General features: G+C 38.4%; 38 protein-coding genes and 1 pseudogene (1 of these 39 running past the window's edge). 29 read left to right on the plus strand and 10 right to left on the minus strand.

Translation table 11 applies throughout. The features are described 5' to 3' along the window. Positions 1-132, minus strand: the start of a protein-coding gene (gene yddG / locus ACG916_RS05170) for an aromatic amino acid DMT transporter YddG (protein WP_419327225.1). The gene continues 813 nt to the left of window position 1, outside the view; only the first 132 of its 945 coding nucleotides appear in the window; its start codon is at positions 130-132; its stop codon lies beyond the left edge, outside the window. A 275-nt stretch (positions 133-407) separates the two neighbouring features. Between yddG and ACG916_RS05175 the strand changes: the two genes are divergently transcribed. The 6 genes from ACG916_RS05175 to ACG916_RS05200 all read left to right on the plus strand — a co-directional run bounded on the left by ACG916_RS05175 (position 408) and on the right by ACG916_RS05200 (position 7,110). After that, positions 408-1,046 (plus strand): vWA domain-containing protein, encoded by a 639-nt coding sequence (locus ACG916_RS05175; RefSeq protein WP_034613146.1) that lies wholly within the window; start codon positions 408-410, stop codon positions 1,044-1,046. Positions 1,047-1,062: 16 nt separating this feature from the next. Next, entirely contained in the window at positions 1,063-1,707 is a 645-nt protein-coding gene (locus tag ACG916_RS05180; protein ID WP_336951066.1) for a TerD family protein, read from the plus strand. Positions 1,708-1,721: 14 nt separating this feature from the next. Then, positions 1,722-2,357: a vWA domain-containing protein gene (locus ACG916_RS05185; RefSeq protein WP_336951067.1), complete on the plus strand. Its 636-nt coding sequence runs from the start codon at positions 1,722-1,724 to the stop codon at positions 2,355-2,357. A gap of 103 nt (positions 2,358-2,460) precedes the next feature. Beyond that, positions 2,461-3,513: a TerY-C metal binding domain-containing protein gene (locus ACG916_RS05190; RefSeq protein ID WP_336951068.1), complete on the plus strand. Its 1,053-nt coding sequence runs from the start codon at positions 2,461-2,463 to the stop codon at positions 3,511-3,513. Between the two features lie 146 nt (positions 3,514-3,659). Continuing rightward, on the plus strand, positions 3,660-5,537 hold the full coding sequence (locus ACG916_RS05195; RefSeq protein ID WP_419327223.1) for a protein phosphatase 2C domain-containing protein: 1,878 nt from the start codon (positions 3,660-3,662) through the stop codon (positions 5,535-5,537). A 43-nt stretch (positions 5,538-5,580) separates the two neighbouring features. Beyond that, positions 5,581-7,110 carry a helix-hairpin-helix domain-containing protein gene (locus ACG916_RS05200; protein WP_419327222.1) on the plus strand — a complete coding sequence of 510 codons (1,530 nt, stop codon included), beginning with the start codon at positions 5,581-5,583 and terminating at the stop codon, positions 7,108-7,110. 27 nt (positions 7,111-7,137) lie between these two features. On the opposite strand, the gene ACG916_RS05205 is transcribed toward ACG916_RS05200, so the two are convergent. From ACG916_RS05205 to ACG916_RS05225, 5 genes are read right to left on the minus strand one after another with little or no spacing between them, the layout of a single operon-like run. Beyond that, positions 7,138-8,064 carry an HpcH/HpaI aldolase/citrate lyase family protein gene (locus ACG916_RS05205; protein WP_336951071.1) on the minus strand — a complete coding sequence of 309 codons (927 nt, stop codon included), beginning with the start codon at positions 8,062-8,064 and terminating at the stop codon, positions 7,138-7,140. Further along, entirely contained in the window at positions 8,061-9,227 is a 1,167-nt protein-coding gene (locus ACG916_RS05210; RefSeq protein WP_419327221.1) for a cysteine protease StiP family protein, read from the minus strand. The genes ACG916_RS05205 and ACG916_RS05210 overlap by 4 nt, the downstream gene beginning before the upstream one ends. Continuing rightward, entirely contained in the window at positions 9,220-9,999 is a 780-nt protein-coding gene (locus ACG916_RS05215) for an HAD family hydrolase (RefSeq protein ID WP_419327220.1), read from the minus strand. The genes ACG916_RS05210 and ACG916_RS05215 overlap by 8 nt, the downstream gene beginning before the upstream one ends. Next, positions 9,989-11,110, minus strand: a complete 1,122-nt coding sequence (locus tag ACG916_RS05220; RefSeq protein WP_419327219.1) for a phosphoribosyltransferase domain-containing protein — start codon at positions 11,108-11,110, stop codon at positions 9,989-9,991. The genes ACG916_RS05215 and ACG916_RS05220 overlap by 11 nt, the downstream gene beginning before the upstream one ends. A 4-nt stretch (positions 11,111-11,114) precedes the next feature. Continuing rightward, complete coding sequence (locus tag ACG916_RS05225) at positions 11,115-12,071, minus strand: ATP-grasp domain-containing protein (RefSeq protein WP_419368153.1); 957 nt, start codon at positions 12,069-12,071, stop codon at positions 11,115-11,117. 363 nt (positions 12,072-12,434) lie between these two features. Between ACG916_RS05225 and ACG916_RS05230 the strand changes: the two genes are divergently transcribed. From ACG916_RS05230 to ACG916_RS05280, 11 genes are all read left to right on the plus strand, one after another. Next, the gene (locus ACG916_RS05230) at positions 12,435-13,622 is read left to right on the plus strand and encodes a TerD family protein (protein ID WP_419330369.1); all 1,188 of its coding nucleotides are present in this window, start codon (positions 12,435-12,437) and stop codon (positions 13,620-13,622) included. Between the two features lie 57 nt (positions 13,623-13,679). Then, positions 13,680-14,255 (plus strand): TerD family protein, encoded by a 576-nt coding sequence (locus ACG916_RS05235; protein WP_004720366.1) that lies wholly within the window; start codon positions 13,680-13,682, stop codon positions 14,253-14,255. A gap of 16 nt (positions 14,256-14,271) precedes the next feature. Next, positions 14,272-15,378: a DUF475 domain-containing protein gene (locus ACG916_RS05240; protein ID WP_336951077.1), complete on the plus strand. Its 1,107-nt coding sequence runs from the start codon at positions 14,272-14,274 to the stop codon at positions 15,376-15,378. 2 nt (positions 15,379-15,380) lie between these two features. Then, the gene (locus tag ACG916_RS05245) at positions 15,381-15,959 is read left to right on the plus strand and encodes a TerD family protein (RefSeq protein ID WP_336951078.1); all 579 of its coding nucleotides are present in this window, start codon (positions 15,381-15,383) and stop codon (positions 15,957-15,959) included. Positions 15,960-16,075: 116 nt separating this feature from the next. After that, positions 16,076-17,383, plus strand: a complete 1,308-nt coding sequence (locus ACG916_RS05250; protein ID WP_419327216.1) for a vWA domain-containing protein — start codon at positions 16,076-16,078, stop codon at positions 17,381-17,383. A gap of 14 nt (positions 17,384-17,397) precedes the next feature. Continuing rightward, positions 17,398-18,114, plus strand: a complete 717-nt coding sequence (locus ACG916_RS05255; RefSeq protein WP_336951080.1) for a TIGR00266 family protein — start codon at positions 17,398-17,400, stop codon at positions 18,112-18,114. Between the two features lie 17 nt (positions 18,115-18,131). Further along, positions 18,132-18,722, plus strand: a complete 591-nt coding sequence (locus tag ACG916_RS05260; protein ID WP_004720371.1) for a TerD family protein — start codon at positions 18,132-18,134, stop codon at positions 18,720-18,722. A 248-nt stretch (positions 18,723-18,970) separates the two neighbouring features. Beyond that, positions 18,971-21,175, plus strand: coding sequence for an OsmC domain/YcaO domain-containing protein (locus tag ACG916_RS05265; protein ID WP_419327215.1), 2,205 nt, complete (start codon positions 18,971-18,973; stop codon positions 21,173-21,175). A gap of 185 nt (positions 21,176-21,360) precedes the next feature. Further along, the gene (locus ACG916_RS05270) at positions 21,361-24,102 is read left to right on the plus strand and encodes a type VI secretion system Vgr family protein (protein ID WP_419327214.1); all 2,742 of its coding nucleotides are present in this window, start codon (positions 21,361-21,363) and stop codon (positions 24,100-24,102) included. Next, a complete protein-coding gene (locus tag ACG916_RS05275) occupies positions 24,095-25,102 on the plus strand; it encodes a T6SS immunity protein Tli4 family protein (RefSeq protein ID WP_419327213.1) in 1,008 nt (335 codons plus the stop codon). The genes ACG916_RS05270 and ACG916_RS05275 overlap by 8 nt, the downstream gene beginning before the upstream one ends. A 2-nt stretch (positions 25,103-25,104) precedes the next feature. Then, the gene (locus ACG916_RS05280) at positions 25,105-27,012 is read left to right on the plus strand and encodes a Tle4 family T6SS lipase effector (RefSeq protein WP_419327212.1); all 1,908 of its coding nucleotides are present in this window, start codon (positions 25,105-25,107) and stop codon (positions 27,010-27,012) included. A gap of 180 nt (positions 27,013-27,192) precedes the next feature. Here ACG916_RS05280 and ACG916_RS05285 read toward each other — a convergent pair whose 3' ends face one another. Next, positions 27,193-28,074 carry a LysR family transcriptional regulator gene (locus ACG916_RS05285; RefSeq protein WP_336951087.1) on the minus strand — a complete coding sequence of 294 codons (882 nt, stop codon included), beginning with the start codon at positions 28,072-28,074 and terminating at the stop codon, positions 27,193-27,195. A 165-nt stretch (positions 28,075-28,239) separates the two neighbouring features. Between ACG916_RS05285 and ACG916_RS05290 the strand changes: the two genes are divergently transcribed. From ACG916_RS05290 to ACG916_RS05315, 6 genes are all read left to right on the plus strand, one after another. Beyond that, the gene (locus ACG916_RS05290) at positions 28,240-29,757 is read left to right on the plus strand and encodes a CoA-acylating methylmalonate-semialdehyde dehydrogenase (protein ID WP_419327211.1); all 1,518 of its coding nucleotides are present in this window, start codon (positions 28,240-28,242) and stop codon (positions 29,755-29,757) included. 15 nt (positions 29,758-29,772) lie between these two features. Beyond that, on the plus strand, positions 29,773-30,681 hold the full coding sequence (gene mmsB, locus ACG916_RS05295; RefSeq protein ID WP_419327210.1) for a 3-hydroxyisobutyrate dehydrogenase: 909 nt from the start codon (positions 29,773-29,775) through the stop codon (positions 30,679-30,681). Positions 30,682-30,766: 85 nt separating this feature from the next. After that, positions 30,767-32,419, plus strand: a complete 1,653-nt coding sequence (locus ACG916_RS05300) for an AMP-binding protein (protein WP_419327209.1) — start codon at positions 30,767-30,769, stop codon at positions 32,417-32,419. Between the two features lie 73 nt (positions 32,420-32,492). Then, positions 32,493-33,620 (plus strand): acyl-CoA dehydrogenase family protein, encoded by a 1,128-nt coding sequence (locus ACG916_RS05305; RefSeq protein ID WP_419327208.1) that lies wholly within the window; start codon positions 32,493-32,495, stop codon positions 33,618-33,620. Positions 33,621-33,675: 55 nt separating this feature from the next. Further along, on the plus strand, positions 33,676-34,449 hold the full coding sequence (locus tag ACG916_RS05310; RefSeq protein WP_419327207.1) for an enoyl-CoA hydratase: 774 nt from the start codon (positions 33,676-33,678) through the stop codon (positions 34,447-34,449). 15 nt (positions 34,450-34,464) lie between these two features. Beyond that, on the plus strand, positions 34,465-35,490 hold the full coding sequence (locus tag ACG916_RS05315; RefSeq protein ID WP_419327206.1) for an enoyl-CoA hydratase/isomerase family protein: 1,026 nt from the start codon (positions 34,465-34,467) through the stop codon (positions 35,488-35,490). Positions 35,491-35,600: 110 nt separating this feature from the next. Here ACG916_RS05315 and ACG916_RS05320 read toward each other — a convergent pair whose 3' ends face one another. From ACG916_RS05320 to ACG916_RS05330, 3 genes are read right to left on the minus strand one after another with little or no spacing between them, the layout of a single operon-like run. Beyond that, the gene (locus tag ACG916_RS05320) at positions 35,601-36,515 is read right to left on the minus strand and encodes an alpha/beta hydrolase (RefSeq protein WP_419330371.1); all 915 of its coding nucleotides are present in this window, start codon (positions 36,513-36,515) and stop codon (positions 35,601-35,603) included. Position 36,516: 1 nt separating this feature from the next. After that, complete coding sequence (locus tag ACG916_RS05325) at positions 36,517-37,398, minus strand: alpha/beta fold hydrolase (protein ID WP_419327204.1); 882 nt, start codon at positions 37,396-37,398, stop codon at positions 36,517-36,519. A 21-nt stretch (positions 37,399-37,419) separates the two neighbouring features. Continuing rightward, positions 37,420-38,472, minus strand: a complete 1,053-nt coding sequence (locus ACG916_RS05330) for a sugar phosphate isomerase/epimerase family protein (RefSeq protein ID WP_419327203.1) — start codon at positions 38,470-38,472, stop codon at positions 37,420-37,422. Between the two features lie 178 nt (positions 38,473-38,650). On the opposite strand from ACG916_RS05330, the gene ACG916_RS05335 reads away from it, so the two are divergent. From ACG916_RS05335 to ACG916_RS05360, 6 genes and pseudogenes are all read left to right on the plus strand, one after another. Next, a complete protein-coding gene (locus ACG916_RS05335; protein ID WP_419327202.1) occupies positions 38,651-39,259 on the plus strand; it encodes a TetR/AcrR family transcriptional regulator in 609 nt (202 codons plus the stop codon). A 35-nt stretch (positions 39,260-39,294) separates the two neighbouring features. Then, a complete protein-coding gene (locus ACG916_RS05340) occupies positions 39,295-39,405 on the plus strand; it encodes a DUF6616 family protein (protein ID WP_336951099.1) in 111 nt (36 codons plus the stop codon). A gap of 159 nt (positions 39,406-39,564) precedes the next feature. Further along, positions 39,565-41,772 carry a TonB-dependent siderophore receptor gene (locus ACG916_RS05345; protein WP_419330373.1) on the plus strand — a complete coding sequence of 736 codons (2,208 nt, stop codon included), beginning with the start codon at positions 39,565-39,567 and terminating at the stop codon, positions 41,770-41,772. A gap of 285 nt (positions 41,773-42,057) precedes the next feature. After that, positions 42,058-43,344 (plus strand): salicylate 1-monooxygenase, encoded by a 1,287-nt coding sequence (gene salA / locus ACG916_RS05350; protein WP_419327201.1) that lies wholly within the window; start codon positions 42,058-42,060, stop codon positions 43,342-43,344. A 45-nt stretch (positions 43,345-43,389) separates the two neighbouring features. After that, positions 43,390-44,742, plus strand: a complete 1,353-nt coding sequence (locus ACG916_RS05355; protein WP_419327200.1) for an MFS transporter — start codon at positions 43,390-43,392, stop codon at positions 44,740-44,742. Positions 44,743-44,793: 51 nt separating this feature from the next. After that, positions 44,794-45,036: pseudogene (locus ACG916_RS05360) on the plus strand (LysR family transcriptional regulator); the annotation flags it as partial. Positions 45,037-45,126: the final 90 nt, after the last annotated feature.

Consider the following 45,126-nt stretch of genomic DNA (forward strand, 5'->3'; position numbering starts at 1 on the left):
ACTCAGTGTATACATCAGCAGCACAGCTAACTCAGCGCCCAAACTAAAACTAATTTTTTTCAATAAACCGACGATGGAAGACCATTGTAAAATGGCACTTAAACCAATCAACGTAGCGAGATTTTTTGACATATTGGGCTTTAAAATCTGAGGATTCAGATTAAGGTAAATAATAAAACAATTATAGCTTAGAACTCTGCAATTATTTTTAAAATATTACCCAGCATAAAACAAATAATATGTCAGAATCAGATCAATTAAAAAATAGAGTATTCAAGCAAAATTTGATATTTGGATAAAAAATTAAGTATTAAAAATGATAAAAAGCTTTGTTTTTAGTTCAATTTTTTATATAAACATATACATAAAGATTAAAAATTAACGAGACATTAAATAGAGATAAACAAATGAGAAGATTACCCGTATATTTATTATTAGATACCTCAGGTTCGATGCATGGTGAACCGATTGAAGCCGTTAAAAATGGTGTTGAAATACTGGTTTCTTCACTCAGACAAGATCCTTATGCACTTGAAACAGCCTATTTGTCTATTATTACCTTCGATACTCAAGCCAAACAGCTGATTCCCTTAACTGAAATTGCGATGTTTCAACCGCCTCAATTACAGGCAACGGGGACTACACAGTTGGGCGAAGCGCTTGGCTTACTGGCAGATAAAATTGATCAGGAAGTGCAAAAAACCACACCTGATACCCGTGGTGACTGGAAACCCTTAGTTTTTATTATGACAGATGGTGCACCAACAGATGATTGGACTAAAGGTTTTGCAAAACTCAAACAAGCGAAGACGGGGATGATCATTGCTTGTGCAGCGGGACATAATGCAGATAGCAGTATTCTCAAACAAATTACAGAAGTTGTGGTAGAACTTGCAACTGCAGATTCAAATACCATTAAAGCCTTCTTTAAATGGGTTTCTGCAAGTATTTCTACAGGTAGCCAAAAAGTAGATGCAGGTCAAAAAGAAGTCACAGGCTTAAATGATCTTCCACCACCACCACCTGAAGTGAATGTGGTTTTATAAAAATAAAGGAAAATGCATGGCAATTACATTAGTAAAAGGTCAAGGACTCAGTCTTGAAAAATCTAAACATGATTTAGAACGAGTGACGATTGGACTCGGTTGGGATATCACTGAGCAAAAGAAAGGCTTTTTAGGCGGATTATTTTCAGGCGCTAAGAGTGAGGAACACGATCTAGATGTGGTAGCGTTCTTATGTGATATCAGTGGAAAAGTAAAAGATCTAGGTTGGAATGCCGCAGGTCAAGCCACACTCGAAAATAGTGATGTTATCTTTTTTAATAATTTAAAACATCGTTCAGGGCAAATCTGGCTGACTGGAGATAACCGTACTGGTGCTGGTGACGGGGATGATGAGCAAATTATTGTCAAATTAAATAGCTTGGCAGCTGAATATCACAAGATTGTTTTTATTGTTCAAATTTACAATGGTGCAAAAAACAATCAGCATTTTGGTCAGGTGAAAAATGCCTTTATTCGTGCTGTCGATGGTACTGGTAAAGAAATGGTGCGTTTTGATTTATCAGGCATTGGTCAATATGATCAACAACGTTCATTATTATTTGCTGAACTGGTCAGAGAAAATACTGGTTGGAAATTTAATGCGGTCGGTAATGCATCACCCACGGATAATTTCGTGGAATGGTTAAAAAAATATAGTTAAAGAATGAGAATATAATGCGCCGTTTACCTGTATATATTTTATTAGATACATCTGGCTCTATGCGTGGTGAGCCAATTCACTCGGTGAATGTTGGCTTGCAGTCGATGCTCAGTGCATTAAGACAAGATCCTTATGCGCTTGAAAGCGTGTATTTAAGTGTGATTACCTTTGATATTGATGCAAAAGTTTATTTACCGCTTACCCCTTTGGATCAAGTTCAAATTCCAGATCTAGATGTGCCCAATGTGGGAGCAACATTTATGGGTGCTGCATTGGAATTACTGGCACAGCAAGTACAACAGAATGTGCAAAAAAGTAGTAATGAGGTTAAAGGGGATTGGCGCCCGTTATTATTTTTGATGACAGATGGTTCACCCTCAGATGTCTATGCTTATCAGCAAATCGTTCCCACAATTAAACAGCTTAATTTTGCCACGATTGTCGCTTGTGCTGCGGGGCCAAAAGCGAAAACCGAATCCCTGCTGCAACTAACGGACCAAGTGGTTGTGTTAGACACCATGGATTCAAATAGTTTTGCTAGCTTCTTTAAGTGGGTTTCTGCAAGCGTGGTCGCTGGTAGCAGTAGCGCAGGGGTATCCGATTCAATTTCTTTACCACCACCACCTGCCGAAATTCAGTTGGTTTTATAACTGGATATTACTTGACGTTAAAAATGTTAAATCAAACAGGTCAGCACTTATCTGTTTGATTTAGATTTTTGAATAATATGATAAAAATAATGTAGGTGAAGTTATGCGTCGTTTACCGGTATTTTTTGTTCTTGATTGTTCTGAATCAATGGTCGGGCAACCGCTTGAATCAGTTCAAGAGGGTGTGGAGTTTATTTTAAGCAGTTTAAGAAAAGATCCTTATGCGCTTGAAACTGTATTTGTTTCCTTGATTGCATATGCAGGGATTGTCAGAACATTGGTCCCTTTAACTGAGTTATTTGCCTTTAATCATTTTAATTTGCCCTTGGGTGGTGGGACACATTTGGGTAAAGCTTTAGATCATTTGGGTCAGGAAATTGATCGTTATGTGATGAAAACCACCAGTGAAGTCAAAGGCGACTGGAAGCCAATGGTCTATATATTTACCGATGGTCGTCCAACCGATGAATATGATCAGGCAATTCAACGCTGGAATGCTAAATATGCGCATAAAGCAACAGTCGTCGCCATTGGTTTAGGTGCAGATGTTGATTTTTCTGTGCTGAGTAAGATCACTGAAAATACCATTTCAATTGATCAAATCAATCAAGAATATGTCAAAGGTTTGTGTAAGTGGATCACGGCCTCTGTGGTCTCACAAAGTATTAGTATTGGTAGTCATCAACAAAAAGATGAACTGTTGCCGATTGATGAGCGTTATATGCGCTTGGCAAAAGATGCATTGTCCCTGCAAAAAAATAAAGCCGATGATCATTGTGCGATATTTGTGGGTCGCTGCCAAAAGATGAATAAACCTTATATCATCAAATATATACGAAATTTACAGTACAAAGGTCCAGCTGATTTAAATATCAATATCTATAATTTTAAGTTAGATACCTGTAGCGCGATATCTGAGGAGTATTTTACTTGGTCAGATCATAATGCATCAAATAAGCAGATCAATACAGCCGAGCTCGATGGTTTCCCTGAATGCCCACATTGTTTTTCTGAGACTGCTTTTGCCGTGTGTGGTTGTGGTAATTTGATGTGCTATGACGGCTATCGGGAATCTGTGGTTTGCCCGTGGTGTCGTCGACAAATCAGTTTCTCGTCTGGTGAGGGAGATTTCGATTTAACCCGTGGTCAAGGTTAGGCTTTATCTGTTGATGAATACATTATTAAAGCATTGCTGTATTGACGAATATTAAAAATCTATAGGGCTAAACGCTTAAATGCATTGTGATTGGTGAGTGACCAAATGGCCAAGCGAATAGAATAGAAAAATGGGTAGAGGGTAAAATGGATAGTGATGTATGCAAATTAAAGCAGATTTTGGAACATAATTCCGCTGATTTCAGTGAAACATTTTCTCAATTTCTATTAAGTGATTCGCAAAATCTCAAACAACTTTCAAAACTCATCAACGAATTGGAAAAAGTTAAGATAGCTTCGCCGTGTTTGAACAAAATCAATGAAGCTGATTCATTGGATAATGCATCAGCTACAGAGTCCCAGCATAAAACTATAAGCTCGGATAAACCCCAAGTCACTGTACAAAATAATGTTCAAGAGCAAGCCTGTTTTAATCAGCAAACTGGAACCAATCAACATGCTAGAGTGGATGAACAAGTCAACCTTGATGAAAGTATTCAACAAAGTTATGTTGTTCCTTTAGTCAATGTAGATCAACTCGATACATCATCAGAAAACATCAACTCAGTTGGAGCAATTTCTGATACGCAAAATATCACTTTAGATCTTCACACAACATTGGAACTCGCGCCGATCTTACATGTTGAACAGCAAATTGTTGTAGATCAAGCCGAGAAAATGTCAGCCTTTACAACTGAACCTAATTTAGAAAACAAGTTGACGATTGATGCTAAAAATATAAGCTCAACCCCTGAAATAATTTCTTCTGAAACTGAGAAGAATAGATTAGAGATCGAATCTGTGTTTAGACGAAGTAAATATGAAGACATTAAATTTCAGGTTGAAAATGCCCGAGTTGGACAACACTATCAATCTCGAATTTCAGTGATTTCTCAACATGATGTCAATCAATTAATATTCAAACCTGAAAGCTTTAAATTTCCAGATACCAGCTTTTATTTCGATGAAGCCACACAACGTATTCATGGTGAGCCACAACTAGCAGATTCAATCGAATTTTCTTTTCAGTTTATTGCTGATGGAGAAACACGCTCCGCCCAGTGTCGGTTGAATGTCATTGCAGACCCACGCAGTTTATGGAAAGTCATTGAACCTGAGTCTGGGCAAAAATTTAGCAAGCCACATTTGGATCAAGCTTTGATTGATGCGGTGGACTATAAAATTATCGCTGCAAGTCGTCGAGGCCGTTCACATGAACACGCAGGCTTATTTAGAGATGATGATTTCTCAATTACCTTAATCGAGAATACACCTTGGTCGGTTTTGACTGTGGCAGATGGTGCAGGCAGTGCGCAATACTCAAGAGAAGGTTCTCGAATTGCGGTTGAGATTGTTGAAAATAACTTGAAAAACTATTTAAACCCACAAACGGTTGAAAGCCTGATTTCTGATTTAGAAAAGTGGCAAGTGGGCAGTCAAGATGCTGAAACTGTTGAAGTTGCCAAGAAGTTAAATGAGCAGTTTCATCATGTATATTATGAAATATACAAATCAATTATTAACCAAATCCGATTACAAGCAGAACAGATTGAGGCAAATACTAAAGATTTTTCAACCACATTGCTGGTTGCGGTCGTATGTAAATTAGCTGATAAAACCTTTATCAGTGCATTCTCAGTGGGAGACGGTGCAATCGCAGTATATAGCGATAACAACGTGCGCCTGATGAATGTTCCAGATGGTGGTGAATATGCAGGACAGACTAAGTTTCTAGATCTGAGTATTGCTACAGAATTTCCAAACCGTTTAAAAATAGGCTGTTTTAAAGATACCAATGCCATTATGTTGATGACTGACGGTATTTCAGATCCAAAATTTGAAACAGATTCTGGTTTATCCAATTTTGATAAATGGCAAAGTTTATACCGTGAACTAGATCCGTTGCTACAGAATGAAGCAGCCGACACTGCATTGTTGGAGTGGATGCATTTCTTTACAGCTGGCCATCATGATGATCGTACTATGGCCGTATTATGGAATAAGCATTCAACAACATCTGTATAAATAATATCTAAGTATTTGAAGAATATAATGTAAGGTGGCAAATATGTCAGCAAAAATTATTAAATGTACCACCGTTGATGGACGTGAAATAGAATTTGTAGATGAAATTATCGGTTCAGGTGCAATGAAAGATGTATATTTTTCACCTGATCGTAGTTATGTGGTGTGCTTTTTCAGTAAAGAAAAGAATAAGTTTTATGAATCTAAAGCCACCTTTGAGCAGCAAAAAGATCGTTTAAAAGAAATTGTAGGCAATAAGTGGCAAAGTATCTTTAATGGGATTGGTGGGGATTATTGGAAGAATATTTTCTGCTGGCCAGATGGTTTAGTTGAATATAATAATTTGCTTGGGATTACCGCCCCAACCTATAGAAAACAATTTTTCTTTGAATATGGTTCAAAAAATAATGATTTTCTGCAAATCAAAGGCAAAGAAAAAGAAGGGAAATGGTTTGCAAGTGCAAACAACCAAAACAGATTTCTCGACGACAAAGAAAAAGGTACTTGGCTAAATTACCTTAAAATAGGAATTCTAATTTCCCGCGCAGTACGCCGTATGCATGCTGCGGGTTTGGCCCATTCAGATTTGTCTTATAAAAATATTTTGGTCGATCCTGTTTCTGGGAGTGCCAGCGTTATCGACGTTGATGGTTTGGTAGTACCTGGAAAATACCCACCGGACGTTGTCGGTACTCCTGATTTTATTGCGCCAGAAGTGGTACGCACTAGTCATTTATCCAAAGACAATCCTGATCGTTATTTACCCAGTATTGCGACTGATAAACACGCTTTGGCAGTATTGATTTATATGTATTTATTGTATCGACATCCGTTACGTGGTGGAAAAATTCATGATATGAATGATCCGCAAAAGGATGAAACACTGGGGATGGGTGAAAAAGCGCTGTTTATTGAACACCCAACAGATCATAGTAATCAGGTGAAACCAACTCAACTTAAAGTGAGCCAGCAACCATGGGGTGATCCTGCAAAAGTACCTTTTACAGTGACTGGACCGTATTTGTCTGAGCTCTTTATCAAAAGCTTTGTCGAAGGTTTACATGATCCGGCCAAGCGTCCTTCAGCCAATGATTGGGAAACAGCTTTGGTCAAAACAGTGGATTTGATTCAGCCTTGTCATAATCACCGTTGTGGTCAAAAGTGGTATGTCTTTGATAATTCAACTAAACCTAAGTGTCCATTTTGCCATACGCCGTTTAAAGGTAAATTACCTATTCTCAATCTGTACTCAGCACGGCAGCAAGGTAATTTTAGACCCGATAATCATCGTTTAATGGTATGGACAGGTCAATCTATTTACGCATGGCATACCAATAATATGATTGCACCGAATGAACGATTGACCGCAGAACAGACCAAGCGGAAAGGGTATTTTGTTTTACATCATGATGTGTGGTGGTTGGTCAATGAAGATATGCCTGATCTTACCGATGTTACCAATAAAATACAGATCCCGATTGGTGGTAAAATTGAGTTAAAAGATGGTGTTCAAATTTTATTTTCTAAACAAGATGGCGGTCGTTTAGCTGTGGTACAAATGGTTGAAGCATAATGTGATGCTTCAACCTCTAAATAAGGCCTATACCACCAATATTTTGTCGTGTGTTGAACATGAGGATTTGACCAAACCAAAAGTTTTATATCTGAGTAAAATCATTTCAGCCCAATTTTTATGGGTGGCAGGTTCGATCATTGAACCGTGACTTTTAAATACACTTTTAGCGTCGTGGGCCAAGATTAATTGAGCCTCATGGAAATCTTCAGGTTGAACTTGTAAGGCATGATGAATATGAGCAATTTGCGCAGGATGAATTGCAGTTTTGGTATAAATTCCATTATTCATGTCTTGTGCAAGTTCTTGCATCAATAACTGTGTATTTTCAAAATGTTCGCAGACAGGTGAACTCAACTGAAAACCATTTGGAATAAATAATCCTGCCAATTGTGAAATTAGAATGCCTACGGGAGTTTGATAAATCGTGGTATTTTTGGGTCTACGCAGATTTAGACAAGATAACAGATCATTACCACCAATTCTTAAACATAAAGTTTTATGAAAGTCATATTTAAGCGCTTGGTAAAGCTCAATATTGTGTGCCACATCAAAGATTTCTTTAGTTTCAAGCGTTGGCATATATTGTAAATTAGCTGGTAATACATTCATCCAATTCTTTAGATTAAACACATTAAACTTAGGCAAAATCATGCCATTAAATGTTTGATTTAGATCCCAGTCGACAATGTGTTTTGCCATTTCCATATTTCTTGGGCGGATAAAAATGGCAGGGGCTTTTAAACTCGGTTCATCCAGCCGTCTTTGCAATAAAAGTTTTAAATTCACCATTGCTGTTTGAACATCTGATTCAAGTACAGCGTCTTCAAGACATACCGCAATTGATTTAATCTGAGGAAATTTAAGTCCTTGGGTAACTTCCCACAATTGTTCATGTGTTGCAGGAATATACATGGTTGCGCCAAGTTCAATAGCGTGTAAAAGTGGTTTCATTTTTTCTTCTCTACTTTTTTTATCAATGTTGCTGCGTGATAAGGGCCTAATTTTGTTCCCAAAATATCTACCGGAATATTTCGTTCACGTGCAAAGTGCAATAATAATTGTACATGCGGGTTAGATTCATCTTTCAATAAGATTCGTTCAGGTACTCGTCTTAAAACTGCACGGGTTGCTTCAGCAATACTAGGTTTTATATGGTTAATATTTTGAATCGCATACTCTGTTGCAATCCAGTCAATCGTTGCTGCACATTGTTGCTGTTGCGCTAAACGAATCTGATCGTTCCAGCTTACCTGCATATCTGTGGGCTTTTGTTCAATCAACTCGCGTATTTTTTCGACAAAAATTACTGAAAGGTCGTAAGGTTTTAGCTGGTCATAGATCAAACAACTGTGCCATTTTTGTGTCTGATAGCAATTATTTCGAGCATCTTGCTGTTCTATGCTTTCTTTTAAAATCGTCCGAGAAGTCAATCCAGAGATTACAGAACCCAATATCCCAAACGGAATCAACCAATCATCTGTACTTGCACTTAACCAAGAATACCCCCCCAAATCAGACAGGGTAACTAAACGTGGGATCTGCCAATTTTGATCAAAGAGCTCAGGAATCTCTTGTAAATTTTTTGTGAGTTCTTTGCATATCGCACCTTTACCTGTCCAGCCATCTACAAAAACGATATTTTGAGCACCATGTTGTTCAATAATTGCTTGCAATGCAGCAAAGTCGACGCCTCGATCACGAATTATACTAATACCATAGTGATAGCAAGACTGGTATTTTTCAAGATAATGCTTCAGTAAAACACCTAAAGGTACACCAGCTCGAACCAAACTTACCAAAACAATCTCTTGATTGGGAAAGCGTTGCACCAAACTGTTACCAATTTTTTGAACTTCTTCGGCAAGACGTTGTGCACCTTGCTCAAAGGCATGTTGATAATGTTGCATTTGTTCATCTGTTGGCGGATGTTCAGCACTGATCATTTGTGAATAGTGCATTTTGCCTGACTGGATCAGATATTCTTTTTCTTCAACGGCAGTGGGTTGAATATCATCAATCTGCATCAAAAAAGTGACATCTTCGGGACGGTATGAACCGTGAAAGCCAAGCTCGCTCAATGTTGGATTGAGTAGTGTGATCAATGAATTAGACATGACCTAAATATCCTTTAGTGTCAAAATCATGGCTTAAATGTGTATTGAGAAACTTATCCAACTGACTACTTTTCGGCATTCCAAACCAGTCGCAACAGCTGAGGAATCCAGCATCTGATAGACTATCGCCCCAACCTAAAATAATACGTTCTCGTTGCGGATCATGTTTTTGAATATAAAACTCAACGGCGCTTTGTTTGCTGACATGATGTGGAATAATCGCCAGATTATTGCCATTGATATGGATATAGCACTGTTCCAGTAGCGTTTTAGGTAATTTTTCAACAAGCTGATCTAAAAATAAGGCACCAGTTTGTTTTTGCTTTGCAACAGAATAAATACTCAGTTCATTTTCAATCAAAGTCCAAGTTCTGACTTCACCCAAATCTTTGGCGTAGTCATGCAAAGCATCTGGCAAGTCAGTCAGTATGCCATTGAGTTGAATTTCATGTTGTTTTTGAAGATCAAACCAGTCTGTATCTACAGCTAAATTCTGATCTAGAATTGTGCCCCCGTGGGAACAAATCGCACCATATTTAAAGGGGATTTGTACACGTTTAAATCCTTCAACTGAGCGAGCAGTTACAGGCACAACCTCAGCAGATTCAAGCAACCAATTCAAAAAAGACTGCTGTTTTGGACTCATATATGAAAGCGGTTGTCCTGAAATATCTGTAGTCACTATTTGATGTTGTGGTGTCGGTTGCTGTTTTCGATAAGTTTGAAATAAAGTGTCATCCAAGTCGACAAAGACCAAAGGTTTAGGGTTCATAACTGATCACTTCCAAATTTTTGATTTGTTCAAACAAGCTTGGGTCTACACTATCTTGATGTGTTTCAATCACCAAAAGCACCCGGTCAAACTCTTGATGTTTAACGTTATAAGCAAAGTTTTGGATATTGAGCCCATAATTATCATGAAACTGGCAAATACTTTTTATCGCATGTCCTTGCATGATCGGTGAACGTGTTGTTGAACTGAAATAAGTTTCCGCGCCTTGTTGTTCTAATTGTTCAGCAATAAGAAAAGGAATCCAACTAAATTCACCTGAACCAAGTACGAGTATTTTTTCGCCGGGATGATTTATGTGAATATCTTCCCATGCTGTACATTCTAAATAACCTGGCTCACGTCCCCAATCATTTGGTGCAATAATTTTCTGTGCCTGTTGCTCAGTGGAGCTGACATTGGGCATATTAATCTGAATATTGTGTTGATTCGCTTGCCACTGCCAATTTCCTTGCAATAATGAAACCACTTCCACAGGGATATCAAGCTCATCCGTTGCAAGACTCTGCTCAGCCCAGTTAACCAATGTGACCAAGATCACGCGTTCAACTTGCTGCAAACCAGAATTTGTTAAACTATTGATCAGGTTTTTGAAAGTTTTTCCAGTCGAAATTTCATCATCAACTAAAATCAAAGTCTTTGAATCAATCACTTGCTGATGTTTGGCTAAATCATGACTGCTTAAAATAAACTGATCCTGAGCATGGCTATGTTCTTCTAGAAAAAGCCCCAATGTGGGTAAAGTCGATACAGGGTGTCGTGTTGTGGTTAAGAAAATCGCATTTTTTCCATGTTGTTTTTTTAATTCACGATAAATTCCAGCGCCCAAACCGACTGCTGTTTCGGCCATACCAATGACACAGATTGGACCAGCCAAATCTGTAGGCACTAAACTGGCCAAATCGCTATAGCTACGCTGCATAACAGAAGGTGGGACAGGGATATGTTTCCCCAATACTTTGGAAACAAATAAAAATGCTCTTTTAGGATTAATTCTTTCTGCAAAATCTAATAAATCATCTAAAGCCCAGTGGCTATGTTGTTGGTTAACTTGAACAGTGATTCGCCCACGACTTAAATCTATATGCTTCATCTAATTACAAATCCAATTTTATACTATGGGCAATCGGTAAAGCTTTTACAGGCGATTGGTGTGCTGCTCGAACTAAATTCAAATTTAATTTTTCAGCAATCAATTCAGCAATCAAATTGACTCCCGTATGTTGTGTATAGGCAAAACCACCAGCAGGGCGTGGATTGATCTCAAGAATATGCCATTGCAAGCTTTCATCTTGTTTAAATTGGATATTAATTAGTCCATCACATTGAAAATAATCGACTAAATCTATACAAATTTGATGACAAGGATGTGGCAAAAAACACTCTTGAAAATAAACATGTTTTATTCTGGTTACTTGAGTAATGATCTTTCCTTGACTACAAGCAATATCAACTGAACATTCTTGCCCGGCTAAATAAGGCATAATCAGATATTCAACTGGCTCTTCCTGTTGACTATATGCCTCTATAAATTGCTGAGTATTACATTTGGTCGGTGAACTAAAGTTTTTAAAGTACGATACATGATTCTGTAACCGCACAAAACCCGCACCATAAACCCCATAAACAGGCTTAGCACAGATTTCACTATGTTGCTGCTGCAATGTTTCAATGGATGCTTTCAGTGTTTCTGTGGAATTGGCTAATAATGCAGGAATGACAGATAAATTTTGCGCTTCACAATGTAAGGTAAATTGGTATTTATTGTTCATCAACTCATGTTGTTCTGAGCTGAGTGTACCAGTAATCAACTGAATACCGTATTGTTCAAATTGGGTTCTATGCGGTTCAATATGTTGACTGTGTTTACCACAAAAGAGCAGTTGGATATTATGTTCAATACATTGTTCTAATAACCATTCAGCACTCTTTGAAATAGCAGGTTGCTGTAGATAAACATCAGCACTCAATGCAAGTTCGGGACGGTTACGGCTGTGAGAACAAAATATAGTCAGTTGTTTTGATATACTAGAACTTTTCAGTAATTGAATCATATCATTTTGACAGGAATAACACTCGGCGATCCAAATTTTATATTGCTGTAGCACGGGTAATTTAATCTCAAATTTTTATAAAGAATAACGAAGATTTTAAAGCGACTATCTGATGCGCTGGAAAATATAACAATTCCCCACAGTGATACAATATTTAATTTTAATATTTTGTAAAAGTAATGAAACACAAAGAAAAAAACACTGAAACACTTGAGATTCGGAATTTTTATGGTAAAACATAACATATCTATTTTTTATTTGTTTTTTATAAAGAAAGTTAATTTAAAAACTTTATTTCAATAACGCATGATTTTAAATTCATTTTATCAAAAAGCGATAATATACCTATAAAGTGGAGGGTTTATGCAGCTGGTTGCTGGTGGAAATATTCAAATACCTGCTCAGGATATTGAAATTTGTATAAAAACAGGGTTTTCATCTGACATTGAATTATTAGATGTTACAGCATATTTACTGGCCCAAGGCACGCTTAAAGTGCGTGGTGATCAGGACATGATTTTTTATGGGCAACATCAAACCTCCAATCAAAGTGTGGTTTTGCTAGAATCATCATCTAAGAACCCAAATCTCACCAAATTAAAAATCAATACTGCACGTCTAGATGCACAAATTCAAAAAATCGCTATTTGTGTCACGATCAATGAACCAAATACCATTGGCAATATTATTCCGATTGATATTGAGCTTTATGCAGGGCAACAGCATATTGCGACCGCACATTTAGATACCCAAAATAGAACTGAAAAAGCTTTAATCCTTGCAGAGATTTATTTTCATAACAGCCAATGGAAGTTTCGCTTTGTCGGTCAAGGATTTAATGGTGGATTAAAACCATTGGCTGAAAACTTTGGTGTTGTGATTGCTGATGAAGTGAAAAATACTACACCTACACCTACACCTACACCTACAAACTCAAATATTAATTTATCTAAAATCCGACTGGATAAAAACAATTCAACCATCAACTTAACCAAGAAAGGTAATGGTTTTGGAAAAATATCAGTCAATTTAAACTGGAATAAAAGCCAGCCTAAATCCCAATCATTTTTTCAGAAACTATCGGGATCAAGTGCAATAGATCTAGACCTTGGTGCGATGGTGCAACTTAAAAATGGTGAAATTGATTTAGTACAACCGCTGGGTAATCGTTTTGGGCGTTTTGAAATCAAACCGTTTATTCAGCTTGATGGTGATGATCGTACAGGTTCATCTGTACAAGGTGAAAATCTTCATATTAATGGGAATCAATGGGATCAAATTGAACGCATTGTGATTTATGCTTATATTTATCAGGGTGCTGCACAATGGGCAGCAACGGATGGTATTGTCACCATTAAGATCCCAGACCAACCTGAAATTGAAGTTCATTTGACGGATGGTAATCAATTGACAACATGTTCTATTGTAGAATTAAAGAATAACAATGGCACTATACAAGCTAACCGAGAAGTTCGTTATTTTAAAGATCAAAAATATTTAGATGAACATTATGGTTTTGGGTTCCGATGGACACATGGTTCTAAAAATTAATTGACTGCATGTATTTAAACAATGAATGCACACTGCAATAAAGTAGAGGAAATATAAATGGCAATTTCATTAAACAAAGGTGGCAACTTATCTTTAAGCAAAACTGACCCAAGTTTAAACCAAGTTTTGGTCGGCTTAGGTTGGGATGCGCGTGCAACTGACGGAACAGATTTTGACTTAGATGCTTCGGCATTTTTATTAAGTGAAAACGGTAAAGTCCGTGGTGAACACGATTTCATTTTCTATAACCAAACACGTTCACCTGAAGGTTCTGTTGAACATACAGGTGATAACCGTACCGGTGCGGGCGATGGTGATGATGAAGCAGTCCGCATTAATCTGGCACAAGTACCTGCAGATGTTCAAAAGATTGCAATTACAGTCACCATTCATGAAGGTGAAAGTCGTGGTCAAAATTTTGGTCAAGTTCAAAATGCGTTTATTCGTGTGGTCAATGATCAAAGCAATACTGAAATTGTTCGTTTCGATTTGAATGAAGATTATTCAACAGAAACTGCCATGATTTTTGGTGAATTATATCGCCACAATGGTGAATGGAAGTTTAGAGCTGTAGGACAAGGTTATGCTGGCGGTTTAAGCGCAATGTGCCAACAGTTCGGTATAAGCATCTAATATAAGAGTTCAATGGATGAAACATTTTCGCTTTTCGATTCTTTTTACCATCATTTGTCTAGCAATTTCTGCGTATTGGGGTTTTACACATGGTCCCCAAGCCGGCCTAATGACCATGTTCAAGGCATTGGCAATTACTGCCATTCTTGCAGTGATGGAAGTTTCTTTATCGTTTGATAATGCTGTAGTAAATGCTTCGGTACTCAAACACTGGAATCATTTCTGGCGAACCTTATTTTTAACAGTCGGTATTGTTATCGCTGTATTTGGTATGCGTTTAATCTTTCCATTACTCATTGTTGGCGTCACTGCAGACATGGGCATGATAGAGGTTGCAAAACTTGCGCTGAACGATCCAAAAACCTACTCTGAAAAGCTCATGGCACACCATGCTGAAATTGCAGCGTTCGGTGGTATGTTCTTGCTCTTAGTTTTTCTTAACTTTTTATTTGATGATGAAAAAGATGAGCATTGGTTCCATTGGTTGGAGTCAAAACTCGCTGATCTAGGCAATATTCAAGCGATTTCAGTGTTTATTTCATTATGTGCATTATTGGTTATGGCTAATTTTGTACCTGAAACTTCTCGTCTGGTTGTAACGATGGCAGGGATTTGGGGAATTGTGGTTTATGTTGGTGTTCAGGTGATTGGACACTTACTTGAAGGCGGTTCACATGATGATGAGGAAGAAGCATCAGAACAAACGACTTCAAATAATGGTGCACCTGTAACGGGCACAATCATTAAAGGCGGTATCGGTGGCTTCTTGTATCTTGAAGTACTTGATGCGTCTTTTAGTTTCGATGGTGTAATCGGCGCTTTTGCAATTACCAGTGATGTGGTAATTATTATGCTTGGCCTTGCTATAGGTGCGATCTTCGTGCGTTCTATGACCGTTTACCTTGTAGAAAAAGGTACGCTTGATGCTTATGTTTACTTAGAACATGGCGCGCATTATGCGATTGGTGCACTTGCATTCATCATGCTTGCAAGTGGGACTGGCTTACATGTACCTGAAGTCGTGACAGGTTTGATTGGTGTCGCATTTATTGTTTGGGCAGTAATTTCATCAATTTCATATAGTAAAAAACAATCTCTTGAAACAACTGAAAAAGGAAATTAAAAATGGCTATTAATTTATCAAAAGGCGGTAACATCAACCTGTCTAAAACAGCGCCTACAATGAATAAAGTAGACTTAGGTTTAGGCTGGAATCCTCGTGTTACAGATGGTAAAGCTTTTGATTTGGATGCTGTTGCTTTTCTAACTGGTGAAAATGGCAAAGTCCGTTTAGATGGCGACTTCATCTTCTTTAACCAAAAAACATCTCCTTGTGGTTCTGTGAACCATAACGGTGATAACCGTACAGGTGACGGTGATGGTGATGACGAAACAATTTCAGTTGATTTATCTAAAGTTCCAGCTGATGTGGCTAAAATTGTATTTGCTGTAACCATTCATGAAGGCCAACAGAATGGTCAAAACTTCGGTATGGTAGATAAAGCATATATCCGTGTAATTAATCAGGATAACAATGCTGAAGAACTTGCACGTTTTGACTTGTCTGAAGACGGCAGTACAGAAGTTGCCATGATTTTTGGTGAGTTATACCGTCATAGTGGCGAGTGGAAATTCAAAGCAGTTGGCCAAGGCTTTAACGGTGGCTTAGGCGCTTTGGCTGCAAGTTATGGTGTTGCAGTTTAATTTTTAAAATCAGTACTAAAAGATTTATCTTTTAGTACTTGAAAGTGATTCGGTTTAAATTGGTTTACTTATGAACACAGTAAAAATTATTTTCAAGTACTAAATAGAGAACAACAATGCAATTCATCACTGGACAAAAACTGGCTCTGCACCAATTGTTGCAGAATAATACACAGTTTAAAGTACGTGTACAGGTTCAAGCACCTTTTGAAATCGATATTTCTAGCTTTGGTATTGCGCCAAACGATAAACTTTTCCATGATGATTATATGACCTTCTATAATCAACCACAAACACCGAAAGGCGAAGTTCAATATCTGCTTCGTGGCAACATCCATAGTTTTACCTTTGATTTAAAAAAGATAGATACAACACGAACGCCACGTTTTGTGATCTGTGCAACCTTAGCCAATGAGCAGTCTCAAATCCACAATATACAATCGATTCAGGTCGAGTTATGTAATCAAGACGAACAGATTCTTGCGACTTATCGTTTAAATGGTTCTAATTTTAGCCAAGAAAAAGCTGTGATGCTGACTGAGATTTACTTTAAAAGTGATACTTGGCGTATCGCTGCAATTGGTCAAGGTTTTAATGGTGGCTTACAGGCTTTGGTTGAACACTTTGGGGGAGAGGTTGAAGAAAGTGTTACAGTTGCACCCCCAACAGCAAACCCATCGATCAGTAATGCAGCGGTTACAATTGATCTAAAAAAGAAAGTGGTACTAGATAAAATTCAAGACGCCGCTCCACATTTAGTGGATATTACGAAAAAGTCTTTAATCAGCTTAGAAAAAAATAATTTGCTTGATGTAAAAGCCCGAGTAGCTTTAGTCCTTGATTATTCAGGTTCAATGCACCAACAATATATTAAAGGTGATGTTCAAAAAGTCCTCGATCGAATTATGCCTTTGGCAGTCAATTTTGATGATGATGGTAGTTTTGAATGTTGGGCTTTTGCAGAAAAATCATTGCGTTTAAGTGATGTAACCTTGAACAACTTACAAAATTTTGTCAATACAGATCAAGGCGGTCATCCAAAGTGGAAAGCTGGTGCACGTTATAATAATGAACCTGTTGTACTTGAAGCTGTGATTAAATATTTTACCCAAGAAAATCCATCTCATTTACCTGTTTACGTAGTATTTGTTTCAGATGGTGGGGTCAATGAAAGTAAAAAGATTAAAAATATCCTTAAAAGCGCATCTAGTTTCCCTATTTTTTGGCAATTCGTGGGTATTGGCGGTCGTAACTACGGTGTGTTGGAACAACTCGATACGATGGAAGGGCGAGTGGTGGATAATTGCAATTTTTTTGAAATGAGTAATATTCAAAGTATGCCTGAAGCACAACTGTATGATGCACTGCTTCAAGAATTTCCACTGTGGTTAAAAGAAGCGAAAAATAAAAACATTATTCGATAAAGAGAGGGCAATCGATGGCTAAATTTGAACTTGTAGGCAGTCCAGAACCATTTCTGTTGGTTGATTTGGTACAGGGAGAAAAAATATTTTGTGAATCTGATGCAATGGTCATGATTGAGCAGAATCTAGAATTAGCTGGGAACTTACGCGGCGGTTTATTTCAGTCATTTATGCGTAGATTTACTACAGGTGAATCGCTGTTTCAGCAAGAAATCAAAGCATCATTGGGTCATGGACAGTGTTTACTTTCTCCAAACATAGATGGTGATATGCAAATTCTTAACATAGGTCCTCAGCAATACACTTTATCTGATGGTGCTTTTGTTGCAGCAACAGAACATGTCAATGTCAAAGCCAAGATTCAAGCAAATTTAGGTGGTGGATTCTTTGGTGATACAGGGGGCTTTGTGGTGATGGAATCATCAGGACAAGGTCAATTGTGTATTTCTGGTTGTGGCACTTTGATGGAAGTCGATGTAAGCACTCAGAACGGCGAAACCACCATTGATAATGGTCATGTTGTGGCATGGGATTCATCTTTAAGTTACAACATTGGTATGCCGAGTTCACAAAACCGCGGAATTGTTGGAAATCTTTTAAACAGTTTTACCAGTGGTGAAGGTATGGTGCTTAAGTTTAGGGGCAATGGCAAAGTCATTATTTGTTCCCGAAATCGCAAGAGCTACCTCACCTGGTTATCTTCAGCTTTAAATTTAAATAGAAACAATTAAATCTATGAGGGAAACACATGAGTATTAGTTTAGTAAAAGGTCAAAAAATCTCTTTAGAAAAAGGTGATGGCTCATCTTTGACCAAAATTTATCTTGGTGCAGGTTGGGATGTGGCTAAGAGTGGCGGATTTTTAGGTGGTCTTTTTGGGGGCGGCGGTGGTGATTCAATCGACCTTGATGCATCTGTCATTATTTTTGATGAAAACAACCAACCGCTCGATGCAGTATGGTTTGGACAATTAAAAAGTAAGGATGGCAGTATTTGGCATTCAGGTGATAACCGTACGGGTGCTGGTGATGGCGATGATGAAGTGATCCATGTTGATCTAACTAAAATCCCTCCTCAAGTTAAAGCACTGGTTTTTACAATCAGCAGTTTCCGTGGTCAAACTTTTGAAAAAGTTGAAAATGCTTTTTGTCGTTTAGTTGACTCGAATACCAATACTGAAATCGCAAAATACAACCTTTCAGCAAAAGGCAATTATACTGCCTTGATTATCGCTAAAGTCTATCGCCACAATGGCGCATGGAAAATGTCTGCGATTGGCGATACCTGTAATGGTAAGACCATTCATGACATGCTTCCTTCGATCATTCCAGTGCTATAAGGGTAGCCATAAAAAAATTTTAATCAACAAAGCCATTCTTAGGAATGGCTTTTACTTAAAGTATTTTCAATCTTTCCATTCTAAAGTTATCAATTCTGTAAAATAATTCTATAATAGCAACCATTATTACTGACCTCAGTTGGGGTTGGTTCGTTTTTAAGTCAATTTCTTCTCCGTGATTCGGCTTATTTTTCAATATTTAAATTTTATGTGTTTATGTTTACACGTAAGAATATTTAGGTGCCCACATGGAAATCAAAGTCAATTATCTCGATAATCTTCGACAAGAAGCCAAGTTCGATGACTTTACAGTAATTGCTGATCAACCCATTCGCTATAAAGGTGATGGTTCTGCGCCGGGTCCTTTCGATTATTTCCTTGCCTCATCTGCTTTGTGTGCCGCTTACTTTGTGAAAGTGTATTGTGCAGCTCGTGATATCCCGACCGATAATATTCGGCTATCTCAAAACAATATTGTAGATCCTGAAAATCGTTATAAACAAATTTTTAAAATTCAGGTTGAACTTCCTGCAGATATTTCAGATAAAGATCGTCAAGGTATTTTACGTTCGATTGACCGTTGTACCGTTAAAAAAGTCATCCAAACTGGTCCTGAGTTTGTTATCGAAGAAGTTGAGAGTATTGATGCAGATGCACAAGCGTTGCTCATGCCTAACTTGGCACAAGAAAGCTTAACTTTTATTGAAGGTAAAGATCTGCCTTTAGAGGAAACCATTGCCAATATGTCTGAGATTTTGGCAGGATTGGGAATGAAAATTGAAATTGCATCATGGCGAAATATTGTCCCAAATGTGTGGTCATTACATATTCGTGATGCTCAATCTCCAATGTGTTTTACCAATGGTAAAGGCTCGACCAAAGAAAGCGCTTTGGCTTCTGCATTGGGAGAATTTATTGAGCGTTTAAACTGTAATTTCTTCTATAACGACCAGTTTTGGGGTGAAGAAATTGCTAATGCTGAATTTGTACATTATCCAGATGAAAGATGGTTTAAACCTGGACCAAATGGAGAACTACCTAAACAAATATTGGATGAATATACATTAGAGGTATATAACCCAGACAATGAATTGTTAGGTACACATTTATATGATACCAACTCAGGCAATACTGAGCGTGGTATTTGTTCATTACCTTTTGTACGACAATCTGATCAAGAAATTGTATATTTTCCATCAAATTTGATTGAAAATTTATACCTAAGTAATGGTATGAGTGCAGGAAATACTTTAGCTGAAGCTCAAGTACAGTGTTTATCTGAAATTTTTGAACGTGCGGTTAAACGTGAGATTTTAGAGGGAGAAATTGCACTTCCAGATGTGCCTGAGGAAGTTTTAGCAAAATACCCCCGTATCGTTGAAGGCATTAAAGGCTTAGAAGAACAGGGCTTCCCAGTATTGGTTAAAGATGCATCATTGGGTGGTGAGTTTCCTGTGATGTGCGTTACGCTGATGAACCCACGTACAGGTGGTGTATTTGCATCATTTGGCGCACACCCTAAGCTTGAAGTTGCTTTAGAACGCAGTTTGACCGAGTTGTTACAAGGCCGTAGTTTTGAAGGTTTAAATGATTTACCAAAACCGACCTTTAGCAGTAATGCTGTGACAGAACCAAACAATTTTGTTGAGCATTTTATCGATTCCAGTGGTGTCGTGTCTTGGCGTTTCTTTAGTGCAAAATCAGATCATGACTTTGTCGAATGGGATTTTAGCCATGCAGGTGAAAATGCCAATGCTGAAGAAGCTAAAACGATGCTCAACATTCTTGAAGAAATGGGTAAAGAAGTTTATATGGCTGTCTATGAGCATTTAGACGCGACAGCTTGTCGAATCATCGTTCCTGATTATTCTGAGATTTATTTGGTTGAAGACTTAATTTGGGACAACACCAACAAAGCATTGTTATTCCGTGAAGATATCTTAAATATTCATCGTTTGGAAGATGATCAGCTTGAAGCTTTAGTTGAGCGTCTTGAAGAAGTTGAAGTGGATGATTACACCGATATCGTAACATTAATTGGTATTGAGTTTGATGATAATACTGTATGGGGACAATTGACGATCCTTGAATTAAAATTGTTGATTTATCTTGCGTTACAACAGTTTGAAGAGGCAAAAGATTTAGTTGAACAGTTCCTTCAATACAACACCAATACCGTAGAACGTGGTCTGTTCTATCAGTGTATGAATGTGATGCTTGAAGTTGAACTAGACGACGACATGGATTTAGATGATTATGAAGTCAATTTCCGTCGTATGTTTGGTGATGAAAGAATGGATGCAGTCATTGGCTCTTTAGATGGTAGTATGCGTTTTTATGGCTTGACTGAAACAAGTATGAAGCTTGAAGGGCTTGATCGTCATTTAAGACTTATTGACAGTTATAAGAAGTTACATAAAGCACGAGCAAAAGCTGTTGGCTTAGCAAGTTAAAAATTTTTTACAACAAAAGCTAAAACCCAAGATTCGTCTTGGGTTTTTATTTTAAAAATAAATTAATAATTCAAATTAAATTGCCATATAAATACTTCGTTCTAAAACGACAACAATCCAGTAAGTTTGAGACATACTAAAATTTATGTTAAGTTTTTCTTATTAGTAAAGGGGCATAATAATAAATGTTGAACAATATTTTTACACGCTTAGATAAGTTTGGCTTGGGAACTGAAAACCGTTCAATTCATGTCCAGCTTTTAAATTTTCAACTCAATTCCCACATCATGTTGCAGCGTATTGATGGCTATCATGGTGTCAACGATGGCTTATCAGCAGAACTCATTTGCCTGTCATCAAACCCATTCATAGAATTAAAACAATTCATTGGTTGTCAAGTGGCAGTGGATCAAGTTATAGATTCAGGCAATTTATTCAGAACCACTGGCATCATTACGGGCGCTAGCCAAGGACAGTCAGATGGCGCTTTGAGTCTTTATCGTCTAACCATGCAAGATGCTACCAGTCTATGGCATAAAAGACTGAATAGCCGTGTGTTTATGGATAAAAGCGTTGTAGAAATTTGTGAAATAATTTTCAAGGAATGGCAGCTTAAGAGTAGTTTATTTGCTTCAAGCTTAAAGCTGGATACAAGTGGTTTAACCAAAGATTATGATGTACGTCCATTTTCAATGCAATCAAATGAAAGTGATTACTCCTATTTAACTCGATTAATGCGTGAGGAATCAATTAATTGGCTGGTTGATGAATCAAATTATTTGGTTTCTAACAGTAGCCAAAACGTTGAACCACAAAAGTTACGCTTGGTCGATAGTAATTTTCAATTTAAAGCCAGTGAACGTAGGACTATTCGTTATCATCGTTCAAATGCAACGGAACAGTCCGACAGTATCACCAGCTTTATCGCAAATAGACAATTACAATCGACAGCGATCCATGTACAACGTTGGCAAGCGGACAGTTTAACTCAGCAAGATGGTAGCGGTTCAGTCCTCAGTTCACATAAGCATAGTGCTCAACGTGATAATGAAAGCTTAAGCCTAGAACAAGCTTGGAGTATATCTCCTGCATGGATTCGTGATCTTAAGGGCGAAGACCAAGCGACAATGTCTGGAAATAGCCAACTTGATAAACTGAATAATCAACTGAATCTGCATCAAGCTTTGCAAGCAAAATACTTTACAGCACATAGTAGTGTCCGAGATACCCAGGTTGGCTATTGGTTTCAGTTGGCGGATCATCCAGAACTAGAGAAAAATCATAGTGGCAGTGATAAGGAGTTCTTAATAATTAGTAAACATTTTTATAATCAAAATAATTTTCCCAAAGATATTCAAAACCAAATTGAAAAACTCTTAATTTTGAGTCATTGGCAAAGTAGTAAAGATAGTGAACAAGAGCGTCAAGCCAATTTACTCACTTTAGTTCGTCGTAATATTGAGCTTGTTCCAAAATACGATCCGTTGCAGCATCGCCCGATTGCCCATGTACAACGCGCTAAAGTAGTCAGTGATGGCGAAGAAATTTATGTTGATGAATGGGGAAGGATTAAAGTTCGCTTCCTATTTACGCGAACTGAAGATCATACCCATGATGGTGGTGCAGGGTCGAATGATACAGATACTGATTCAGCATGGGTGGATGTGCTTACATCTTGGGCTGGTGCAGGCTACGGTGTAAGATTCTTGCCTCGTAAAGATGAGATTGTCGCGGTTGATTTTTTTGATGGTAATCTTGATCGTCCATTTGTTACAGGACGAATTCATGAAGGACATCGAAGTCCAACCATGTTTGATAATAAAGGTAAACTGCCTGAGACCAAAAAGCTTAGTGGTATCCGATCAAAAGAAGTGGCAGGTGAAGGCTTTGGCCAGCTTAGATTTGATGATACTACCGCGCAAATCAGTACGCAGTTACAGTCGAGTCATGGTGCGAGCCAATTGAATTTGGGAAATTTAAGTCATCCTAAAGAAACCTCAGTAAGTGAAGGTCGTGGTGAAGGGTTTGAGTTAAGGACGGATGATTGGGGGGCAATACGTGCGCCTAAAGGGATATTGATTACAACTGAAATCGCAGGTCATGCCTCAGGAAACCAACTTGAGCGTAGTAAGCTTCAACAGAATATCGAAAAATTCTTAGGAACTAATAAGGCTATTCAAGATGCAGCTAAAGACCACCAAACCATTGAGCCTGAACTTGAATTACAAGAAGCCGTAAAAACAGATCTTCCAAATTGGAATGAATCAGATTCAACCCCTTTCATTGCAATCGATGCCAAGGATTCACTTATTTTTGATGCAGATAAAGGAATTATTGCTCAAGCCAAGCAAAATATTGATATAAGCTCAGAACAAAACATTCAAGTTTTTTCAGGGCGTGGTTTTCTAGCCAATGTTTTAGACAAAATTTCACTCTTCGCCAAAGCAGCCGGTATCAAGATCAAAGCTGGACAAGGTCCAGTCGAAATTGAGTCGCAAGCAAGCACCATGAAAATCGCCTCACAAGAACTGATGCACGTTTATGCAGTTAACGATTTTGTTAAAGTCGAAAGTGGTAAAGGCATAATGATCTCATCTGGTGGTGGTTTTATCAAAATTGAAGATGGCAATATCGATATCGTTTGCCCTGGGTTGCTTTCTTTAAAAGCAGGGCAAATTAAAACCATGTCAGGCGCTACGATAAGCTCTGATTTAGCCGCGATGCCAAAACTTCAAATGGATTATGGTGAACACTTTGTATTGCGTAATAAAGCGGATAAAGCTATATCGAATATGAAATATAAAATAAAAACAGAAGATGGAAAAACCATTGAGGGTGTTACAGATACTGAAGGTAGAACCGAGAAAATAACCTCACTGGCTATGACAAAAGCCGTTATTTCATTATTAGGATATGTTGATGAATAAACTATTTTCTTCTTTATTACTCACCGCTTGCATGATCACGACAAGTTGCGTATTTGCACAATCAACAATAAAAAATACTGGAAATAATATGATCAATTTAGAAAAAACTAAAACTTACTGTATTGGGCGTTATGTGGTGGATATTCCTGCTGAGGCTAATCCATTAGAACGTTATGATAAATATGATTCTTTTACTATTAAGGTTCAAACTAAAGCAACACGTCAAGATTTTGATGAAGCAGTTCAAAAATGGAGAAATGATTATTCCAAAGGTAATCGAAAAATTTTTGAAGACCCACAAGAACAAGTATTCGATGGTCGACTGACTAAGATTTTTAAAGGGAAATTAGAGGATGACAAAAGACTTCCTTTTATAGTAGCTGCCTTTGTATGGGATAAAAATACTTTATTTTTAATAGAGGGAATGCATAGTGATACACCACAGTTGACAGCCGAAAGTAATGAAGCGATTCATAATTTAGTGAAAAACTTACGCTATCGTAATGAACATGAGATTCCTAAGGAAGCAGGACAATGTATTTACCAAGGCTTTATCAAAGATCAAACCAAACAGTACCGCTATAGTATCCAAAAGCTTGGTTTTAGATTTAAGGACTATCCAACAGTAGTGTTACGTTTTGAGGCAGAAACAAATGATGAATATGTCTTACCAATGATTCCACGGATAGAAAAAAAGTTTAAAGAGGTCGGGCAAAGCCAGCGTCAAATTGATAAAGGCAATATTCGTAAAGGTGAAAAAAATACTGGACATTTAACGGGACAAGAATGGATTTCAGTAGAAAAAATGAAAGGGAAAAATGGCATTAGTGCCTTATGGGAACATACAGGCAGTGCCAATAATAACCAAGATCCATTGATTAGTTTTGAGGTAGATACGGCACGTTCTTCACCTCTTACACAGAGCAGTAGCCTAGAACAATATGACGCCTTAAAACTATATGAATCGATTCTAAAAACCATTCGTAAATTCGGAGAATAATAATGTCAAATAATGTCCATCGTCATGAAGCCTATGAAATACTTTACGAATCTGGAAGTGTATCTTATGTTTCATATACCACACCAGATAGTGTTAATTCCGAGTGTGTAATTCCTGCACCTGTCAAATATGTCGTACCGATTATTTTTATTCCAGGGATTATGGGGTCAAATATTAAAGATACCGCTGATGATAAAGAGGTTTGGTATCCCAGAATATCACTGTCTACAATTATTGAATACAGTAAACGAGATGCACGAGAACGACAGATTGCCCTGAACCCAGCAACAACTCAGGTTGGGTACGATGGCGATGTAAAAATAAGTAAAAAAGTAATTCCGCATATGACCAAAGACTTGGCTTTGGAACGCGGTTGGGGTTCAGTGATTACCATGGGTTATGCAAATTTACTGATTTATTTGGAGAGTAATTTAAATCAACCCTTCAAGAAATTAAAAGATCAAGAGAAGGATAAGTTTAATGGTACCGCTGAATGGGAAAAAATTGTCCAACCCGGCAATACAGACACGGAAAAAATACTTAAAAATTGGTCGTCGCAAAAAACTGTTGAATTATTAGGTCTAGAACAGCATGAGGAATTGGCAGATTATGCTTTTCCAGTGTTTGCCTGTGGCTATAACTGGTTACAAAGTAATATGAAGTCAGCAGATCATGTCGCAGACCGACTGAATAATCAAGTTATGGCGCAAGTTAAAAAAGAATTTCCTACAGCAAAATTTAAAAAATTTATTATCGTTAGCCACTCTATGGGTGGCTTAGTGACTCGCGCCTTGATCCAAAATGCTAAGGTTAAAGATAAGATTGCTGGTGTGATACATGGTGCGATGCCTGCCAGTGGTGCGCCAGCAGTATATCAACGCCTCACTGTAGGCTGGGATGGTTGGAAAGCCTCAACAGGACTTTTCAAAAGTGCTGTGGCTTGGGCAACCAAATTTATGTTTGGGAATACTTCCGAACGTCTCACCGCAACATTGGCAAATGCGCCCGGTGGCTTAGAGTTATTACCTTTTTCAAATTATTACAATGTTGGGGATTTTCCCAAAAATCCTCAAGCATGGTTGGTCATTAAAGCTAAAACGCCTACAGGTGAAATGACTGCCACATTGCCAAAAAGTAATGATCCTTATAATGATCTCTATAAAAGAAAAGACTGTTGGTGGGCGATGATCAATCCTGATTTTATTGACCCAGCTGGTTTAGTTGCCGAAGCTGTGAAGAAGGATAAATTAGCCAGCATTTTTGATGCTTATATAAATAATATTGTAATAGTTAAAGAATTACATGATCATATAAAAGATACTTATCATGCCAATACTTATGCAAGCTATGGTGCTGACGAAGGGTATAAAGCATTTGGTCAAGTGGTGTGGCGTTGTAAAGAAGAGCTAAATATTAGCAGTGAAAATGAACTGATTGAATTAATGAGCTTATATGGCAAGAAAAATTTAATTGAACTCCCAGATATAAAAGATCGAAGTGATATAAAAGAAGACGATGTAACACGTGTTCAGGGAGATGATGCTGAATTAAGCATAAAAGGTTCGAAAATCCATAATTTATTAGACAATGCCTATAAAAAAGATGGCATAAGGGAAGTCTTGCTAGATGAAAAGTCCAAAATTTCTAAAACCAATAAAGCCACGTTTTATTTAGATATTAAGCCAACCTCAAAGGGAGATGGAACGGTTTGTTATCAGTCAGGACAGGATGTGCGTGCTGATGGTCGTAGTCCAATTGAAACATTTATAATTAATGGCTATGAACATGCGAGTAGTTATGATAATGCGGATGTTCAATTAAATACCATCTACTGTATTGCAAATATAGTGGATATGATCAAGAAATCTTCAGCATCAGAGGGATGTGAGAGTAAAATAAAAAATCTATAAATTTATATGATTTTAAGGACTTTTCGGGTGAATAATAGAAGTTCTAATTCTATAGGAGTTTTATTATTCTCAATGAAGATGAAATTATCAGATAATACTTTTGGAAAAAAATAAATTTAAGATCTAGTATGTATTTTATGAAATGAATAACTTGAACAAAGTTAAATTCGTCCAAAATGCTTAATCCATCAATAAATTTTGATATTTATCAGCTTGTGTTCTTAAAAAATCCCAGACCAATTTAATCCGTGGTTCATGCTGTAAATCAACTAAAGTCAACATCCAAAAAGTATGAATAAAACGAACTTCATCTTGTAACACCTGTTTAAGTTCTGATTTATTTTCTGCCAAAAACTTCGGCAAAATTGCCAATCCAGCACCTGCACTCACAGCAACTTGTTGGGCCAATATACTGCTGCTTCTAAAATTTGCATTGAGCTGTAAGGGTAGACGTTCTAAACAATACAGTTCAGGACTATAAATTAGATCATCAATGTAGTTTACAAACTGATGGTTTTTTAAATCTTCAAGTTTTTTAATCGCTTGAGTGCTTTCTAAATAGCTTTTGCTACCATAAATTTTAAGACAATAATCGGTTAAACGAGTAATGATATAAGGTCCTGACTTAGGACGGTCAATAGAAATCACAATATCAGCTTCGCGATGCGACAGCTTAATCATTTTTGGAACTGGGATAAGATCAATTGTAAGTAAAGGGTATTGTTTAGACAGTTGTGCCAATAGCTGTGCTAAAAATGCTGTTCCAAAACCCTCAGGTGTGCCAATTCGCACATGCCCCTGTAATGGTAAGTTGGGCTTTTCAATTTGCAAAAACGCTTGTTCCATTTGCTCAACACGAGGAACTAACGCTAAGCCCTCCATAGTTAGTTCATAACCTGTGGCTTCTCGTCTAAACAACGGCGTTCCTAAAGACAGCTCGAGCGCTTGTATTCGTCTAGATACAGTACTGTGTTCAACTCCAATAATACGGGCTGCATTGGTTAAAGTCTTGGCACGCGCTAAAACTAAAAAAAACTGTAGGTGATCCCAATCGACTTTCATTGTGTATAACATCCTTGTGCATATTTGCACATTCATTGTGCGTTAATTTCTATTGGTCATCTATATTTTCTTTGTTAGTTTGATTTGAAACAGCACTGATGAAAATACTGCTTTAGGCTATTTTCTAAGAATGTAACAACAAAAAATATTGCCTATGGAGAGGTTATGAACACAATGTCAAATATTCATTCGACGACGGCTAAATTATTAATTCATGGAAAATTTACCGAATCAAATACTACCGAGTGGCAAGACATTCTAAATCCCGCGACCCAAGAGGTACTTGGTCGTGTCCCGATGGCAACTCTAGACGAAGTTGATGCTGCTATTGCTGCTGCACAAGAAGCATTTAAAACTTGGCGTTTCACACCAATTCAAGCTCGTATGCGGATTATGCTGAAACTGCAAGATTTGATTCGTGACAATATGAAAGATATCGCACGTGTCTTGACCGCAGAACAAGGTAAAACTTTAGCTGATGCAGAAGGTGATATTCAACGTGGTTTAGAGGTAGTTGAACATGCTTGCTCGATTGGTACCTTGCAAATGGGTGAATATACTGAAGGTGTAGCTCGTGGTGTAGATACTTATACCTTGCAACAGCCATTGGGGGTATGTGCTGGAATTACCCCATTTAATTTTCCTGCCATGATTCCACTATGGATGTTTCCAATGGCGATCGTTTGCGGTAATACCTTTGTTCTTAAACCGTCTGAACAAGATCCATTATCAACCATGATGCTAGTTGAGTTGGCATTACAAGCTGGTGTACCTGCTGGTGTACTCAATGTAGTACATGGTGGCAAACAAGTGGTTGATCGTCTATGTACGCATCCAGACATTAAAGCCATTTCATTTGTAGGTTCAACAGCAGTAGGAACGCATGTCTATAACTTAGCAGGTCAGCATGGTAAACGTGTGCAATCGATGATGGGAGCAAAAAACCATGTTGTGGTAATGCCAGATGCCAATAAAGAACAAACGTTAAATGCTTTAGTCGGCGCTGCTTTTGGTGCAGCTGGACAACGTTGCATGGCATTGTCAGTTGCTGTCATGGTCGGTGAAACTAAACACTGGGTGGATGAGTTGGTTGAAAAAGCCAAAACACTCAAAGTGAATGCAGGGCATGAACCGCAAACAGATATTGGTCCTGTGATCTCTCCACGTGCAAAAGCTCGTGTTATAGATTTGATTAATAGTGGTATTGAACAAGGTGCACAACTCTTACTTGATGGTCGAGACGTGCAAGTACATGGCTATGAAAAGGGCAATTTTGTTGGTGCAACCATATTCAACCAAGTCACTACCGATATGCGTATCTATACTGAAGAAATTTTTGGCCCTGTTTTAGCCATTATTCATGTTGATACGCTTGAACAAGCCATTGAATTGGTTAATGCCAACCCATTTGGGAATGGTGTAGGATTGTTTACTCAAAGTGGTGCAACAGCACGTACTTTCCAAAGCACCATTGATATTGGTCAAGTGGGCATTAATATTCCAATTCCCGTGCCGGTTCCATTCTTTAGCTTTACAGGGTCAAGAGGTTCAAAATTAGGGGACTTAGGACCTTATGGTAAACAAGCAGTACAGTTCTATACTCAAACCAAAACCATTACCAGTCGTTGGTTCGAAGACACACAAGAAAAAGGTGAAGTGAATACCACCATCAGCTTGCGTTAATACAGGAGTTCAAGGATGAATATTGCATTTATTGGTTTAGGTAATATGGGCGGTAAAATGGCCCATAATTTACTCAAATCAGGCTTGACAGTTTATGGCTTTGATTTAAGTGATATTGCAATCACACATTTCACCGAAGCAGGTGGAATCGCCTGTGATAGTCCGCAGGCAGCAGCAGAAAATGCAGATGTCGTAATCACCATGCTGCCAGCAGCAAAGCATGTTAAAGAAGTGTATTTGGGGGAAAATGGGGTACTTACTGTCCTTAAACAAGGTAGCTTATGTATTGACAGTAGTACCATTGATCCGCAAACCATTAAAGACATTGCTGCAATTGGTATAGATCAAGGGATTCAAATTTGCGATGCACCTGTTTCAGGTGGCACGATCGGCGCTCAAGCAGGTACACTGACCTTTATGGTGGGAACTGATGATAAAGCCTTTGAACAAGTAAAATCTGTGCTTGCACCCATGGGCAAGAACATCGTGCACTGTGGTGAAGTGGGTGCAGGGCAAATTGCTAAAATTTGTAATAATCTCATTTTAGGCATTTCAATGGCCGCAGTGGCTGAAGGCATGGCGCTAGGGGCTAAACTCGGTATCGATGCACAGGCGTTGGCAGGTGTAATCAATAGTTCCAGCGGTCGTTGCTGGAGCTCGGAAGTGTGCAACCCGTGGCCGGGTATTTCAGCCAATGCGCCCGCTGGACGCGGTTATAGTGATGGATTTGCCTCTCAACTGATGCTTAAAGATTTGGGTTTGGCTGTAGAAGCCGCAGGTCAAGTCAAACAACCTTTGCTTTTAGGCGGTTTGGTACAGCAGCTTTATCAGCAATTGTGTATGCAAGGCAATGCTCAACTCGACTTCTCAAGCATCATTCAGCAATATTTGCCTAAAGAAGCTTCATCATCAGTCGAAGCATAGTTAATTTCACCACCAATGGGTGGTGAAAAATCCATAGATTCACTCGTGTCATGAATAACAATAAATCCAGGCCGGAGTATATAATATGTTGAATTATCAGGATGTTGCTAAAAAATTTGATTTAGATAGTGTTGTTAAAGAAATGCTCTCAGGTTCAGTTGATCAATTGAATGCCTGTTATGAATGCTGTGACCGACATGCGGAAGCAGATCATGAAAAAGTTGCGCTATATTGGCAAGGTAAAGATGGTCGTAAAGAACAATATACCTTTACTCAACTGAAAAAATGGTCGAGTCAGTTTGCCAATTTTTTAAAGTCACAGGGTATTCAAGCTGGTGATCGTATTTCGGGTTTATTACCAAGAACTCCCGAATTATTGGTGGTGATTCTAGCTGCTTGGCGAATTGGTGCAGTCTATCAACCGCTGTTTACTGCATTTGGGCCAAAGGCGATTGAACATCGAGTTCAGCTGGCAAAAAGTAAATTAGTCGTGACTGATATCGGCAATCGTAGCAAACTGGATGAAGTTGCACAGTGTCCACAAATTATGACCGTCGCTGATCAACATGGTCATGGTGTACAACAAGGCGATTTAGATTTTTGGAAAGAACTCAATCAACACGCTGAGCACTGTGATCTAGTCATGCAAAGCATTCAGGATCCATTTTTACTGATGTTTACCTCAGGCACCACTGGACCTGCAAAACCTTTAGAAGTTCCACTCAAAGCATTAATTGCTTTTGGTAACTATATGAAAGATGCGATCGGCTTACGCGCAGATGATGCATTTTGGAATATTGCTGATCCAGGTTGGGCGTATGGACTTTATTACGGTATCACAGGACCTTTGTTGTTAGGTCATGCCACTTTGTTTTATGAAGGTGGTTTTAGCATAGACAGTTTATGTCAAATTATTGATGATTATAAAATTACCAATTTGGCAGGTGCACCTACAGCATATCGGATGATGATGGCCGCAGATTCCACTCAAATGGCACAACTAAAGGGTAAATTCCGTGTTGTGAGCAGTGCAGGAGAACCTTTAAATCCAGAAGTTTTTCGTTGGTTTAAACAAGTGCTTGATGCACCTATTTTTGATCATTATGGACAGACTGAGGTGGGCATGGTGGTGTGCAACCATCATGGTTTAAACCATGACGTCCGTGCTGGTGCTGCTGGTTTTGCCAGTCCAGGTTATCGTGTCGCTGTGGTGGATGATCAAGGGAATGAGTTGCCTGCCGATACCGCTGGAATTTTAGCGGTAGATATCAGTCAATCACCGATGATGTGGTTTGGTGGCTATAAAGAAAGTCGTAAATCACCGTTTATCAAAAATTATTATTTGACCGGTGATACTGCTGAATTACATACAGATGGGAGTATGAGCTTTGTTGGACGTAGTGATGATGTGATTACCACCTCTGGATATCGTATTGGACCTTTTGATGTAGAAAGTGCATTACTTGAACATGAAGCAGTGATTGAAGCCGCTGTTGTTGGAGTACCAGATCCAGAGCGAACGGAAATCGTTAAAGCTTTTGTGATTTTGGCAGAAAATAAAATACCATCTGAGGAATTGGCTGAACAACTTGGACAATTTGTCAAAAAACGTCTGTCAGCCCATGCTTATCCAAGACAAGTAGAATTTGTCAATGAACTGCCAAAAACACCAAGTGGCAAAATTCAACGCTTTTTACTGCGTAATCAAGAGATTGCTAAACAACAATTAAACGCATAAAGCTGGTGAGTAGAGTCCTATATAGAGCAATCTTGCCGAATGTAGGACGTTTAATGATGCTAAGGAATCTGAAATGCAATTTACTGAAGAACAATTATTGATTCAGGACATGGCGAAAAGCTTTGCCAAAAAACAAATTAAACCGAATGCAGCAGAATGGGATAAACATAGTATTTTCCCAAAAGAGACCTTGTCACAAATGGGGCAATTAGGTTTTATGGGGATGCTGATTTCAGAGCAATGGGGTGGTTCAGATACCGGCAACTTAGCCTATGTCCTTGCACTTGAAGAAATTGCGGCGGCCGATGGCGCAACCTCCACCATTATGAGTGTACATAACTCAGTCGGTTGTGTTCCGATTGCTAAATTTGGTAGTGAAGAACAAAAACAAAAATATTTATTACCTTTGGCGCAAGGTGAAATGATTGGTGCTTTTGCATTGACCGAACCGCATACAGGCTCTGATGCAGCAGCGCTGAAAACCCGAGCTGTCAAAGATGGTGAGGACTGGATTATTAACGGTGCAAAACAATTTATTACTTCAGGAAATAATGCTGGTGCAATTATTGTATTTGCAGTCACCGATCCAAATGCTGGTAAAAAAGGTATCAGTGCCTTTATTGTGCCACGGGAAACTGCGGGCTATGAAGTGATTCGGACTGAAGAAAAACTGGGATTGCATGCTTCAGATACCTGCCAAATTGCATTGACTGATGTGCGTGTACACAAAAGCTTAATGTTAGGTCAAGAAGGTGAAGGGCTTAAAATAGCACTGTCTAATCTTGAAGGCGGTCGTATTGGTATTGCTGCGCAAGCAGTGGGTTTGGCACGTGCTGCCTTAGAAGAAGCCAGCAAATATGCCAAAGAACGGATTACTTTTGGAAAACCGATTTTTGAACATCAGGCAATCGCTTTTCGTTTGGCCAGTATGGCAACAGAAATCGAAGCAGCTCGTCAATTGGTTCATCATGCCGCACGATTGAAAGAAGCAGGCAAGCCCTGTCTTAATGAAGCCTCAATGGCAAAATTATTTGCCTCAGAAATGGCAGAGCGTGTGTGTTCAGCAGCTTTACAGGTCTTCGGCGGCTATGGTTATTTAAAAGATTTTCCAATTGAACGGATTTATCGTGATGCCCGTATTTGCCAAATCTATGAAGGCACTAGTGACATCCAGCGCTTGGTGATTGCGCGAAGTTTATAAATAGATTCAATCGCTGTGTATCAGATGATGGGATAAAATAGATAAGGAAATGAATATGCAATTTGAAACAATTTTACTGGAAAAACATAAAGGCGTAGGCTTGATTAGACTCAATCGTCCAAAGGCTTTAAACGCATTAAATTCAAAATTAATTCAAGAAGTGAATTTAGCTTTAGATGATTTAGAAAAAGATCAGAAGATTGGTTGCATGGTTCTGGCTGGTTCAGAGAAAGCCTTTGCAGCAGGGGCAGATATTAAAGAAATGGCGGGATTGAACTTTCCGAATATTTATTTTGATGATTTTTTCAATCTAGCAGATCGTATTGCACAACGCCGTAAACCTTTAATCGCTGCTGTCAGTGGCTATGCTTTGGGTGGCGGTTGTGAGTTGGCATTGATGTGTGACTTTATTTATTGTGCAGACAATGCCAAGTTTGGCTTACCTGAAGTCACTTTAGGCGTGATTCCAGGTATTGGTGGTACCCAACGTTTAACTCTTGCCATAGGTAAAGCCAAAGCGATGGAAATGTGTTTAACCGCACGACAAATGGGGGCAATTGAGGCAGAACTGAGTGGTTTAGTTGCCGGCGTGTTTAGCCCTGAAGATCTTTTAACCCAGACTTTAAGTACAGCTGAAAAAATTGCTGAAAAATCATTGGTGGCGACCATGATGATCAAAGAATCAATTAATCGTGCCTTTGAAGTGAGTTTGGCGGAAGGTTTACGTTTTGAACGACGAACCTTTCATTCAATTTTTGCTACTTTGGATCAAAAAGAAGGCATGCAAGCCTTTGTTGATAAACGCCAAGCCAACTTTAAAAATCAATAACAGGATGAAGATGGGATGAATACTGAAAATCATTTAATCGTCGAACAGCACGCTGCTTTGGGGGTGATTACCTTAGATCGAGTGTCCAGCCTGAATGCACTGACTCTGGATATGATCAATGGTATCCGTACACAAGTTGAAACTTGGCAAGATGACGTTGGCATTCAAGCGATATTGATCAAATCTAATAGTCCAAAAGCATTTTGTGCAGGCGGTGATATTCGCTATCTTTATGATTGTTATCAAAATGGTACAGATGGACATAAAGAGTATTTTAATGCTGAATATGACATGTTGAATAGCATTCGCGCGTCTAAAAAACCTGTTGTGGTATTGTTAGATGGCTATGTATTAGGCGGCGGTTTTGGTCTGGCACAAGCCTGTCATATTATTGTCAGCAGTGAAAAATCACGTTTTGCCATGCCTGAAACGGCGATTGGTTTCTTTCCTGATGTTGCCGCAACCCATTTCTTGTCGCGTTTAGATGATATTGGGGTTTATCTGGCAACCACAGGCGATCAGATCAGCAGCAGTGATGCCTTGTATTTAGATTTGATTGATTATCATGTTCCTAGCCAACAATTTAATGCTTTATTCGATGCCCTGAGTCAATCAAGCAACTTAAGCAAAGATAAGATCGAACAGATAATTTCTAAATTTATTACCCGACCTGTAGCAAGTGAACTCAGTACATCCGTTGAAAACATTCGGAAGCATTTTGGCTTTGAAAATTTGCAAGATATTGAAAAAAGTCTTGAAAATGAAAAAGATCAACAGCATAAAGCTTGGGCAAGTAAAGTCCTAAGCACTTTGCAACAACGTTCTTGGCTGGCGAAAAAGACCAGTTTAAGACTGCAATACTTAGGACGGGGATTGTCATTACAACAATGTATGCAACTTGAACGAAATTTACAGGATATCTGGTTTGAACATGGCGATATTCTTGAAGGTGTCCGCGCATTAATTATTGACAAAGATAAACAGCCAAAATGGCAGCAACAGAATGCAACGCTAGATAAAATATTGGCTGAATTAGGTTAGTCTTTTTAATGCGTATATCAGTTCTGTTTTTAAAAACATTCAGATACTTTTAAAGGTAACAAAAAAAGGAAATCATGTGATTTCCTTTTTTCACGATGATCAAAAATCACCTATAAATCAATCTTATCGTATATAGCGTTGGCTTTCTCTGTGATTGCAGTCATATGGATTGCACCATGAATCATTCCTGCTAGAACATGAAATTTCACCGAGACACCTGCATCTCTTAATCTTTCAGCATATTGTTCACCATCATGACGCAGTGGATCATATTCACAGACAAAAATTGTTGCCTCAGGTAAGCCTTGTAATGACTGTGCCAGTAGGGGGCTCACCAACTCATTGGTTTTGTCAGAATCACTATTTAAATATTGATCCCAACAATACGCCATTGTTGCAGTGGTTAAGCCATAACCATCCGCATAAGTTTCATAGGATTTACCCTGCATCGTGGCATCTAAAGCTGGATAAAACAGCAGTTGTTGATTAATCTGGATTTCTGGATGCGCATTAGCGAGTAAGCATGCAGCCGCTGCAAGATTGGCGCCCGCACTATCACCACCCACAGCAATACGATTTTGATCAAGCCCTAAACTTAAAGCATGTTCTTGAATATAACGAAGTGCTGTAAAAAAATCTGTCAGCGGTACTGGAAATTTGAATTCAGGCGCTAGGCGATAATCCACTGAAAAGATAACATGCTGTGTTGATTCTGCCAGTAAACGGCATGAACGATCCCATGCATCTAAACTCCCCAAACACCATCCACCGCCGTGGGCAAATACTAAAGCTGGATTGCTTTGTAGCTGCACCATAACATAGGGCGTATATACCCGAACTTGGATTTGAGCTTGATCAGAGGTTGTGACCCAAAAACTGGTTTGATAGCTGGAATCTTGCTCAATACCTTGCTGTTGTATGATGTCATGATTTACCTGCGCTCTTAATTCACAAAGTGTATTTGCAACTGCTGTAACAACAGGTCTAGTGTTAAGCCAGTCTGCAATTTGATGATCTAAGGACATCCTATTGCTCCAATTGTAGAAATTCTAAAATCAGGGAACAAAATGCTTCGGGTTGTTCCTCCATAATAAAATGACCACAATCTTTAACAATTGCACTGCTTAAATATGGTGCAACTTTTTTCATGGTTTCATAAGGTGCATCATTGGTTGCCTGTTCTGCACCAATCGCCAATACAGGCATTTCTAGATTTTTAGCTGCTCGGATTTTATTTTGACGAATAGTTTCCGGGATTGAACGATAGTAGTTAAAACCTGCCGTTAAACGCCCTGATACTTTATAAGCCTCAATATAAGTCTCAGTGGCAACTCTATCTCTATGCCATGACCACTTATCAAAAATATAATTAAGATAAGTTTCTTCACGGCCACTGACTAAAGCTTCAGGTAAATCCATCACTTGATTAAACATGAAATGCCATAGAAAAATATTTTCATCAGGTGAAACAAAAATAGGCGGTGGTGTTGCCAATCCGGGAATAACAGCTTCAGTCACGGCCAGAGAAGTGACAGATTGGGGAAAATCAGCTGCAAGTGCATAAGCAACCCACATCCCGATATCGTGACCAATCACTGAATAAGTATCATGTCCAAGTTTTGACATTAAGCTGGATAAAATTGTCGCAATTCGCCCGGTATCATAACTCCCATTCAGCGGAACAGAATATCCCGTTCCCGGTGGATCTACAGCAATTGCCTGATAACCGTTGGCCGCCAAGACACGCATCACATTTCGCCATGCGTACCATGTTTGTGGCCAACCGGGGATAAGTAATACGACAGGACCACGACCTGTAGAAACATAATGAAGTTTTTTACCGTCAATATGAATGTAATGATGCTGAAATTGATCGACTAAATTTTCATGTGTTGTAATGGTTGTCATAGTAAATTCTCAATCTCTGCCTTAGATACCCAAAAGTTGATTGATTTGCAATTGATTGACAGGCGCTGCGGCAAAATCATCAAAGGTTTTATCAGTAACATGAATAATATGTTGTTGAATAAACTCAGCACCTTCACTTGCGCCATCCTCTTTATTTTTTAAACAACACTCCCACTCTAAAGTTGCCCAGCCCTGATAGTCGTTATGTGCCAATTTTGAGAAAATTGCTTTAAAATCAACCTGACCATCTCCAGTAGAACGGAATCGACCTGCACGATCTCCCCAATTTTGATAGCCCCCATACATCCCTTGGCGACCTGTCGGGTTAAACTCAGCATCTTTGACATGGAACATTCGAATAAAATCTTTATAGATATCGATGTATTCCACATAATTCAGTTGTTGCAGAATAAAATGACTCGGGTCAAAAAGAATCTGACAACGTGGGTGGTGTTGTGTTCGTTCTAAGAACATTTCAAAGGAAATACCATCATGTAAGTCTTCACCAGGATGAATTTCGTAACACAAATTGACATTATGTTCATCACAAGCATTGAGGATCGGCATCCAACGACGTGCAAGTTCATCAAAAGCGGTTTCAATAAGTCCAGCAGGGCGTTGAGGAAAAGGAAAGATATAAGGCCATGCCAGTGAACCGGAAAAAGTTCCCATATCTTGTAAACCTAAACGGGCAGATGCTTGAACAGAAGCCAACATTTGTTGTTCAGCCCATTGAGTTCTAGCTACTGAATTTCCATGTAAATGTGAAGGTGCAAAACCATCACATAAAGCATCATAAGCCGGATGCACAGCCATAAGTTGACCAAAAATATGCGTTGTCAACTCACTAATTTCTAAACCATTATTTTGTAAAACCCCTTGTATTTCATCGCAATAATCTTGGCTTGTGGCTGCTAAATTAACATCAAATAAACGCTTATCCCATGCTGGCAGTTGTACAGCTTTAAAGCCTTTATCGGAAACCCATGCGGCAATGCTCTCTAAATTATTAAACGGGAAAATATCATCACTGAATTGTGCGAGATGAATACTTGGACCTTTGATGGTTTGCATAGCTAAACTCAATTAGTTGTCGATCGACAAACAATAGGCTTTCTTTTGAATAAAAACAACAAGTTTTTAAAAAGAATCTGAAAAAGGGCAGCCTTTCCAACAAATCCTATTGATTTATTTGCGAAATTTATTTTTTCGAATGATAATAAAAAATACTAAATCGGATTGAAGCGTCGTTATGGCTGGTAGACCAAGAGAATTTGATAGAGAAAAAGCACTGATTCAAGCGCGTGATTTTTTCTGGCAACATGGCTATGAAGGGACTTCGATGTCAGATTTAGTCGAGGTCTTGGGTATTGCTTCAGCGCGTATTTATAAAGCCTTTGGCTCGAAAGAGGCGTTGTTTCGAGAAGCTGTTATACATTACGAAGAAAATGAAGGCGGCTTTGCGATCCACGCTTTACAACAAGCAAATATTAAGGATGCGATCAGCCAATTATTTCAAGATGCAATCAAACTTTATACCCAGAATAATCATTCATATGGCTGTATGGTTGTATCATCTGCAAGTGTATTAAGTCAGGAAAATCAAGGTCTTTTAGACTGGATGAAGCAACAACGTATTGAACGTGGTCAAAGTCTGGTTAAGCGCTTTAAACAGGCGAAAGCAGATGGACAATTATTAGAACATGCCGAACCTGAAATATTAGGGCAATATTACGGACTAGTGCTACATGGATTATCTGTTCAAGCTAGAGATGGTTATTCAGAACAAATGCTTTTGCAAATCATCGATTTTTCCCTTAAAAATTTAGATCAATATCTGGTTTCATCTTCAAAAGCTTAGGCATAGATCAGCAGTGACAATGTATAAGTGATGCATTGTTAACAGGTATTGAAGCAAGTGGTTGGTATGATTACTTCGAACATGTAAATGCTGCGGGGACGGAAGGTGATTTCCAGCAACATCTTGATGCTTTAGCAAAGTTTTAATTTTTCTTCTAAGATGCATATTTATTTTTAAGGTCATATCAATGTGTTCTTTAAAGCTTAAATATCTTATAGAAATGCTTGTTCAATCGAAGAAAATTGTGAATACTCATGCGCATAAATTTAGGCTGTAAAATTATCTTTTGGGGTTAGACAATTACTGTGAAAACGTATCCATTTTCTCGTTTACAAAAAGCATTATTGGCAGTTGGTTCATTTTCATGTCTAGGGCTAAGTTCAGCATTGGCACATGCTGATACTGAAAAAGATACCCAACAACTTAAAACGATTAAAGTAAGCGTTCAAACAATAGAAACAACACCAACTGCTTATTATCAACCCAAGGTAAATTTATCAGGATTTACTCAGCAAAATCTTGCTGAGATTTCTGCATCTATCAGTACAGTCACCGCGGAACGTATCGCTGACCAACATGCAAAAACCCTGACGGATGTTGTTAAAAATGATGCAGCCATCGGCGATGGCTATGCACCCATTGGTTATTATCCAAACTTTATTATGCGTGGCTTTAACCTGAATTTAGGGTCAAGTTATTTACTCAATGGTCATTTGTTGCGTGGCGAGCAAAATGTGGCACTAGAGAACAAGGCACAAGTTGAAATTCTAAAGGGTATAAGTGCAATCCAAAGTGGGATGTCAACACCGGGTGGTGTTATCAATTATGTCACTAAACGTCCAGAAGACATTCGTGCTATCACCGTTGAAGTGGATAGTCATGGTGGAAATCGTGTCGCAACTGACTTGGGTGGTTTGTTCGGAGACGATCAGCAGTTTGGTTATCGACTGAATCTGGCCAAAGAAGAAATTCATCCTTATGTTGAGCATGCAGATGGGAAGCGTTTGTTTGGTGCTTTGGCTTTAGATTGGGAAATTTCAGATCAGTCAAAATTAGAATTTGATATTGAATCACAGCATCAACGTCAGCGCTCAGTCGCAGGTTATCAGTTACTGGATGGTACCACTGTACCCACTGGCGTCAAATGGGACCGTTTACTTGGTTATCAAAGCTGGAGTAAACCAGTGACCAATGAAAGTCTAAATGCCAGCTTAAAATATATTTACCAAGTCAATGACCACTGGACAACAAATCTGTCTGCTGCACAAAGCCGTGTCGTGATTGATGATTATTCAGCATTTCCGTGGGGTTGTGGTAGCAGTATTTGTCAAACGACAAGTTTAGGTAATACCTTTGACCAAAATGGTAACTATGATATTTATGATTTCCGTAATCCAGACGACAGCTTCTTAACCAATCAATTTAAAGCAGGCTTAAACGGAAAGTTTAGTACAGGGGCTTGGCAACATAAGCTAAGTTTAGAACTGTCACATACAGGGAAACGGCATATACAATATAATGCAATCAATGAATGGGTCGGTACAGGAAATATTTATAATGATCCTATAACGTATGCGCCTACTGACAAAACTTTAGGTAAACATTATAAATCATTAGACAGTCAACAAACTGCATTGAACTTACTTGACCAGATTGACTTTAACGCTGAATGGTCAGTATTGTTGGGCGGCAAACTAATGCACTTAAATGAAAATGCCTATGATGAAGATGCAAACAACATCCGAGAGACCAATTTCAATCGTTTCTTACCGCAGTTTGCGTTGATGTATCAACCTTGGGAACAGACTCATCTCTATGCTTCTTATGCCAAAGGATTAAGTGATGGCGGACAAGCCCCTTGGTTTGCTACTGGTATTCCTGATCAAGGTATTGAAGGTAATGCTTTTAAAACGTTAGCACCGATAAATTCAACTCAGTATGAATTGGGTCTTAAGCAGCAGTGGCAAACATTACTGTTTACCGCGGCGTTGTCCGATTTAACCCAAGACAATCAAAACACCAACGCAGATAAATACTTTGTCACGGATGGTAAGCAACATAATCTTGGTTTGGAATTGGGCTTACAAGGACGCTTAGGGCAAAATTTAGATATGACTTCTTCTTTAGCTTTAATTCGTTCACGTTTAAAAGAAATACAAGTGGCTGATTATCAAGGTCATCAAACTCAGAATGTACCAAGTGTTCGTTTTGCTAATCATCTATCTTATCGAGTACCACAAGTAGATGGCTTACGTTTATTGGCTGGCATGCAATACAGCAGCAGTAAATATGCCAATAAAACAGGTACAGTAAAAGTATCAGGCTATAGCGTGTTTGATGTAGGTACAGCTTATAACTTCCGTGCTTATGGTTATGACAATACGCTTCGATTTAATGTTGATAACGTGTTTAATAAAAAATACTGGCGCGATGCGGGGAGTTTCTTAGGCGATGACTATTTATTTCTTGGCGCACCACGTACTGCACAAATCTCGTGGACTGTGGGTTTTTAACTAAACTAATTTAGTTATATCAATATTTTAAGATTATTTCATAAGACTTTTTTAAAGCTAAAAATCAACATAAAATCCCCCTCATCCTAGCCTTCTCCCGTGGGGAGAAGGAACTTTCAATCGCAATATGATTCATTCAACATGATCATTTTTTGATTTATGAAAGAGATTTATTTAAATAAATATCAAAAATCTAGATAGTACAAACCTAAAAATATAAATTGGATTTATTCTAAAAAATAACCAATTATAGAATTCTAAGCAATTTAGTAAGGAATGCTAAAAATGGACAAAAAAATTAGAGTTGCTGTGATTGGTGGCGGTATTGCGGGATTAGCACTCACGACTCAATTGGTCAAAAATAAACATTTGGATGTACATCTCTTTGAGTCCGCATCACAGTTTTCCGAGATTGGCGCAGGGATTTCATTTGGTGCCAACGCAGTTAAAGCCATTCAATTATTAGGTTTAAGCCAAGAGTATGAATCTATTGCAGATCAGGTAAAGGCACCATACACTGATATTTGGTTTCAATGGCGTAATGGTTATACCGATGAGTATCTAGCTGCATCGATTGCGCCACAAGTCGGACAATCTTCGGTACATCGTGCAGATTTTCTCGATCGTTTAATTCCGTTGGTGCCTTTAACAAATGTACATTTTAATAAACGTGTACAAGAAATTGAGGCAGATGAAGAACAAGCGACAATTCACTTTATCGATGGTCAACATATTACATTTGATTATGTGATTGGTTGTGATGGAATTCGGTCAGTTGTTCGAAATCATGTGCTTGACTCTAATCAATTAGCGCGTGTTGAACCTCAGTTTTCGGGGACTTGGGCATATCGTGGAATTATTAAATTTCAAGATTTTAAGCAAGCCATTGCAAAACTGGGAAATGATGCAGAAATTGCCGATGTACCACAAATGCTTTTAGGGAAAGATAAACATATCTTAACTTTCCCAATCCGTCAGGGTGAAGAAATTAACATTGTTGCGTTTAAGTCAGATCGCACGCAAACTGTATTAGCAGAGAATACACCATGGACATCTCCTGTTTCAAAACAAGCCATGCTGGCTGATTTTGCAGACTGGAGCGAGAGTTGTAAGGCATTATTGGATCTGATCGACTCACCAACCATTTGGGCATTACATGAAATTCAACCTTTAGAAACCTATATAAACAAAAACAATAATGTGATTTTGATTGGCGATGCTGCTCATGCCATGTTACCGCATCAAGGTGCTGGTGCTGGACAAGGTTTAGAGGATGCTTTGATTTTAGCTAAATTATTAGAAAACCCTAGGTTGACATCTGAATCTATCAAAGCTGTATCGGAAATCTATGAGCAAGTTCGATTAGCGCGCGCCGTGAAAGTTCAAAATACCTCGCGTGAATCAGGTGAAATCTATGAGCTATATTCATCGAAATATCCTGATTTTGAATCAATAGGCCAACATTTGACACAGCGTTTTGACTGGTTGTGGCAGCATTCGCTTGAAAATGATATTCAGACAGCCAAAGCAGCATTAGCAAAACAACTACAGCACACTGAAATGACGACTTAAACAACAAAGATTACAAACAGGACAATATGACCAGGGAGGTCTATTATGCAAAGCATAAATGCAAATGAAATTATTGATCATGCCAAATTAAAAGCCATTCATTGGCGGGTGATTTTACTCAGTGCATTGATCATTATCTTTGATGGTTATGATCTAGTGATTTACGGTGTTGCTTTACCCAAGTTGATGGCAGAATGGAAAATTGACAGTATTACGGCTGGATTTCTGGGCAGTGTCGCCCTATTTGGGATGATGTTTGGTGCGATTATTTTCGGTAGCCTGAGTGATAAATTAGAAAGCTATGGATTCAGCCGTAAAAAATTAATTATTTTATGTATCTGTTTATTCAGTGGTTTTACTTTAGTTTGTGGTTATGCCAATAATCCACAAAGTTTTGGAGTTTTTCGGTTTTTGGCTGGTTTGGGGTTAGGCGGGGTCATGCCAAATGTAATCGCCTTGATGACTGAATACGCACCTAAAAAACTACGCTCAACCTTGGTTTCCTTAATGTTTAGTGGTTATGCAGTCGGTGGGATGTGTTCAGCTTTATTAGGAATGTGGTTAGTTCCGCAATTTGGTTGGAAAATCATGTTTATTCTAGGAGGCACGCCACTTTTACTCATTCCCATAATCTGGAAGCTGTTACCCGAATCGATTGATTATTTAGTGCGCCGTGATAAAACTGACCAAGCCATTGAGATCCTTAAACAAATTGACGGCAATATTACCTATACGTCTCAGACTCAAATTGGTCTTCATCAAGACAATCAATCTACCTCTAAAACCCCGATCAAGGATTTATTTGCAGAAAATCGTGGGATGGTGACACTCTTATTCTGGGGCAGCGTATTTATGGCGCTTGTACTGGTCTATGCTTTAGGTAATTGGTTGCCTAAATTAATGGTAGAAGCAGGCTATGACTTATCGACCAGTCTGGTTTTTCTATTGGCTTTAAATATTGGTGGAATGCTTGGTGCAATTTGTGGTGGCTACTTAGCGGATCGTTTTAATCTGGCAAAGGTATTATGCTCACTGTTTTTAAGTGGCGCGATCGCATTAATCTTACTGAGTTATAATTTACCAATGGTCATTCTTTATTTTTGTATTGCGGTTGCAGGTGCTGCATCAATTGGTGGGCAAATCTTATTATTGGCGTATATGTCCCAATTTTATTCATCCAATATTCGTGCAACAGGCTTAGGAATGGCTTTAGGTGTGGGGCGCTTAGGCGCAATTTTAGGGCCAATCTTATGTGGTTGGCTGTTAAGCTTAAGTCTGCCCATTAATTATAATTTTATCGCATTATCAATCCCTTGTATTATTGCGGTAATGAGTGTTTCAATGATTCGCTTACAGTTGAAAAAAACAAAATTGGCGGTGAAAGCGGTACAAATCTAAAAGTAGAGCAGGGAGGTCTACCTCCCTCATTCAATAGAGATATGACAATTGATTGATCTAAGTCTTATTAAAGTTTTTATTATCGTTTTTGAAACTAAAAATATTAGTCATGCAGCTGAGCGCCTCAATTTAAGCCAGCCATCTGTCACCTACAATCTAAATCGCCTACGTAAATTTTTAAATGATCCTTTATTTGAACGAGACAAATTTGGAGTCAAACCGACCAAGTTGGCACAAAGTTTATACCCGAGCTTTAGGCAAGCAATTACCGATATTGAAATGGCAATTACTGAACCGTACCGGGTTTGTCGGAGACTTTTTTATTTAAGTTAGGCCACCTGACCTAACGGGTTAATCTTATCATAGTACATTGCTTCAAACTCA

Source organism: Acinetobacter legionensis, from assembly GCF_048552295.1.
GTDB lineage: Bacteria > Pseudomonadota > Gammaproteobacteria > Pseudomonadales > Moraxellaceae > Acinetobacter.

Coding starts and splice junctions, on each gene's coding strand:
- ACG916_RS05175 (WP_034613146.1), top strand. CDS start 408: ATGAGAAGATTACCCGTATATTTATTATTAGATACCTCAGGTTCGATG.
- ACG916_RS05180 (WP_336951066.1), top strand. CDS start 1,063: ATGGCAATTACATTAGTAAAAGGTCAAGGACTCAGTCTTGAAAAATCT.
- ACG916_RS05185 (WP_336951067.1), top strand. CDS start 1,722: ATGCGCCGTTTACCTGTATATATTTTATTAGATACATCTGGCTCTATG.
- ACG916_RS05190 (WP_336951068.1), top strand. CDS start 2,461: ATGCGTCGTTTACCGGTATTTTTTGTTCTTGATTGTTCTGAATCAATG.
- ACG916_RS05195 (WP_419327223.1), top strand. CDS start 3,660: ATGGATAGTGATGTATGCAAATTAAAGCAGATTTTGGAACATAATTCC.
- ACG916_RS05200 (WP_419327222.1), top strand. CDS start 5,581: ATGTCAGCAAAAATTATTAAATGTACCACCGTTGATGGACGTGAAATA.
- ACG916_RS05205 (WP_336951071.1), bottom strand. CDS start 8,064: ATGAAACCACTTTTACACGCTATTGAACTTGGCGCAACCATGTATATT.
- ACG916_RS05210 (WP_419327221.1), bottom strand. CDS start 9,227: ATGTCTAATTCATTGATCACACTACTCAATCCAACATTGAGCGAGCTT.
- ACG916_RS05215 (WP_419327220.1), bottom strand. CDS start 9,999: ATGAACCCTAAACCTTTGGTCTTTGTCGACTTGGATGACACTTTATTT.
- ACG916_RS05220 (WP_419327219.1), bottom strand. CDS start 11,110: ATGAAGCATATAGATTTAAGTCGTGGGCGAATCACTGTTCAAGTTAAC.
- ACG916_RS05225 (WP_419368153.1), bottom strand. CDS start 12,071: ATGATTCAATTACTGAAAAGTTCTAGTATATCAAAACAACTGACTATA.
- ACG916_RS05230 (WP_419330369.1), top strand. CDS start 12,435: ATGCAGCTGGTTGCTGGTGGAAATATTCAAATACCTGCTCAGGATATT.
- ACG916_RS05235 (WP_004720366.1), top strand. CDS start 13,680: ATGGCAATTTCATTAAACAAAGGTGGCAACTTATCTTTAAGCAAAACT.
- ACG916_RS05240 (WP_336951077.1), top strand. CDS start 14,272: ATGAAACATTTTCGCTTTTCGATTCTTTTTACCATCATTTGTCTAGCA.
- ACG916_RS05245 (WP_336951078.1), top strand. CDS start 15,381: ATGGCTATTAATTTATCAAAAGGCGGTAACATCAACCTGTCTAAAACA.
- ACG916_RS05250 (WP_419327216.1), top strand. CDS start 16,076: ATGCAATTCATCACTGGACAAAAACTGGCTCTGCACCAATTGTTGCAG.
- ACG916_RS05255 (WP_336951080.1), top strand. CDS start 17,398: ATGGCTAAATTTGAACTTGTAGGCAGTCCAGAACCATTTCTGTTGGTT.
- ACG916_RS05260 (WP_004720371.1), top strand. CDS start 18,132: ATGAGTATTAGTTTAGTAAAAGGTCAAAAAATCTCTTTAGAAAAAGGT.
- ACG916_RS05265 (WP_419327215.1), top strand. CDS start 18,971: ATGGAAATCAAAGTCAATTATCTCGATAATCTTCGACAAGAAGCCAAG.
- ACG916_RS05270 (WP_419327214.1), top strand. CDS start 21,361: ATGTTGAACAATATTTTTACACGCTTAGATAAGTTTGGCTTGGGAACT.
- ACG916_RS05275 (WP_419327213.1), top strand. CDS start 24,095: ATGAATAAACTATTTTCTTCTTTATTACTCACCGCTTGCATGATCACG.
- ACG916_RS05280 (WP_419327212.1), top strand. CDS start 25,105: ATGTCAAATAATGTCCATCGTCATGAAGCCTATGAAATACTTTACGAA.
- ACG916_RS05285 (WP_336951087.1), bottom strand. CDS start 28,074: ATGAAAGTCGATTGGGATCACCTACAGTTTTTTTTAGTTTTAGCGCGT.
- ACG916_RS05290 (WP_419327211.1), top strand. CDS start 28,240: ATGAACACAATGTCAAATATTCATTCGACGACGGCTAAATTATTAATT.
- mmsB (WP_419327210.1), top strand. CDS start 29,773: ATGAATATTGCATTTATTGGTTTAGGTAATATGGGCGGTAAAATGGCC.
- ACG916_RS05300 (WP_419327209.1), top strand. CDS start 30,767: ATGTTGAATTATCAGGATGTTGCTAAAAAATTTGATTTAGATAGTGTT.
- ACG916_RS05305 (WP_419327208.1), top strand. CDS start 32,493: ATGCAATTTACTGAAGAACAATTATTGATTCAGGACATGGCGAAAAGC.
- ACG916_RS05310 (WP_419327207.1), top strand. CDS start 33,676: ATGCAATTTGAAACAATTTTACTGGAAAAACATAAAGGCGTAGGCTTG.
- ACG916_RS05315 (WP_419327206.1), top strand. CDS start 34,465: ATGAATACTGAAAATCATTTAATCGTCGAACAGCACGCTGCTTTGGGG.
- ACG916_RS05320 (WP_419330371.1), bottom strand. CDS start 36,515: ATGTCCTTAGATCATCAAATTGCAGACTGGCTTAACACTAGACCTGTT.
- ACG916_RS05325 (WP_419327204.1), bottom strand. CDS start 37,398: ATGACAACCATTACAACACATGAAAATTTAGTCGATCAATTTCAGCAT.
- ACG916_RS05330 (WP_419327203.1), bottom strand. CDS start 38,472: ATGCAAACCATCAAAGGTCCAAGTATTCATCTCGCACAATTCAGTGAT.
- ACG916_RS05335 (WP_419327202.1), top strand. CDS start 38,651: ATGGCTGGTAGACCAAGAGAATTTGATAGAGAAAAAGCACTGATTCAA.
- salA (WP_419327201.1), top strand. CDS start 42,058: ATGGACAAAAAAATTAGAGTTGCTGTGATTGGTGGCGGTATTGCGGGA.
- ACG916_RS05355 (WP_419327200.1), top strand. CDS start 43,390: ATGCAAAGCATAAATGCAAATGAAATTATTGATCATGCCAAATTAAAA.